The following is a 57,005-nucleotide window of genomic DNA, read 5'->3' as shown; positions in this document are numbered from 1 at the left end:
TCGACAGGCCGATCTCGCCGGCCAGGGTGGACTTGGTCACGCGCGCCTGGCGCGAGAGGATCTGCAGGATCCTCAGGTCGTCCTGATCCAGGCGCAGGCCCGGATCGATACGCAGCGGCCGGGCGGCCGCCTCGGGGGGGACATCGGAAGACATGCGGAGGATGCTGGCGTCGGCTTGCGCAAGGGCAAGGCGGCGTCGAATCGACGCCGCCCTGTCGCATCACTTGATGCCGCTGACCACCGGCAGCAGCACCGAACTGGCCTGCGCGCCGCCCAGCTTCACGCTGATGGTGGCCTCGCGGTAGTCCTTGGGCTGGGCCAGGAAGATGTTGGGCACGAAGGTCTGCGGATTGAGGTCGTACAGCGGGAACCAGCTCGACTGGACCTGCACCATCACCCGGTGCCCGGGCAGGAAGGTGTGGTTGGCCACGGGCAGGTCGAAGCGGATCGGCACGGTGGTATTGGACGGGATCGCGCTGGGGTGCTCCAGGCTTTCGCGGTAGCGCCCGCGCAGGATGTCGGCCGAAACCATCAACTGGTAGCCGCCCAGCTTGGGATCGTCCGGCACCACGTCGGGGTAGACGTCGACCAGCTTGACCACGAAGTCGCCGTCGCTGCCGGTCGTGGACAGGCGCAGGTCCACCTTGGGCGTGCCGCTGATGCGCAGCGGCGCGTCCAGCACATCGGTGACGAAGGTCAGCACGTCCGGGCGCGCGGCGGCCTGGCGCTGGTCGCTGACCAGCCAGCTCGGCCACGGGTTGTCGTCGTAGCCGGTGGCCGGCAGCGGCCGGGGCAGGAAGGGCACAGGGTTGGACGGATCGGACACGTACTCATCGCTGCCTGCGGTGGCCTGCGCATCGAACCCGGCGGTGCCATTGTCCTTCAGATACAGCGGCTGCTCGGCGATGCGGCAGCCCGAGGCGCAGCCCTGCGGCCAGGACTTCAGATGCTCCCAATGGTTCTCGCCGGTGCGGTAGACGGTCACCGGCGAGACCTGCATCGGCGGCGCGTCGTCCATCAGATAGTGGTCCAGGAACGGGCGCAGCACCTCGCGGCGGAAGGTCGCGGCGGTGTCGGTGTCGAACTTGATCGCGCCCAGGTGGGTGCCGTCCTCGCGCTGGCCGCCATGGTTCCACGGGCCCATCACCAGGAACACCTTGTCGTTGCGCGTGTCCTTGGGTTCCAGCGCCGCGTACACGGCCATGTCGCCGTAGATGTCTTCCTGGTCCCACAGGCCGTGCACCAGCATCACCGGGATGCTGAGCGGCTCCTTGGCGAGCAGCTTGTCCACCGCCTGTTCCTGCCAGAAGGCGTCGTAGGAGGGGTGCGCCAGCAGCTTGCGGAAGAAGCCGAGCTGGTCCATGCCGCGGCGCTTGCCGATCAGGCCGGCCGCGCCGCCCTTGAGGTAGAAGTCGTAGTCGTCGGCGTCGGTCTGGATCCAGTGGATGGTGTTGCCGCGCGTGGCCTCCTGCTCGTAGATGTAGGGCAGGTTGGTCTGGCGGAAGGCGCCGTTATGGAACCAGTCGTCGCCGCGCCAGCCGTCAACCATCGGGTTCATCGGGATGGCCACCTTGAGCGCCGGATGCGGATGGAACAGCGCCATCAGGCTGGTGAAGCCGTCGTAGGAGATGCCCAGGATGCCGACCTTGCCGTTGGACTCGGGCACGTTCTTGGACAGCCAGTCCACCGTGTCCCAGGTGTCGGTGGAATGGTCGACGTTGCTGTCGTTGAGCGGGCCGATCTGTGGCCGGTTCATGACGTAGTCGCCCTCCGAGCCGTACTTGCCGCGGATGTCCTGGACCACGCGGATGTAGCCGTGCTTGTTGAACAGCTCGGGGAAGTTGTCGTAGCCCTGCAGCACGGCGGCCAGGCGGTTGCTCTTGGCCAGCGTGGTCATGCCGTCGGCATCGTAGGGCGTGCGGGTGAGCAGCATCGGCGCGCGGTGGGCGCCCTTGGGCACCAGGATGACCGTATGCAGCTTGACCCCGTCGCGCATCGGGATCTCGACCTCGCGGCGGACGAAATCCGCCTCCGGGTCGTCGGGCACGACGAAGTGCGCGGGGCGATCGGGCTCGGGCTTCTGCTGCGCCAGCAGCGTCGGCATGGCCAGCAGCGCGGACAGCAACAGCGTGGTGCTGGCGAAGAACAGGGCAGGACGGTGCAACCGAGACATCAGCTTCTCCGAGGCGGGCGACGGGGCGTCCCGCGCCGGGCTCGCGTTCGCAGCGCGAGGCCGCGCGTGCGAAGGACCGGTCCGGAGGACGTCGTAGCGTAGCGCCTGGCCTGCTGGCGCGATAGCGGGATTCGCGCCCTCGGACGGGGCCTGTGGTCAGGCCCGTGGCGAGGCCAGCAACGGCGCCAGCACCGGTTCGAGCTGGGCGCGGCGCCAGCCTTCCAGCGCGGCCGGCCACTGGCCGTGCTCCATCAGCGCCTCCAGCCAGCGGCGCGAGGCGAGGATGCCGTCGGGCAGGCCGAGCGCGGCCGAGTGCGCGGCCACGGCGTCCTGCAGTTTCTTCAGGCGCTGCTTGTCCTGGTCGCCGTTCTTGGCCAGCGGGGCGTCGGCCTCGTCCGGCAGCGGCGTGGACAGGGCCTGCCAGAGCGCGTCGGCCAGCTTGCGCGGCGACTTGGGCTGGCGTTCGAGCCAGTCGATCAGCGCCTCGCGCGAGGCCATGGGCGTGCGCGCCAGGGTCACGGCCAGCTCGTTGTCCAGGATCCAGCTCTTGGGCCGGTCGCTGGCGCGTGCCTGCGCCTCGCGCCAGCGCAGCAGCCGCAGCAGGCGATGCTGCGCCGGCGCATCGAGGAACTGCGCGCTGCGCAGCGCCAGATGCGGCCAGCGCTCGCCGCCATCGTCCTCGCCCTGGGCGATCAGTCGCGCGCCATCGGCCTGCAGCCAGTCCAGCCGGCCCAGCGCCTGCAGCTTCTCGGTCAGCGCCGCGTACAGCGCGCCCAGGTGGACCACATCGTCGGCCGCGTATTCCAGCTGCGCGGGGCTGAGCGGGCGCTTGAGCCAGTCCGAGCGGGTCTCGCCCTTGGCCAGGGTGACCCCGGTGATCTGCGCCACCAGCTTCTGGTAGCCCATGCCGCCGCCGATGCCGGCCAGCGCCGCGGCGATCTGGGTGTCGAACAAGGGCGAGGGCAGCACGCCGCAGGCGCAGCGCAGCGCGATCAGGTCCTCGCTGGCGCTATGCATCACCTTGACCACGCCGGAATCGGCCAGCAGCGGCGCCAGGGCCTGCGGCATGCCAGGCACCAGCGGGTCGACCAGCAGGATGGTGTCGCCGATGGCGATCTGGACCAGGGCCAGCTGCGGCCAGAAGGTCTTCTCGCGGATGAATTCGGTGTCCAGGCCCACCCAGGCGGGCAGCTGCTGCAGGTGCGCTCGCAGCGCGTCGGGGGTGTCGATCCAGAGGGGCACGCGGGTCTCGAGGTTGGGAACCAGGGGGCGCCCCGTCGCGCGAGCTTGCACACGCCTTGGCGCGGTTGGGGCGACAATAGCCTAACGTCCCCGGCCATCGGCCGCCTTTGGATCATGACGGGAGGAACCTTGCGGCGATTCGCCCCGGCGCTGCTGGCGCTGCTGCTGACAGCCTGCGACCGCGCGCCCGAGCCCGCCGCGCGGCCGGCCACGCCTGTGGCCAGCCCGGCGCCCGCGGCCGGCCAGGCGCCGGCGCGCACGCCCAGCGTGACCATCAGCGACAGCAATGGCGATGCCGCGCTGAACTGGTCGCCGCCCGCGCTGGCGCTGGAACCGGGCCAGGTGCGCCAGGCGCGCCGCGAGGCCGCCGCCGCGCTGCGCGCGGGCGACCTGTTCGAACAGCCGCGCGATGCCATCCCGCTGTACCTGGCGCTGCTGCGCCTGAATCCCAACGACGCCGTCGCCAAACGCGGCCTGGCCAACGCCGGCACCGCCCTGCTGGCCCAGGGCCGGCGCGCGGTCGCCGCCGCCCAGGACGATCCGGAGGCGCTGGCGCGCGCGGTGCGCATCGCCGCGGTGGTGCGCACCGTGCTGGCGCAGGATCCGCGCGCCGAACCGTATCTGGAGCAGGTCGATCTGGCCGAGCAGCTGGCCCGGCTCAACGCCACCGGCGAGAGCCAGCTGCGCCAGGGCCTGCTGGGCGAGGAGGGCAAGGACGGCGCGCTGAGCACCTTCCGCGCCGTGCTGGCGCAGGCGCCGGACCAGCCGCGCGCTCTGCAGGGCATGGCGGCGACGGAGAGCGCCTTCATCCGCCGCGCCGAGGAAGCCGCGCGCGCCGGCGACTTCGACGAGGCCGCCCGCTGGATGGGCTTCGCCAACGGCCTGCGCGAGGACGCGCAGACGGTCAAGGACGGCTACGCGCGCATCGAAGCCGAACGCACCCGCCAGATCGCCGCGCTGCGCGACGCCGGCGTGAACGATCTGGTCTCGCCGCTGGGCCTGAAGGACGCGCGGCAGAAGCTGGAGGCCGCCCTGCGCATCGCCCGGCCCGGCGATCCGGTGGCCGCCGACCTGCGCCAGCGCATCGACCTGGCCACGCACTACGGCCTGTTCCGGCCCGGCCAGTCCTTCACCGATGCCATGCGCGGCGGTGGCCGCACGCCGGTGATGGTGGTGGTGCCGCATGGCGCCTTCCGCATGGGCGCCGACGAGGACGAGCCGGGTGCGTCCGAGGCCGAGCAGCCGGCGCATTACGTGCGCTTCGACCGCGGCTTTGCCGTCTCGCGCACGGCGGTGACGGTGGGCCAGTACCGGCGCTTCGTGCAGGCCACGCAATACCGTTCGCGGGCGACGCGGCGCGGGCATTCGATCGTCTACGACGAGCGCAGCGGCAACTTCGTGCGCCGCAGCGGCGTGGACTGGCAGTCCGACTACGCCGGCGCCAAGGCGGCCGACGACATGCCGGTGCTGCACGTCAGCGTGCGCGACGCGGAGGCCTATGCCGACTGGCTGGCCGAGCAGACCGGGCACGCCTACCGCCTGGCCTCGGAGGCCGAGTTCGAATACATCCTGCGCGCCGGCAGCCAGGGGCGTTACTCGTGGGGCAACTCGACTCCGCCGCCGGCGGGCGTGGGCAACCTGACCGGCGGCAACGACGTCTCGCCCAGCGGTCGCCACTGGGGCAACGCCTTCGTCGGCTACGGCGATGGCTGGTGGGGTCCGGCGCCGGTGGCCACGTTCAAGCCGAACGCCTGGGGGCTATACGACGTAGGCAGCAACATCAGCGAGTGGGTCGCCGACTGCTGGCACGCCAGCTTCCGGCGTGCGCCGGGCGACGGCGCGGCGTGGTTCAATCCCGGCTGCCGGGCCCGGGTGATCCGGGGAGGCGGGTGGGCCTCCTCGCCGCAGCAGGCGCGGGCGGCGTGGCGTGCCTCGCAGGACTCGGACATGACCAGTGCGCGAGTAGGCTTCCGCGTGGTGCGCGGCATCTGACAAGGATCAAGGCATGAATGCGGCTTACGACAATGGGGGCATGCAGCGGCGGCGCGGATTCGGGATCCGCTGGTGGATCCTGTTGCTGTTCGCCGGCTATGCGGCGTTCCAGTGGATCTCCAGCCGTCAGACCGATCCCTACACCGGCCAGGACGCGCATTACGGCGCCACGCCCAGCGAGGAATCCGAGCTCGGCGTGCAGGCCTACCAGCAGGTGCTGGGCGAGGCGCGCCAGCAGGGCGCGCTGCTGCCGGCCAGCGACCCGACCAGCCAGGAAGTGGCGACCATTGCCCAGCGCCTGATCGCACGCGTGCCGCAGGTGGCGGCCGACCTGGCCAAGCAGCACGACCAGCCGGTGCCGGACCTGTCCGGCTACGACTGGCAGGTCAGCGTGCTGCGCTCGGACGAGGCCAATGCGTTCTGCCTGCCGGGCGGCAAGATCGCCGTCTACACCGGGCTGTTCCCGATCGCGCAGACGCGCGATGCGCTGGCGGTGGTGATGGGGCATGAGATCGCCCATGCGCTGCTGCGCCACAGCTCGCAGCGCATGGCCCAGCAGAAGCTGGTGCAGATGGGGCAGGTGGCCGCAGGCATGTCCGGCATGGACCAGCAGACCATGGCCGCACTCGGCGCCGGCGTGCAGTACGGCGTGGTGCTGCCCTACGGCCGCAACCACGAATCCCAGGCCGACGAGGTCGGCCTGATGCTGGCCGCCGCGGCCTGCTACGACCCGCAGCAGGCCATCCCGCTGTGGGAGCGCATGTCCCAGCTGGGCGGCGGCGAGCGTCCGCCGGAGTTCGCCTCCACCCACCCGGACCCGTCCAACCGCATCGCTCGCCTGCAGCAGCTGATGCCCGAGGCCGAGCAGTTCCGCGCCCGCTACTGCGGCGGTCAGCCGGCGAGCGACCAGCCGCTGTAGCGCGTCTTCAGAAGCCCATGTACAGCCCGCCGTTGACCGGCAGGTTGGCGCCGGTGATGTAACCGGCCGCGTCCTCGGTCAGGAAGCGCACCGCGCGGGCGATGTCCTCCGGCTCGCCCAGCCGGCCTACCGGCACCAGGCCCGTGGTGCGCTGCAGGACCTCGGCCGGCATGGCCGCCGTCATCGGCGTGCGCACATAGCCCGGGGACACGCTGTTGACCGTGACGCCCTTGGAGGCGACCTCGCGCGCCAGGGACATGGTCAACCCATGCAGGCCGGCCTTGGCCGCCGCGTAGTTGGCCTGGCCGAAGTTGCCGGTCTGGCCGCTGACCGAGCTGATGTTGACGATGCGGCCGTGGCCGCGCTCGACCATGCCGGCGATGGCGTGGTGGCACAGCTGGAAGGCGCTGGTCAGATTGACCTGCAGGACCGCGTTCCACTGCGCCAGGTCCATCTTGCGCAGGGTCGCATCGCGGGTGATGCCGGCATTGTTGACCAGGATGTCCAGCGCGCCGTGCGTGGCCTGGACGCGGGCGATCAGCTGCGCGCATTGCGCATCGTCGCCGACGTCGGCCGGTTCGAAGGCCACGCGCCCGTCGGTGGCCGCCTGGAAGGCCTCGAGGCGCGCAGGGTCGGCCGGCAGGTCGGTGGCGATGACGGTGTGGCCGGCCTCGGTCAGGGTGCGGCAGATCGCCGTACCCAGGCCGCCGATGCCGCCGGTCACCAATGCGATGCGTGGAGTCATGGATGCAGGATCGATGAAGGACAGCGCGCAAGGATACTCCGCAGGCTTGCGGCCCCGTCTGTGCGGGTCTTGTCTTAGTGATGCGGCAATCCATGCTGCGCAGCATGGCGCGGGGTAGAGCAATACCGAAGGCGTCGCCTTCCTGCCCTCAGTCGCATTCACCGCGAGGCCGCGATCAATGCGAGGCCTGCCTGATTAATCGCTGAGATTCGTACAGGCACCCTGAGCAGATAGCGCTTGCTGCGCCTGCCGCCTGGTTATCGCTTGAAGAAATCCGGCTCGCGAGCTCGGCGTTGCGGGAGTGCGTGACGCACGAATGACTCGAGCCGTATTGCCGGCGCCATCGCGGCCGGTCGGATCGGACGCCGCGGGCCAGGCCGGGGCGTCGGTCGGTCGAAGCGGATCGGCCGCTTCGCCGCAGAAGAACGCCGCGCTTTAGCGGCGCGTGGACTTGCTGGAGCTCTCGCGCGTCGTCGGGCCATCCTTCGCGCCGTTGCTGCCGCCCGTGCCGGGCGTGGAAGTCGGACGCGTGGGGCCGCGGCTCAGGCCGCTGGTGAGGTTGCGCTGGAAGTCCTGCCAGATCTCCAGGTTGCGCTCGGTGAGCTGGTTCATCATCGCCCACGGCGTCTGCCCCAGCAGGTTGCCCATCTGCTGGCGGAACTGCGCCTGCTGGTCCATGAACATCTGCATCGAGCGCTCCAGGTAGTTGCCCATGAAGCCCTGCAGCGAATCGCCGTAGAAACGGATGATCTGGCTGAGCAGCTGGGTGGACAGCAGCGGCTCGCCGTCCTGCTCCTGGTCGCTGATGATCTGCAGCAGCACCAGGCGGGTCAGGTCCTCACCGCTCTTGGCATCGCGCACTTCGAACTCTTCGCCATCGACGATGAGCTGGCGCACGTCCTCGATGGTGATGTAGCTGGAGATTTCGGTGTCGTAGAGACGACGGTTGGGGTACTTCTTGATGATCCGGATCGCAGCCATGGAGCAGTCACCTCAATCAATGTGCGCGGAGCATGCGCCCGGGTTTTTTGCGGCGCAACCATACTTTGGGAGCGTTTGGGGTGTGGAGTGGCACTGTCGGGCGAGGCCGCCCGGGCACGCGCCGGGCACCCTGGTCGGACTCACCAGCCCATGTACTGACCACCGTTGGCCGACAGGTTGGCGCCGGTGATCCAGGCCGCCTCCTCGGCCACGAAAAAGGCCACCGCATAGGCGATGTCCTCGGGCGAACCCAGACGGCCGGTGGGGATCTGGGCCACGATCTTGTTGCGGATCTCCTCGGGCACGGCCATCACCATCTCGGTGGCGATGTAGCCGGGCGAGACGGTGTTGACGGTGACGCCGAACTGCGCGTTCTCCTGCGCCAGGGAGATGGTGAAGCCATGCATGCCGGCCTTGGCCGCGGCGTAGTTGGCCTGGCCGTATTGGCCCTTCTGGCCGTTGATCGAGCTGATCTGCACGATCCGGCCCCAGCGCCGGGCGCGCATGCCGGCGATCACCGGCCGGGTCATGTTGAACACCGAGGACAGGTTGGTGTCGATCACCTCGTTCCACTGCGCCGCGTCCATCTTGTGGAAGGTGGTGTCGCGGGTGATGCCGGCGTTGTTGATCAGGATGTCGACCGGCCCCAGCGTCGCGGTGACCTCATCGACCATGGCCTGCGCCTGCTCGGGATAACGCACGTCGCCCTGCACCAAGGCGATGTCCACGCCCTCGTCGGCCATGCGCTGCTGCCAGGTGCGGGCGCGCACCGGGTCGCGGTAATTGGTGGCCACCCGATGGCCCAGACCCGCCAGCTTGCGGCAGATGGCCGTGCCGATGCCGCCGGTCCCGCCGGTAACCAGTGCAACGCGAGGAGTCATGGAAGAGCGCATCTAAGGAGGCAAGGGGCTGGCGATTCTAGTCAGCACCTGCAGCATTTTTGTTGTGCGGCGCAGCATGGATTCCCGCCGAAGCGGGCAGGCGCGCGGGGTCGAAGCCATGCTGCGCCGCATGCAGCAGCGTGTCCACCGTCTCGGCCTCCTCCAGCACGCTCGCCGCCTGGCCCAACTGGACCCAGGCCGAACGCAGCGCGGGCAGCAGGTTGTCGGCGTCCAGGGCCTGCGCGCCTTCGGATTTGGACAGCTTGTGCCCGTGGGCATCCAGCAGCACCGGCAGGTGCAGGTAGCGCGGCGTGGGCAGGCCCAGCGCCTGCTGCAGCAGGATCTGGCGCGGCGTGGAGTCCAGCAGGTCGGCGCCGCGCACGATATCGGTCATGCCCTGGTCCGCGTCGTCCACCACCACCGCCAGCTGGTAGGCCCAGGGCCCGTCGGCGCGGCGCAGGACGAAGTCGCCGACCACGCGCCCGACTTCCTGGCGCTGCGGGCCCTGCAGGCCGTCGTCGAAGGTGACAATGCAGTCACCGGGTACGCGCAGCCGGATGGCCGGATCGGGCCGCCGGGCCCGGGCGACGCACTGGTGGTGGACCCCGCCGGTGGCGGCCAGGTCGGCGCGGCTGCAGTGGCATTCGAAGGCCAGCCCGCGCGACAGCAAGCGCTCGAGCGCGACAGCGTAGGCATCTCCTCGCGTGTGCTGCCAGCGCACCGCTCCATCGCTGCGCAGGCCGAGTTTTTCCAGCATGTGCAGCTGTGACTGGGCGGCGCCGGAGACTTCCCGTGGCGGGTCCAGGTCCTCGATCCGCACCCACCACTGCCCGCCGGCGTGGCGCGCCAGCAGCCAGCTGCCGAACGCGGCCAGCAGCGAGCCGGCGTGCAGCGGGCCGGTGGGCGAGGGCGCGAAGCGGCCGCGGTAGGAGCTTGATGACATTGACGAAATCGAGGCGCAATCGCTGAACAACCGGTCAGCTGGCAGCTTGAAGTCAAACCGGGGCGTCCACAAGATTCATCTCGTTCCCCCTCATTCCTTTTTCCCTGGAGTCGACCGTGTTTACCCGCATCGCATTGTTCCTGCTGACCAACCTGGCCGTGCTGGCCCTGGCCAGCGTTGTGATGTCCCTGCTTGGGGTCAATTCGGCCAGCATGGCCGGCCTGCTGGTGATGGCCGCGCTGTTCGGCTTCGGCGGCTCGATCATCTCGCTGCTGATGTCCAAGTGGATGGCCAAGCGCGCCACCGGCGCGATGGTGATCGAAACCCCGCGCAACGAGGCCGAGCGGTGGCTGCTGGAGACCGTGCGCCGCCAGGCCCAGGCCGCCGGCATCGGCATGCCCGAGGTGGCCGTGTACGAGGCGCCGGAGATCAACGCCTTCGCCACCGGCGCCAACCGCAACAACGCGCTGGTGGCCGTGTCCACGGGCCTGCTGCGGCAGATGAGCCGCGACGAGGCCGAGGCCGTGCTGGGCCACGAGGTCAGCCACGTCGCCAACGGCGACATGGTGACCATGGCCCTGCTGCAGGGCGTGCTGAACACCTTCGTGATCGTGCTGGCGCGCGTGGTCGGCGGCGTGATCGACAGCTACCTGTCGGGCAACCGCGAGGGCAACAGCCGCGGCTTCGCCTACTACATCATCGTGTTCGCGCTGGAGATGGTGCTGGGCCTGTTCGCCACGATGATCGCGATGTGGTTCTCGCGTCGCCGCGAGTTCCGTGCCGACCACGGCGGCGCCACGCTGGCCGGCCGGCAGAAGATGATCGCCGCGCTGGAGCGCCTGCAGGCCAACCACAGCACCAGCACGCTGCCGGCGCAGGTGGAGGCCTTCGGCATCGCCGGCGGCATGGGACAGGGCCTGAAGAAGCTGTTCCTCAGCCACCCGCCGCTGCCCGAGCGCATCGCCGCCCTGCGTGCCGCGCAGGTCCAGCAGCGCGCCGGCACGGTGATGTAAGCCGGCTGACCGCAATGCTTTGCAATGAAAAGCCCGCCTTTCGGCGGGCTTTTCGCATCCTGCGACGCCTTCGCTGTAGCCTTCAGGCGTTGAAGTCGAAGCTCATCTCCGGCATCGCATTGGCGACGAACGAGCCTTCCACGTAGTCCAGCCCGGCGCCGAACAGCAACGACATCGTCCCCGGGTCCTGCACGTGCTCGGCGATGGTGGTGATGCCGTCGCGCTGCGCGCGTGCGGTGATCTCGCGGATCTTGTCCTGGTTCTCGGCCACGCGGGTGTGGTCCTGGGTGAAGCTGCGGTCCAGCTTGAGGAAGGCCGGGGTGAAGTGCGCCAGCAGCTGGAACGAGTCCAGCCCGGTGCCGAACTGCTCCAGCCCGACCTTGCAGCCCAGACGCGCCGCCGACTGCAGCAGCTCCTGCGCCGCGCGCAGGTGGGTGAAGACCTTGGCCTCGGTGGTCTCCAGCCAGAGCCGCTCGCCCGGCAGCCCGGTGGCGGCCAGTTCCTGGGCGATGGTCTCCACCAGGCGCGTATCGCCGAAGGAGGCCTGGCTGATCTTGACCATCATGCGCGTGGGGCGTCCGGCGCGTTCGCGCGCGGCCAGTGCGGCGATGGCCGCGCGCACCACCCAGCGGTCGATGTCGGCCAGCAGCCCGGCCTCCTCGGCGATGGCCAGGAAGGTCACCGGCTTGATCCGCTCGCCGCTGCCGTTGTCCAGGCGCAGGAAGCCTTCGTAGAAATCGCCCGGCGCGCCCAGCAGCGGGATGATCGGCTGGTAGTGCAGGGCGAAGCCGCTGCCGGTCAGCGCCTCGCGCACCAGGTCCAGGATGCGCTGGGCGTACTCGGCCTCGGCGCGGTCCACCGCGGCCGGGTCGAAGATCAGCACGCCGTTGCCGCCGACGCTGGCCACCGACTGCAGGTTCTCGCTGGCCCGCGCCAGCACCTGGCTGACGCTGGCGATCTTCTCGCCGATCTGCACGCCGCCCACGCTCAGGGTGGCGGTCACCGCGTGGCTGCCGATCTCGAACACATGCGCGGCGAAGCCGGCGCGCAGGCGCTCGGCCAGCGCGGCGGTGTCGGCATGGCTGCAGTGGCACAGCACGGCGAAGCCGTGCTCGCTGAAGCGGGCGGCGACCATGCCTTCGCCGATCAGGCTGGAGAAGCGCGCCGCCATCGCCGCGATCAGCGCATCGGCCGAGCCCAGCCCGATGTCCGGCAGCAGGCGCGCGTAGTGATCCGGTTCCACCAGCAGCAGGCCGTACTGCTGCTCGCCTTGCCCGACCTGGGCCACGGCATCCTCGAGCGCGTGCAGGAAGGTGGGGCGGTTGAGCAGGCCGGTGACCACGTCGCGCTGGCGCAGGTCCTCGACCTCGCGCGCCAGTTCGGTATCCAGCTCGCGGCGGCGGAACACCACCTGCACGCAGGCCTCGCCCTCGTAGGTGGCGGTGGCGAACTCCATCACCGCCGGGAAGGCCTCGCCGTCGAGCGTGCGTGCCTCGCACTCGTAGCGCGGCGGGGGCGGCTCGCCCTTGCCGATGCGCTTGAGCAGCTGCTTGAAGTCTTCCACGTCCTTGGGCGCGATCAGGTCCAGCAGCGACAGACCCTCGATGTCCTCGAAGGAGGCGAATCCGAACATGTCCAGATACGCATCGTTGGCGCGGATGTGCATGCCTTCGTGCACATAGGCGATGGGGTCGCGCGAGGAGGCGATCAGCGCATCGCAGCGGCGCTCGGTCTCGCGCAGCTGGGCCTCCAGGCGGCGCAGGCCGCGGCGGGCCTCCAGGTCCTCCCATTCGGCGCGCAGCACGCTGAGCAGGTGATCGGGACGCGAGCGCACCGCGACTGCGCTGGCGCCATTGATCAGGTCGTCCACCACCGAAGGCGTGCCGGAGGCGTCGACCATCACCACCACCGGGATGTCCTTGCCGACGGCGGCGACCTGCTCCAGCACCGCCGAGACCGGGAGGGTGCGGGCGGTCTTGGCCACCAGGATCAGGTCCACCGGCTGGCTGGCCAGCTGCTGGACCAGTTCCTCCGCATCCAGCGGGCGCAACGGCCGCACGGCGATGCCGTCGTTGCGGAACGTGCTGACCACGCCCTCGGCCGCCTCACCGCTGTCGTCGATGATCATCAGCCGCACGGGCGTGTCTTTGCCGATCTGCATGGCGCTTCGTGCTGGGAGCGGGGGACGGCGTTTAATACAGCATGGTCACCGGAGCGTCCATCCTGACCATCGGCTGGCTTGCGGATTCGTGAAGGCCGTCCTGTGCTACGGCCGCGCGCGCTCAGCGCAGCGGGCGCTTGCCGGTGTCGCCCGGGATCTCGCGCACCAGGCGCGGCACCAGGTAGCCGGACAGGCGCGCGGCCAGCTCGGCATGCAGCGCCAGCGCGGTGGCGTCGTCCACCTCGAAGTGGGCCACGCCCTGCACACGGTCGAGCTGGTGCAGGTAGTAAGGCAGCACGCCTGCAGCGAAGCCGCGTTCGGACAGCGCAGCCAGCGCATCGACGCTGTCGTTGACGCCGCGCAGCAGCACCGCCTGGTTGAGCAGGGTCGCGCCGCTGCCGCGCAGCGCGGCCAGGGCCGCATCGACGCTGGCATCGAACTCGTTGGCGTGGTTGGCGTGCAGGACGAAGGCCACCGGCCAGGGCAGCGCGCCCAGCCACTGCAGCAGGGCGGCATCGACGCGCTCGGGCAGGACCACCGGCAGGCGGCTGTGGATGCGCAGGCGCTTGAGGTGCGGCACCTGGCGCAGGGCATCGGTCAGCTCGGCCAGCTTGGGCGTAGACAGCGACAGCGGGTCGCCGCCGGACAGGATCACCTCGTCGATGCTCGCATCCTCGCGCACCCGGGCGATCGCCTCGGCCCAGTGGTCGCGCGCGGCGGTCTCCTCGCCATACGGGAAGTGCCGGCGGAAGCAGTAGCGGCAGTGGATCGCGCAGCTGCCGGTGGCCACCATCAGGGCGCGGCCCTGGTACTTCTGGATCACGCCGGTGGCCGAGCGCGCGGCCGCGTCGCCGACCGCGTCCAGGCCGAAGCCGGGCAGCAGGCGCAGCTCCTGGTCCAGCGGCAGGACCTGGCGCAGCAGCGGATCGTGCGGGTCGCCGTGGCGCATGCGCGCCACGAAGCCTTCGGGCGCAAGCAGCGGGAACTGCGCCGCGGCCTGCGGCGAGACACCCAGCGCGGCCGCGTGCAGGCCCAGCCGCGCGAGCAGTTCGCCCGGATCGCGCACGGCCCGACGCAGCGCCTGCTGCCAGCCCGAAGGCTGTAGTGGCGCGGGGGCGGTGGCGCTGGCGGCGGGGGCCGGCTGTCTGGAAAGGGGTGCTGCAGGTATCATGAGCGTTTGAACGAAGCATGCGCTCGCCGGTTGCGGCGGGCGTCCCCATTGTATCCGGCCGCTCGCGCATGGCGGCGGGTCTGTCTTATCTCCAGGAGTTTGCCCATGGCCACCTACGGCATGAACGACGTCAAGAACGGGATGAAGATCCTGGTCAACAACGAACCCGCCATCATCACCGAGACCGACTACGTCAAGCCCGGCAAGGGCCAGGCGTTCACCCGCATGCGCTTCCGCCTGATCCGCTCGGGCCGCGTGCAGGAACTGACCCTCAAGAGCACCGACTCGATCGAGGCCGCCGACGTGGTCGATACCGACATGCAGTATCTGTACAACGATGGCGAGTACTGGCACTTCATGCAGCAGGAGACCTTCGAGCAGGTGCAGGCCGACGAGGCCGGCGTGGGCGATGCCAAGAAGTGGCTCAAGGGCGAGGAAGCCTGCGTGGTGACCCTGTTCAACGGCAACCCGATCCAGGTCACGCCGCCGAACTTCGTCGAGCTGAAGATCACCGAGACCGACCCGGGCGTGAAGGGCGACACCGCCGGCACCGGCGGCAAGCCGGCCACCCTGGAGACCGGGGCGGTGGTGCGCGTGCCGCTGTTCGTGGGCACCGACGAGATCATCAAGGTCGACACCCGCACCGGCGAGTACGTCAGCCGGGTGAAGTAATCCCCATCCAGCGCGCAGGGAGCGTCGCATGCAGGATCTTGGCTTGGTGCAGGAACGGCAGGGCGATGCCCCGGCGCGCGCGGATGTGTTTCCGCACGACCGGGTGGTGTTCTTCAGCGATGCGGTCTTCGCCATCGCCATCACCCTGCTGGCCATCGAGCTCAAGCTGCCCGACGCGGAAATGGTCGAGCGCCTGGGCGAGGGCGCGGCGAACGGCCATACGCTGGCGCTGTTCATCGCCTACTTCGTCAGCTTCCTGGTCACGGCCACCTTCTGGATGAGCCATATGCAGACCTGGCGCCACGTGCGCCATGTCAGCGGCCGGCTGGTGTGGGGCACGATCTGGCAGCTGATGTTCGTGGCGCTGATGCCGTTCGCCACGCGCGAGTACTCCGAGTCGGTCAGCAGCGCCTCGCCCGGGCGCTTCGCCTTCTACGCGGTGGTGCTGGCGACGATCTCCTTCTTCGGCTTTCTCACCCGGGTGTGGGTGGCGCGGCAGGAGTCGCTGGCCGAGCGCCTGGGCGCGGCCCAGGCGCGTTGGTTCGTGGTGCGCAGCACGGTGTCGATCGCGGTGTTCCTGCTGGCGATCCCGCTGGCCTACCTGTGGCCCAACCCGTACTCGGCGTTCTTCTTCATGCTGATCTGGCCCGCTTCGTTCCTGACCCGGCGCCTGATGCTGGGCAAGGCCGGCTGATCTTTTTTAGGTAACCAAGGCACCCGTGAATCCGTCCGACGTTGAATCCTGCGACCTGTTGATCGAAGCCGGCTATGTGGTGCCGGTCGAACCGCACGCGGTGGTGCTCGAGCAGCACGCCGTGGCCATCACCGACGGGGCGATCGTGGCCATCGCGCCGATCGCGCAGGCCCGCACGCGCTTTGCCGCCAAACAGGTCGTGCAGCGGCCCGAGGCTGCGCTGATCCCGGGCCTGGTGAACGCCCACACGCACAACCCGATGACCCTGCTGCGCGGCATCGCCGACGACCTGCCGCTCAAGGTCTGGCTGCAGCAGCACATCTGGCCGGTGGAAGGCGCGGTGATGGGCCCGGAGTTCATCGCCGACGGCATCACCCTGGCGATCGCCGAGATGCTGCGCGGCGGTACCACCTGCGTCAACGAGAACTACTTCTTCCCCGACGTGCAGGCGGCCACTTACAAGCACCATGGCTTCCGCGCGCGCATCGGCCTGCCGGTGATCGACTTCCCCACCGCCTGGGCCAGCAGCGACGACGAGTATTTCGACCGCGCCGGGCAGGTCCACGACCAGTGGCGCGACGATCCGCTGATCGCCACCGCGTTCGCGCCGCATGCGCCGTACACGGTCAACGACGCCAACTTCGAGCGCGTGCGCATGCTGTCCGACCAGCTCGACGTGCCGGTGCACCTGCATCTGCACGAGACGGCGCAGGAGGTGGAGCAGTCGCTCAAGGACTACGGCCAGCGTCCGATCGCGCGCCTGGACCGCATGGGCCTGATCAACGACCGCCTGATCGCCGTGCACATGACACAGCTGACGGAGGGCGAGATCCACCTGTGCGCCGAACGCGGCGTATCAGTGGTGCACTGCCCGGAATCCAACCTCAAGCTCGCCTCGGGCTTCTGCCCGGCCTGCGCGCTGGCCCGCGCCGGGGTGAACCTGGCCATCGGCACCGACGGCTGCGCCTCCAACAACGACCTGGACATGTTCGGCGAGACCCGCACCGCGGCGATCCTGTCCAAGGCCGTGGCCCAGGACGCGGTGGCGCTGGACGCCTTCGCCGCCCTGCGCGCGGCCACGCTGGGCGGGGCCAGGGCGATCGGCTTCGACCATCTGGTCGGCACGCTGGAGGTGGGCAAGCAGGCCGACATCGCCTGCGTGGACCTGTCCGCGCTGGAGACCCAGCCGCTGCACCACGTCGTCTCCCAGCTGGTCTACGCCACCGGTCGCCATCAGGTCACCGACGTGTGGATCGCCGGGCGCGAACGCCTGGTCGACCGCCAGCCGGTCGGGATCGACATGGCCGGCGTGGTCGCCAACGCGCGCCAGTGGCGCCAGCGCATCGCCGGCCTGCATCCGGCCTGACCCCTCACGCTCCCTGATGCGGCCCTTGCGCATGCTGGCCGCTGTTTCCCGCGGCCCCACGGCCGCGAGGCCTTCGAAAAGGAACGCGCCATGACCCCCGCATCCAACGCCAATTTCCACCAGGCCGAACTGGACAAGTTCGGCGCCCTGGCCACCCGCTGGTGGGACCCGGACGGCCCGCAGAAGGCGCTGCACGCGCTCAACCCGGTGCGCCTGCAGTACGTCGCCAGCCGCCTGCCGCTGGCCGGCAAGCGCGTGCTGGACGTGGGCTGCGGCGGTGGCCTGCTGAGCGAGGCGCTGGCCGCGGCCGGCGCCCAGGTGGTCGCCATCGACCTGGCGCCGGAACTGCTGAAAGTCGCGCGCCTGCACAAGCTCGAATCCGGGGTGGAGGTGGACTACCGGCAGATCGCCGTCGAGGCGCTGGCCGAGGAGGAGCCGGAAAGCTTCGATGCCATCACCTGCATGGAGATGCTCGAGCACGTGCCCGATCCGGGCGCGGTGATCGACGCCTGCGCGCGCCTGCTCAAGCCCGGCGGCCAGCTGTTCATGTCCACGCTCAATCGCACCCCGGCCGCGTTCGCGCTGGCGGTGGTCGGTGCCGAGTACATCGCCAAGCTGCTGCCCAAGGGCACCCACCGCTATGCCGATTTCATCAAGCCGGCCGAACTGGCCGCCTGGGTGCGCGCCAGCGGCCTGCAGATGCGCGATGTCAGCGGCCTGGTCTACGAGCCCTGGCGCAGCGCCGCCCGCCTGAGCCGGCGCACCGAAGTGAACTACCTGGCGTGCGCGGCGAAGGCATGAGCGTAGCGGGCGAGGGAGCTGGCGGCGCAGGCCAGGACGAGCGCGAAGGCGCTTCCAGCCCGGCGCAGCGGGTCGTCGGCCCCTGCTTTCCGCCTGTGGCGTTGTTCGACCTCGACGGCACGCTGCTGGACAGCGCGCCGGACATGCTGGCCACGGTCAACCGGATGCTGGCCGCGCGCGGCCGGGCGCCGATGGTGCTGGCCGACATCCGGCCCCACGTGTCCAAAGGCTCGAGGGCGATGTGCGGGGCGGCGTTTCCCGAACTGTCGCCGCAGGCGCGCGAGGCGCTGGTGCCGGAGTTCCTGCAGGTCTATGCCGAGGAGCTGGGCCGGCATGGCGCCCCGTTCGACGACATCGAGGCGATGCTGGCCGCGCTGGAGGCCCACGGCAGCCGTTGGGGCATCGTCACCAACAAGCCCGAGGGCCTGGCCCGCGACCTGATGCCGCTGCTGGGCTGGCAGACGCGCTGCGCCGTGCTGATCGGTGGCGACACGCTGGCCGAGCGCAAACCGCATCCGCTGCCGTTGCAGGAGGCCGCGCGCCTGCTCGGCGCGCGCATCGACGACTGTGTCTATGTGGGCGACGACGCGCGCGACATCCAGGCCGCGCGCGCCGCCGGCATGCCCGCGATCGCCGCGCTGTGGGGTTATCGCCTGGACGACGACGATCCGGTCAGCTGGCAGGCCGAGGTGATGCTCGACACGCCGGCGCAGCTGCTGGACCCTGCGCATTGGCCGCAGGTCGGCGGGCGCTGATGTCCACCGCCCTGGACAGCTTCCTGGACAAGTGGCGTGCCCGCTGGCCCGAGTGGCCGCTGGTGCAGGCCTTCGTGCCCGCCGCGCAGCGACCGCTGGCCGAGGCCTGGTTCGCGTTGCTGCAGGAGCTGTTCGATGCGATGAACATCGCCGGCGATCCGCTGCCTGCCGATGCCAAGCTGGCCTGGTGGGGCGAGGAACTGCGCGACTGGTCGCGCAGGCGTTCGCGCCATCCACTCGGCCGCGTGCTGGAGCCGGTCCCGGCGCCGTGGGAGGTGCTGGCCGATGCGCTGCCAGGACTGACCCTGATGCGCTCGTTGCCCGAATCGCCCGATGCCGCGCTGCCGCTGGTGATGCCGCTGGCCAATGCGATCCAGCAGGTCGAGGCGGCGCTGTTCCCCGGCGCGCGCAGGGTCAACGCACTCGAGCCGATGGCCGCGCAGCTGCTGTTCCTGCGCTGGATGGAAGTCCCGCCGCACGCCGATACCTTCGCCTGGCGCGATGCGCTGCTGGCGCGTTGGCCCGCGCGCGTGGGCGGACCGCGCCCCCGGCGCCTGATCGCCGCGCTGCTGCGCCTGCGCCTGGCCAACCTGCATGCCGACGCGCAGGGCAGCACACCGGCGAGGCCCGCCAGGCTGGTGTGGACTGCGTGGCGTGCGGCGCGTGGTGGTCACTAAAGTCGCGATTGCGGTACTCGCTGCCGCGCGACGCTCGGTACATCAGGGCAATCGAGAGAATTCGATTGTCGTTTCCGCGAAGGCGGGAACCGAGTGTCTTGGCTTCGGCGTGCGAAAAGTCCATGGGGTCCCGCGTTCGCGGGAATGACGGCCCCTTTTTCTGATCGTTCGCGATACTGGCTTTTAGACAGTGCGTCGTTTGGGCGCAGACCGTGTCTGCGTCCATCGAGCGATAGAGGATCTACACAGTGATCCCTAAACCCGTCATTCCCGCGAACGCGGGAATCCATGGACGTTGCACCCCGATACATCAGCCGCCCAGGCCCTCCGCTACGCCCGCGGGCCGCGGCGCCACGGTCGCCTCAATCCGTCCCTGGCAACAGGAAGTTGCCCGGTCGCGGCCCATCGCTCTCCAGCAGCACCGGGGCCTGGGCCTCGTCCTTGAGCTGCACGCCGGAGAGCTGGCGGCGCATCGCTTCGCCCATCAGATAGGCGAGCTTGTGCATGGCCGTGTCGTAGGACAGGCCGGCGGCGCGGATGTTGGAGATGCAGTTGCGCGCCGCATCGGTCAGGCCCACGCGCGGGCCGAAGGTCAGGTAGGCGCCCAGGCTGTCGGGCGAGCTCAGGCCCGGGCGCTCGCCGATCAGCGTCACGCACAGGCGCGCGCCGAGCCGTTCGGCGATCTCATCGCCCACGGCCACTCGGCCCTGTTCGACCACGCAGATCGGGGCCAGCGACCAGGCCTGCGCGCGCGCGTGGTCGCGCAGGCGCTGCAGCAGGGGCGTGGCATGGGTGTGCACGGCCAGGGCGGACAGGCCGTCGGCGACGACGATGCAGACATCGCAGCTGCGCGCCTTCAGCGCCGCATGGGCGCGCAGGGCCTCGACGGAGGCGTCGTCGAGGCGACGGCCCAGGTCCGGGCGCTGCAGATAGGTCTCGCGGTCCGCGGCGGCGCTGTGCAGCGGCAGCACGTCCAGCGCCAGCGCGCCGGCGGCCTGCGCGAGCGCCGCGCGGTCCAGCGGCAGATGCACCGCATCGCGGGCCTGCGCATGGGCGAACTGGAACTCCAGCTGCGCGCGCGTCGGCAGGCTGGTGCCGGCGCGGCCCAGGGCGATGCGCGCCGGCGTGAGGCGGCGCAGCGCGGCCCAGGCGTCGGGCGCGGTCGGCGAGGGTGGGTCGTCCTGCGCGCTCACAGCTGCCCCAGCGCCTTGCGGAACGGTGCCGGCACATCGCGCCCGAGTTCGAAGCGGCCCTCGCGCAGGCGCAGGATCTGCATCTTCTCCAGCCAGGCCTCGAACTCCGGCGCGGCGCGCAGGCCGAGCACCTGGCGCGCGTAGAGCGCATCGTGGAACGAGGTGGTCTGATAGTTGAGCATCACATCGTCGCTGCCCGGGATGCCCATGATGAAGTTGATCCCGGCCGCGCCCAGCAGGGTCAGCAGCACGTCCATGTCGTCCTGGTCGGCCTGCGCATGGTTGGTGTAGCAGATATCGCAGCCCATCGGCACGCCGAGCAGCTTGCCGCAGAAGTGATCCTCCAGCCCGGCGCGGATGATCTGCTTTCCATCGAACAGATACTCCGGCCCGATGAAGCCCACCACGGTGTTGACCAGCAGCGGCTTGAACTGACGCGCCACCGCGTACGCCCGCGCCTCGCAGGTCTGCTGGTCCACGCCGTGATGCGCCTCGGCCGACAGCGCGCTGCCTTGCCCGGTCTCGAAATACATCACGTTGGCGCCGACACTGCCGCGGCCCAGCGCCAGGCCGGCCTCGTAGCCTTCCTGCAGCAGCGCCAGGTTGACGCCGAAGCTGGCGTTGGCGCCTTCGGTGCCGGCGATCGACTGGAATATCAGGTCCACCGGCGCGCCGCGCTCGATCGCCTCCAGCGTGGTGGTGAGATGGGCCAGTACGCAGGACTGGGTGGGGATCTCGTAGCCGCGGATCACGCCGTCGAGCATCTTCAGCAGCTCGACGATGTCGCCGGTGCTGTCGCTGGCCGGGTTGATGCCGATCACCGCATCGCCGTTGCCGTACAGCAGGCCGTCCAGCACGCTGGCGGCGATGCCGGCCGCATCGTCGGTGGGATGGTTGGGCTGCAGGCGCGTGGACAGCCGCCCGCGCAGGCCCAGCGTATTGCGGAAGGCGGTGGTCACGCGCACCTTGGCCGCCACCAGCACCAGGTCCTGCACGCGCATCAGCTTGGACACCGCCGCGACCATCTCCGGCGTCAGCCCCGGCGCCAGCGCGGCCAGGCTGGCCTCGGTCGCGGCCTCGCCCAGCAGCCAGTCGCGGAAGTCGCCGACGGTCAGGTGCGCGACCGGCGCGAAGGCCGCCGTGTCGTGGCTGTCCATGATCAGCCGGGTGACCTCGTCGTCCTCGTAGGGGATGACCGCCTCGTCGAGGAAGTGCCGCAGCGGCAGCTCGGCCAAGGCCATCTGCGCGGCCACGCGCTCGCGGTCGGTCTGCGCCGCCACGCCGGCCAGGCGATCGCCCGAACGCGCCGGCGTCGCCCGCGCCAGCAGGGTCTTGAGATCGGCGAAGCGCCATTGCGCCCCGCCCACGCGATGGACGAATCCGCTCATGCGGGCAGCATGCCGATGGGCGGATTCAGGCCGCGTCGACCGCGCGGTCCGGCTGCGGACCGCCGCCGCGCAGGCTCAGCCGGCACACGCCCATGCCCAGCGCCATCAGCAGCACGAACACGCCGGCGATCTGCGGGTTGAACCACACCATCGCCACCAAGCAGACCACCGCCAGCAGCAGCGCGATGCCCGGTACCAGCGGGTAGCCCGGGGCGATGAAGCTGCGCGCCAGGCTGGGTTCGCTGCGGCGCAGCTTGAACAGGCTCAGCATGCTCATGATGTACATCACCACCGCGCCGAACACCGACATGGTGATCATCGCCGCGGTCAGGCTCATGCCCTGCAGGCTGACCAGCCCGTCGCTGTAGATCGCCGCCACGCCGATCAGGCCGCCGGCGAGGATGGCCCGGTGCGGTGTCCGGAAGCGCGACAGCTTCGCCAGCCCGTGCGGCAGGAAGCCGGCCCGCGCCAGCGCGAAGAACTGGCGCGAGTAGCCCAGGATGATGCCGTGGAAGCTGGCGACCAGGCCGAACAGGCCGATCCACACCAGCATGTGCAGCCAGGTCGAGCTGTTGCCGACCACCGCCTTCATCGCCTGCGGCAGCGGATCGTTGATGTTGCTCAAGGCGCGCCAGTCGCCCACGCCGCCGGCGAAGAGCATCACGCCGAACGCCAGCACCACCAGGGTCAGGATCCCGGCGATGTAGGCGCGCGGGATGGTGCGCCTGGGGTCCTTGGCCTCCTCGGCGGCCATGGCCGCCCCTTCGATCGCCAGGAAGAACCAGATCGCGAACGGGATCGCCGCGAAGATCCCGGCCAGCGCCGCGGCGCTGAAGCGGTCCGAGCCCGCCCAGCCACCGGCGGCGAAGTTGGCCAACGAGAAGCCCGGCGCGACCACGCCCATGAACACCAGCAACTCCAGCACCGCCAGCACGGTGACCACGACCTCGAAGGTGGCCGCGATGCTCACGCCCAGGATGTTCAAGCCCATGAACACCACATAGGCCCCGACCGCGGCCAGCTTGGGATCCAGCGCGGGGAACTGCACGTTGAGATAGGCACCGATGGCCATCGAGATCGAGGGCGGGGCGAACACGAATTCGATCAGCGTGGCGATGCCGGCCACCATGCCGCCGGTGGCACCGAACGCGCGCCAGCTGTAGGCGAACGGCCCGCCCGCGTGCGGGATGGCAGTGGTCAGCTCGGTGAAGCTGAAGATGAAGCAGGTATACATCGCGGCCACCAGCAGCGTGGTGACCAGGAAGCCCAGCGTGCCGGCCACGCCCCAGCCGTAGCTCCAGCCGAAGTACTCGCCGGAAATGACCAGCCCGACCGCGATGCCCCACAGGTGCAGCGTGCCCAGCGTGGGCTTGAGTTGCTCGTTGGACATCGCGCATCTCCAGGGGGGAAGGGCTGTGGTGCTGCGAGCGATGCGCCGCGCCGCAAGCTTGGGCGAGGTCGCAGCACCGCAGGCCACGCATCGCGACCCGGATCCACGCCACAAGGCCGCAGACGCCGGGCGCTGACGATCCGGTTATACCGGCAATGCCCGGCCGGTGGGCTGACAGCGAAGGGTAGGGGGTAGGCAGTGGGAGCCGCCATGGCGGCGAGTGGCTTTCCCGGCGAGGCCCCATCGCCGCCATGGCGGCTCCCACGGATCAACTCGCTGACCCAACCCGCGGACGCTACTTCCCGCGCTCCAGCACCAGCAGCGGATCGATGCGCACATAGAACCAGTTCATGCCCCAATGCAGATGCGGTCCGGTCGCGCGCCCGGTGGCGCCCACCGCGGCGATCACCTGGCCCTGCCGCACCGCGTCGCCCACCTTCACGTCGATACGCGAGAGGTGCAGGAAGTTGGAGCTCACGCCGAAGCCATGGTCCAGCACCAGCGTGCCGCCGGTGAGGTACAGGTCGGGCGCGGCGAAGGTCACCACGCCGCCGGCCGGCGCCTTGACCGGCGTGCCGGTCGGTACGGCGATATCCATGCCCGAATGCCCGGCGGGCGAGGGCTGGCCGTTGTAGACCCGGGCATTGCCGAAGCGCCCGCTGATCCGTCCCTGCACCGGCCAGAGGAAGGGCGTGGCGAAGTCGGTGCGGTCATCGTCGCGCGTGCGCACCGCCGTCACCGCGGCCTGTTCGCGCTCGATGCGCGCGGCGATCTCCGGCGGCGGGTTGACGGACTTGGGCGGGACGCCGTTGACGCGCTCGGTGGGCCAGTCGCGCGGCGTCACCGCGATCTCGACGGTCTGCGCAGCCGCGCCCGGCGCGCTCACCTGCACGCGCAGTGGCCCGGTCTCGTTGCGGCCCACGCCGAACACCACCGTGCCATAGCCGCTCACCCGCAGCGTGCGTCCCCCGTAGCGCACCACGCTGCCTGGCGCGACCTTGCCGAACACCAGCGCGCCCTGCGACACCGACGCGGGGAAGGTCGCCGCTTCAGCCTGCTGCGCCTGCGCCGCGGCCCCGCCCAGGACCGTGGCGCCGCCGGCCAGCGCCAGCAGCGCGGCCAGCCACAGCCGCCTCAACGCTCGAACTCCAGGCGCATGCCGCGCGGCGTACCGACCAGCTGCTCGCCGTTCCACACCATGCGCCCGTTGACCCAGGTCGCGTCGATCTTGTGGTGGAAGGTGGTGCCCTCGAACGGCGACCACTCGCACTTGGACAGCACGTCCTCGCGCCTGACGGTGAAATCCTCGTCCTCCACCAGCACCAGGTCGGCCCAGTAGCCCTCGCGCAGGAAGCCGCGCTCCTTGATGTCGAACAGCTGCGCCGGCGCATGGGCGAACTTCTGCACCACCTGGGCGATGCTGAGCTTCTTCTCGTGTACCAGCTCCAGCGCCGCCACCAGCGCGTACTGCACCAGCGGCAGGCCGCCGGGCGCCTTGGTGTAGTCGGTCTGGGACTTCTCGTCCAGGGTGTGCGGCGCATGGTCGGTGGCCAGCACGTCGATGACGTTCTCGGCCACGGCCTTGATCAGCGCGACGCGGTCGGCCGGGTCCTTGATCGCCGGATTGCACTTGATCAGGTTGCCCAGGCGCGCGTAGTCGGTGCGGTCGAAGCGCAGGAAGTGGATGCAGGTCTCGGCGGTGATCTGCTTCAGGCGCTTGCCGGCCTTGTCCACCAGCGGCCCGGCGTTGAACAGCGCCAGCTCGTCGGCGGTGGACAGGTGCAGCACGTGCAGGCGCGTGCCGTGCCGCCTGGCCAGCGACAGCGCCAGGCGCGTGGAGGCGATGCACGCCTGGCGCGAGCGGATGTCGGGATGGAACTCCACCGGGATCTCATCGCCGTACTGCGCGCGGTAGCGCGCCAGGTTGGCGTTGATGGTCGGGGTGTCCTCGCAGTGGGTGATGATCGGCACCGGCGCGTCGCGGAAGATCGCGTCCAGCGTGTCCGGATCGTCCACCAGCATGTTGCCGGTGGAGGCGCCCATGAACACCTTCACCCCGGGCGTGGCGCGCGGATCGACGCGCTGGATCTGCGCCAGGTTGTCGTTGCTGGCGCCCATGTAGAAGCCGTGGTTGCCCCAGGCCCGCCCCTTGGCCAGCGCGTACTTGGCCTCCAGCGCCTCGGCGGTGAGGGTGGGCGGGTTGGTGTTGGGCATGTCCATGAAGCTGGTCAGCCCGCCGGCCACGGCCGCGGCCGACTCGGTGGCCAGATCGCCCTTGTGGGTCAGGCCCGGCTCGCGGAAGTGCACCTGGTCGTCAATCATGCCGGGCAGCAGCCAGCGGCCGCCGGCCTCGATCACCGTCTGGCCGGCGTTGATCGCGATCTGCGGCGCGATGCGCGTGATGCGGCCGTTCTCGATGCTGAGATCACCTGTGGTCTCGCGCCCCTCGTTGACCATACGGGCGTTGACGATCACGGTGGCGGGCATCGGCAGGATCCTGAATGCGGTGAGGAGGCGTGGGGCGCGGGCGGCACCGGGTCGTCGCCGCCCGGATGCAGCGGATGGCAGCGGCCGATCCGGCGCAGCGCCATCCAGCCGCCGCGCAGCGGGCCGAAGCGCTCGATCGCCTGCATGGCGTAGACCGAGCAGGTCGGCTCGAAACGGCAGCGTGGGCCCAGCAGCGGGCTGATGAAGCGCTTGTAGCCGCGCAACAGGGCGATGAGTCCGCGTTGAAGCATGGTCCGATGATAAGCCATGGTTTTGCGCGCCTGTGATTGGTGTGGTTGCCGCACCTGTCCGGGTAGGCTATAAAGGCCCGCTTTTCCCGGCCCGGGAATGATTCAAGGACGCTGTTCGTGGCAGCCAAGAAACCCGCAAAAAAGGCCGTCAAGGCCGCCAAGACCGCTGTCGTCGCCAAGAAGGCGGCCGTCGCCAAGTCGCCGGCCAAGGGCGTGGTGGCCAAGAAGGCCGCGCCTGCGCCGGCCAAGAAGACGGCAGGCAAGACCGCACCCGTGAAGAAGGCCACGAACCCCAGCACCGCCGCCAAGACCACGGCGGCGAAGAAGCCGGCGCCCGCGCCGGCCAAGAAGGCCACGGCAGGGAAGGCCGCGCCGAAGACCGCTCCGCAGCCGGCTGCCAAGCCCGCTCCGGCTAAATCCGCTCCCGCCAAGGCGACCAGCCCCAGCAAGGCCCCCGCAGTGAAGACCGCCGCGACATCGGCCCCTGTAGCGTCGGCTGCCAAGGCTGCCCCTGCAAAGAACACAGTGCCCGCTTCCAAGACCCCTTCGAAAACCGAAAAACCCGCCGCCCAGGCCAAGCCTGCCGTTGCCCGCGTGACCGGCAAGATCGCCGTGGCGGTCACCGGCCGCACCCCGGAACCCGCCCCCAAGGGCAAGGTCCGCAAGGTCGAGTACACCGTCGATGAGGCCACCGGCCGCCCCGTGCTGCCGGCCGGCTACAAGCCCAAGGCCGACGAGGAATACATGGGCCCGCTGCAGCTGGAGTACTTCCGCCAGCGCCTGCTGCAGTGGCGCGCCGACCTGGTGGAGGAATCCAAGCAAACCATCGAGAACCTCAAGGACGAAGTGCGCGACGTCGGCGACGAGGCCGAGCGCGCCACCCGCGAGACCGAGAACTCGCTGGAACTGCGCACCCGCGACCGCTACCGCAAGCTGATCGGCAAGATCGACAGCACGCTCAAGCGCCTGGACGCCGGCGACTACGGCTACTGCGTCGACACCGGCGAGGAAATCGGCCTGGAGCGCCTGGAGGCGCGCCTGACCGCCGAGCGCACCCTGGACGCGCAGGAGCGCTGGGAGCACCTGCAGAAGCAGCAGGGCGACTGACGCCTGACCCGATTGTCATGAAGAAAGAGCCCCGCTGACGCGGGGCTTTTTTTGGGCCCTTCCCAAACCAGGGACCGCGGCGCATGGATGTCCATGGCTTCGGAGGAGCGGCGGCCCTTCTTTTCGGGGAAGACCTTCCTCGCTCGCTGAAGAGCAAGACGCGGCGTTCCGCGGGAGCAGACATGGCGGCGATGGAGCTCTGCATAACGAGCGGGGTGCTTGGTCAACGAGAAGTGGCTGCTTGCCGTCTTCCTTCTTGCGGCAATGCGCCTGATGATCGGTCATGGCGGAATTTTCGGAGCCTGGGCGCCGGGACGCTGCGTGGTCACCAGGCACATGAAGGTCTCATGCTGGTAACGGCTCATACGCAGTTGCTGGCCGTTGTCCATCGTGACCACATGGTGGCCGTTGAACCAGGGATCGATCGTCTTGATGCGCTGAATGTTGACGATTGCCGTGCGGTGGACACGCGCGAAGCGTTGCGGGTCAAGGCGCGCCTGCAGCGTCGTCATGGTCTCGCGCAGCTCGTGCACGCGGCCGGGCACGTGAATCTGCACATTGTTGCGGTTTGAGCGGATCCAGATGATGTCCTGGACATCGACGAAAACCACACGCTCGCCTTCGCGCACCGGGATGCGCACCAGGTAGTCCTCGCGCCGGCGCAGCATATCCAGCGCTTGCATGATCCGCGCGGCGGCCTCGCCGTCGGAGCCCTGCGCCGCCGCCAGCCGTAACTTGACCCGGCGAAGCGCATCGGCGAAACGTTCGCGGCCGAATGGCTTGACCAGATAGTCGACGGCGTTGGCATCGAAGGCGCGCACCGCGAACTGTTCGTAGGCGGTCACGAAGACGGTCGCCGGCATGCGCGAAGCGCCGATCGTCGCCACCACGTCGAGACCGGTGATGCCGGGCATCTGGATGTCCAGAAACACCAGATCGGGCGAACTCTCGCGGATCCTTTCGACGGCGGATACCCCATCGCCGCACTCGCCGACCAGTTCGATCTCAGGGTCATCGCGCAACAGCCGAACGATCGCAAGCCGCGCGATTGGCTCGTCGTCGATGACCAGCGCGGTGATGCTCATGCGCGCGGCACTTCGGGATCGTCTTCTTCGTTGAACAGGCCGGCGTCGCGCCTGTTGGCGGCTACTCCCCGGCTGTCGCGTCCGAATGTTTCGGCCGTGGGCTCTTCGAATGCGCGGAACGGCAACTGGATGCGGCAGACGACGCCTTGCGGCCAGGTGATATCCAGGCGCACCCGCGCGGCATCGCCATACAGCTCCTTCAGCCGCAGGCGGGTGTTGGACAGGCCGATGCCGTGACTAGGGGCCTGCCTGGTATCGCAGGCGAGCGGGTCGGCGCGAGTGCTAGCACCTTGATTGTCGATGTCGCTGTTACGGTTGCGCACGTCCAGGTAAAGCATATCGCCTTCGCGGCGGCTCTCGATCTCGATGCTGTCCGCGCCCACGCGCTTGCCGATGCCGTGGTGGATCGCGTTCTCGACGATCGGCTGCAGGATCAGGCTCGGCACCGCGCAGTCGAGCGTGTCAGGAGCGATGTAGATCCGTGTGGTCAGGCGGTCCTTGAAGCGCGTGCGCTGGATGCCAAGATAAAGCTCCAACAACACCAGTTCCTGGCGCAGGCTGATTTCCTGGCCATCGTAGTCCTCCAGGAACGCGCGCAGCAGCTCGCTTAGGCGCAGCAGCATGTCCTCGGCCGAGGCGCTGTCCTCTTCGAGCAGGGTGATGATGGCGTGCAGCGTGTTGAACAGGAAATGCGGCTGCAGCTGCGACCTGAGTACGAGCAGCCGCGATTGTGCCAGGTCGGTCGCCAGCTGGCTGGCCTCCAGCTCACGTCGCGCTTTCTCGGCGTGGAAGTGGACGGCCTGCTGGATGGCGAACAACATCCAGTAGGTCAACAGGCCTATCGCGTAGTGTTGCTGCAGGAAGTACCTGAGCTGTTCGTCGAAGCCGCTGGGTTCGAACAGCGTGGACACCATCGCGCCGATCATCATCGCGATGAACGTCACGCACAGGCTGATCAGAAGCTGCCTGCCCAACCCGTGGAAGATCAGCGTATCGCGTACCGGGTAGCGCTCGGCCAGCCGGAACACCGTGGGTGCGAGGGCCGCCCAGGTGTACCACTGGATCAACGACCAACGGAGCATGTCCCAGAGCGGCCAGTTGGTGGCGGGCATTCCGTGGTTGAGCTTGTTCTGAAGAGCGAATAGCAGCGCGACCGCTGTCCACAACGCCATGTAGGCGAACAGGCCGATCTTGAGACTGCCCAGGCGGATCTTCATGCTGCTCCGGTGTCGACTTGGCTTGCGGATGGTGGCGTGCGGATCAGGGCGACGGCGTCTTGCCCTCCGGCGTTCAGTGAGGGCGGCCGCATCGTAGGCGCATTTGCATGCCGTCGGAAGCGATTCCGGCGGCCGGCTACGATTGGTGGGCGCACTACTACGATTGGTCCCGAATTGCTTCCCAGCGCCACGACGCCACGGCCTGATGGCGGTGCCGGAGCGTGCGTCACCCGCCTCCGGCTCCTTTTCCCGTGCCGGAGCCACTGCAATGTCCATCGTGCATCACCTCGCCCTGGTCGCGTTGCTTGCGACTGCGTCTCATGCTGCCAACGCTCACACCGAGGGAAGCGACACACGCTATTTCAAGCTGATCAATACCAGCTACGACAGCGTGGTTTCGGTCTCGGTGGCACCCGCCGGCGACGGCAATTTCGTGCCGATCACGATCGCGCCACTGCCTGGAGGCTTCAACGTGGCGATCATCGAAGTCTCCGGCGCGCATTGCGTGCAAGACTTCCGCATTGGCTTTCGTGGCGGCCGCACATTGCTATACAGCGATATCAACGTGTGCCGCAGCAGTGGGCTGTACCTGAGGGCGATCGATGGCAGGCGCACGGATGTCGATGCCAGGGCCCCGAATACCACGCGCCCGCGTGGCCTTCTCATGCGCGGCGGGTAAGCGGCCTGGGTCTCGGGGCAGGCGCTGGAGGCGTCGCTATTCAGGGTCGTAATCCAGATTCGAAGCCAGCCAGCGTTCGGCCTGGGCCAGCTCCACGCCCTCTGGAGGGTCACAGCGCAGGCGCCATTACGGATGCGAGGCCGACCATGCTCGACATCAGTGCGGCGGGAGCGAAGTGTCATTCCCAGTGACGTGCTCAGGAAAATAGGTGTTCCGATTGAACGACATCGATCAGAACCACTTAAAGTGTCTGGGCGCTTGTAGGGCCGGTAACTTATTGATCGTGGTGGCGCTGGCACCTGTCTGTCGATGCGCCGAAAGCATTTAGGCCTGCTAATCTCAAGCCCCCATTTCCACAGTGCAAACCATGCTGGCACTGTTTGCGCTTGTTCTGACCGCTGTCTCCTGGCGTTGTGAGCGTTCGGTGAGAACAATGAGGCTGGGCCTACTGGATTGGACGAAAGGGCGAGCCGCACATCTTTTCGTTGTTGGTGCTGGACCAAGCCAACAGCACGCATTGTCACAACCGCAGTGTGCGCACCTGGGTCTTGTTCGACCGCCTTGCCGGCCATCCCGATATGGCTGTGATTGCCCATCGGCGGGGCCGGCAGGATCGCTTGGGCGTAGCGGGGTGCCCGAGCAGCGCCACGGAGGCGTCGCGATGTTGGCATTGTCTGGAGGCGGCGTGGGCCGGCGCGGCGGGGCTATCCTGTGAGCGTGCGCGGTCACAAACCGTCGACCTGGCGCGCGGGGGCCGGTGTGCTGTTCGCACAGTGGGGTTCGATCCTGTGTGTGGCGGCGATCTCGATGGGGTTGTCGGTGTGGCTGGCGCGCAGCATGCAGCCGGACGGATTCGGCCGTTACGCCTATCTGCTCAACCTGGCGACCCTGCTGGCGTTGGCCCAGGATGCGGGCATGCGGACGCTGGTGCTGCGCGAACGCGTGGCGCCCAGCTCGGGGCTGGCAGCGGAGGCGGCGGCGCTGTCCGGCCTGGCGCGCGGACATCTGTTGCTCGTCACGTTGCTGCTGGTGGTCGGGGCGCTGCTGTTGCCTCGTGGCGTCGGCGATCCTGCGCTGGTCTGGGCCGTGCTGTGCTTCGCTGCGGTGACCCTGTCGCAGCTGGTCTCGGCGCAGTTGAAGGGCGCGGGACAGTGGCGACGTGAGGCGCGCTGGCAGGTCGGCGCGCGCGGACTGAGCGCGTTGACCATCGTGGTGGCGGTGCTGTGGCTCGGCGCACGGCCGGAGGTGGTATTTGCGGCCTGGACGATCGGACTCTTGCTGGCCTACGCGCTGCTGCGCCGGGACCTGCACGATCGGCCGCGCTGGCAGCCACAGGCCGCGGTCTATCGCGCCGCGGCTGGTTTCCTGTGGATCGACCTGGCGACCTGTCTGTATCGGCGCAGCGACGTCGTCATCCTGCATCGCGCGGTATCGCCGGCCGAGGTCGGGCAGTACGCCGCCGCCTATCGTCTGTTCGACGGGGTGCTGCTGCTGGCGGCGCCGGTGGCGCTGCTGTTCTTCCGGCGCCTGCGCCTGACCCGGGATGACGCAACTGCCGCTTGGCGCCTGCATGGACGTGCCCTGACGGCCGCGGCCGCGGCCGGTGCCTTGTTGGCGATCGTTGGAGTGAGTCTCGGCACCTGGATCGTGGGGGTCCTGTATGGCCCGGCCTATCGGCAGACGGCCGGGCCGCTGGTGGGATGGTTGTTCGCCGCGTTCGTGTTCGTGCTGCCAAACTACGTGCTGACGCAGACGGCGATCGCGCTCGATCGTCCGCGCTGCTACATGCTCGGTGCGGGCCTGGCGGCGGCGACCAATCTGACACTCAACCTGTTGCTGGCGCCGCACTACGGCGCACGCGGCGCGGCGCTGACGACGATCGCCACCGAGGCGGTCCTGGCGACCACGCTGTGGCTGGGGCTGCGCCGTGCGGCGGCACCTGTGGCCTGAGCTGCGTCGCATTGCCGCCGTCGCGACCGGTGTGGCACAGTGCCCGCCGGTCCAGCCGCCGACCATCATGAGGGGAGATGCGATGCCGCGTTCGACCATGCGCCAGGCTGGCGCCCTCCCTGTTCCCGCAACATGGCGATGGACCCGATGCAAGGCATAGATGATGTGCGTCACCGTGGCGATGATGCGTCGCTTGGGGATCTGTTCGTGGTGGTGCTGCGCTTTTATCGGCAGTTCGGTCGTCTGCTGATTCCCCTGGCGCTGCTGCTGGCGCTGGTCGCAGGCGTGCTGGTCGCGTTGCGGCCGCTCTACAGCGTCACCGCCCTGCTGGACGTCCCGCAACTGACCCTGGAACAGTGGCGTCGCTTGCAGCCGATGCTGTCGGACCGGCAGCTGGTGGCGGATTCGGTGGCCGCTGCCGCCATTCCGCCTGAGCTGCGCAAACGTGTGCAGCGGCAATTCCAGCAGCCACGTTACTGGCAGAAGCGGGTGGAGTACCGCAGCGCGGTGGATCGCGACGACATCCGCCAGCAGGTCAACATCGATCCCAAGACCGTCGGCACACTGGGGCTGGAGGTCTCGCTTACCGCGCGCGACGAGGGGTCCGCCGCGCAGCAGCTGCAGCTGATTGCCCAGCACGTGCGCCAGGTGATGCTGTGGGGCGGCTTGCGCGACTCGCTCGATGCCATGCGTCAGCAGACCCTGGAGAAACGGCCGGAGCTGCAGATCGCGCAGATCCAGCAGCAGTTCGCCATCCAGCAGAACAGCCAGAAGGTGGTGGAACTGCAGGCCTTGCTGGAGCGTTACCCAGAACTGCGGCGCGCCGAGGTCAACACGGTGGTTTCGGTCGGCGATGGCGGCGGCAAGTATCTGTCGCCACTGGCGCAGATCGTCGCTTTGCAGGCCACCATCACCGAGACGCGGGCTGATCTGCGCCAGGCGCAGCGCGAGTTGGAGCAGTTGGACTGGAAGCGGCGCTTCCTCGCCTGTGCAGACCGACGCGCAGCGACGCTGCATTCGGGTAAGGCCCTGCAGGATTGGCTGCAGGCGTGCGACGCGGCGGTCTTCGCTGCCGGCGCGCAGAGCGACTCGGTGCGCGAGCAGGTCTCGCGCGAGATCGAACTGAATCTGGCCCAGCAGGGCGGGCGCATCCAGCAGGTGCGTTATCGGGCCTTGCCGGCGCTCTCGATCGCACCGGTGCCGGCAAGGCGTCCGCTGCTGGTCGCCGCTTTGGTGTTCGCCGCTTCATTGCTTGCGATGTCGCTGGCGCTCGGGGTGTATGCCGCCGCCCGGCGCCTGCGCGATCCGTCCGCGCCCTGGTCGGCGCAGCGCGATCCCCTGTTCGCTTGGCTGCCGGCCGCATTGCGCGGCCGGCTGCTGCACGAGGATGCGCCGCCGCGCGCGCCGGAGGGACTGTGAAACGGGTGCTGGTGACCGGTGCGGCCGGCATGATCGGTCGCCGGGTGGCCATGGCACTTCTGCAGCGCGGCGATGAGGTGGCCGGGCTGGACGATCTTTCCAGCGGCATGGTCTTTCCTGAGGGCTTGCACGTCGCCGCGGTCGCCGATGTGCGAGATCCCGCAGCGGTGCTGGCGTGTCTGCGCGACTTTCGCGCCGAGGCGGTGGTGCATCTGGCCGCCGTCCACCATATTCCGACCTGCGAGCTGCGCCGGATGCATTGCCTGCAGGTCAACGTGGTCGGCACCGAGAGCGTGCTGGAGGCGGCGGCCGAGGCGGAGGTGCGGCAGGTGTTGATCGCCTCCAGCGGTGCGGTCTATGCGTGGGGCCAGCAGGCTCTGGACGAAGCCGGCAGCGCCATCGAGCCGCGCGACAACTATGCGCTGTCCAAGCTGTGCAACGAGCACCAGCTGCGGCTGTGGTGCGCACGCGGTGCGGGGCGACGCGGCCGGGTGGCGCGCCTGTTCAACTGCATCGCCCATGACGACCCCAATGCTCACCTGATTCCGGACATCCTGGCCCAGCTGGCCGCCGATCCCTCGCCGGCGCCCCAGGTGCGGCTGGGGAACCTGCAGCCGCGACGCGATTACCTGCATGCCGACGATGCCGCGGCGGGCCTGCTGGCCCTGCTGGACGATGCGCGCGTCGAGCCGGCCTACGATGTCTTCAACCTGTGCTCCGGGGTGGAGCATTCGGTCAGCGAACTGGTCGCCGAAATCGGTGCGTTGCTCGGCCGGGCACCGCAGGTGCTGGTGGATCGGCAGCGGCAGCGTCCGCACGACCGGGCGCATCAGCTTGGCGATCCGGCCAAGGCAGCCGCGTTGCTGGGCTGGCGTACGCGTTGGACCCTGCGCGAGGCGTTGCAGCGGACGCTCGCGCGGGGGCAGGCCGCGGGCGCGGGCGTCTTAGGATGAGCGTACTGGACCGGATCGATCTGTCCGCAGCGGAGACGCTAGCGCATCCAGTGACGGATTTCGTCAAGGCGCGGTTTCCCGACACCGTGCACTTTGCCTCGCCTCCATCTGGCGCTCGCCAGACGCGATCGGCTCGCTTTGCGGTCAGGGATTACCCCTTGCGCCGTTGTGCTGGCCGGGGGCGGACCCGGATACTCGGAGGCTTACGCTTCTGCCCTGAGACAAGGCGTCCGAGGTGTCCGTGACGATTATCGAACGCCTCAAGCTCGCCCATCTTGGCCTCCGAGAGGGCGCGAATCCGCATCGCAACGATGCCCTGGGTGCGCTGTGTCGAGCCTGGGCCGACGCCCACGGCGCGGCCTCGCGCGCCGCTCTTTGCCATGTACCTGCGGCTGGATCCTTCGTCCGGCCATGAGCGCGGCCGGGCGCATGCGCGCGGCATTCGCGTCCGGCGCGCTGCTGTACGCGCTCGGGCAGGGCTGCACCTTGCTCTTCCAGTGGTTGCTGTTGCGCCAGTTCGGCCTGCGGGGCTACGGCGAGGTGGGGCTAGCGCACCTGGGACTGACCACCGTGCTGTTTCTGGGCGATCTGGGATATGCCTCGCTGTTCCTGCGCGAAGATCCGGCGGCCCCGGGATGGGAGATGCGCTGGCGGCAGGCGTTGCGCCACCGGTTGTTCGCCACGCTGGCCCTCGACCTGGCCTGGGTCGTCGCGGCCGGCTGGTCCTGGCGCGGGCGTGGCGAGGGCTTCGGCTACGTGCTGGCAGCGCTGCCGGCCACCCTGTTCGGCCTGATCGGCTATTCGGCACCGCTGCTGGCGCAGGGGCGACGGCTGCCGGGATTTGCGGTGCAGCAGATCGCGATGCCGGTGGCGATCGTAGTCTGGTGGCCGCTGCGTCACCTGCCCGGGTGGGAGGGGGGCGTCGGAGCCGGCCTCGCGGTGAGCATCGGCTACCTGGTGCAGGCCGCGTTGAACACCGCTGTGTTCGCCGCGCCGCTGCGGCTGCTTTGGCCGCAACGCGGCCGGAGTCGCCATCTGCTTGCGACGGCAGTGCAGCTGTCGCTGCTGGGGATCGTCGGCATCGTGCACGACCGCTTGACGCCGCTGCTGCTGGCGGCTGTGGCGCCGGCGTTCCTCCCGGTGTATCTGTTCCTGGGCTATCTGCTCAACGGTGCCAGCGGCATGTTCAACCAGTTCAACCGCCTGCTCCTGGCCGAGGCTGCCAGCGACACCGGCCAGCGCTGGGCGCAGGCGCTGATCTCGGTGGTGCTGGGTGGTGCGGCGCTGGGCGCGCTGCTGCTGCCGCTGGCGACGGCGACATGGGGCAATGCGGGGCAACATGCCTGGTTGCCGTGGGCGACGCCGGTGCTCGCCGGCGGCGCTACGGTCCTGCTCAGCGGCGTGCTGGCGGCGCTGTTGATCGGACGCCATCGCGAACGCGCGCTGTTGCGGCTGCTGCTGATCGGCGTGCTGTGCAGCGCCTTGCTGCAGCTGGCCGCTGCGGCGTGGGCAGCGCCTCAGGTGCTGTTGTGGGGGCGGCTGCTGTGCCTGTTGGGCATCGCCGCCGCGAGTCTGCATCTGTGCGGCCTGCGGCTCAACGGCGGCGGCGTTGCGGCGCTGCTCGCGGCGCTGCTGGCGGCCTCGCTGTGGGGCGGACGGCTCGGCTGGGCGTTCGCGGCGGTGCTGCTGCTGCCTGCGCTGTGGACGGCGTGGCGTCGGCACAGCCTGTTCGCGCCCGCGGCGGAGCGCACCGGATGAGGCGGTCGTGGTCGGTTGCCGCGTCGCATCGCGGCCTAAGCTCCCGGAGGCGCGCATGTGCGGCATAGTCGCGTTGCGCAACTTCGGCGACGGGGCATCGCTGCAGGGGCAGGCCGAACGCGCGCTGGCGGCCCTGGCCCGGCGCGGCCCGGATGCGCAAGGTCTGCTCTGCGAGACGCAGCCGGTGCCGACCGCACTGGGACACCGCCGTCTGGCCATCCTCGACCTGAGTGAGGCGGCGACGCAGCCGATGCGCTGCGCTGAGACTGGCAATGTGGTGGTGTTCAACGGCGAGATCTACAACTTCTTGGAACTGCGCCGCGAGCTCGAAGCGCTCGGCCACCGCTTCCGCACCGATAGCGACACCGAGGTGCTGCTGCACGGCTGGCGTGCCTGGGGCGGGGGGTTGTTCGCGCGCTGCAACGGCATGTGGGCGATCGTGCTGCTCGAGCAGGCGAGCGGCGATCTCATCTATTGCCGCGACCGGCTGGGCGTAAAGCCCCTGTACCTGCATCATGATGGCCAGCTGCTGCTGCTGGCCAGCGAGATCCGCGCCATCTCCGCAGCGTTGGGCGGCTACCCGCCGCCCAATCCCGGCGCGGTCTTTGATTTCCTGATTGCCGGCCTGTCCGATCACCGCGGCGAAACGTTCTATGCCGGCATTCGGGCGGTGCCACCCGGCTGGGTGTACCGGGTCTCCGCCGACGGTCACAGCCATCGCCAGCGCTACCATCACTGGCCGCTGCCGGGCGAGGCGCCGCCGCTCGATGCCGAGGCGACGCAGGCGCTGCTGGAGGATGCCACGCGGCTGCGCTTGCGCTCGGACGTGCCCACGGTGACGTTGCTGTCGGGCGGGTTGGACAGCGCGATCCTGACTCGGCTCAGCCTGCGTGCCGCTGCGCTGCCGCGCACCTGCTTCGCCGGCGCCTACACCTACGGCTATCGCGACGCCGAGCAGGCGCGCTTCGACGAGGTCGCGTCGGCGTCCGCGCTGATGACCGAGTGGGGCGAGGCGGCGCGCCACCGCGTGCATCGCGCGCACGCCATCCCGGCGGAAGACGAACTGCTGGAGCTGGTGCGCGCGCAGGAGGAGCCGTTCTGCACCCCGTCGATCCTGGCCAGCTTCCGCATGTACCGGGCGATTCGTGAGGCCGGCTACAAGGTCGTGCTTAATGGCGAGGGCGCCGACGAGCTGTTCGGCGGCTACGTCCGCCTGTATCTGGCGCTGAGCGCGCGCAGCGCGCTGCATGGCCTGCGCCTGCCGACGCTGACGCGCCTGCTCGGCAGCGGCGCGGTGGATCCGCGGTTGCTGCTCAATCGCCTGGCCTGGGATCTGCCGGCACGTCCGCTCGGCGCGCTGCTGCGTCGACAGCGGCCGAGCGTGGCCAGCATGTCCGCGGCGCTGTGGCACGACCAGGCGCAGCGCCTGCAGGCGCTGCAGGCCGATCGCCGGGGCGACGTGCAGGCGCGTCTGCGCGCCGACGTGCTGGCGACCAATCTGCCAATGATCCTACGCATGACCGATCGCAACAGCATGCATGTCGGCGTGGAGGTGCGGGCGCCGTTCCTAGACTACCGCGTGGTGGAGCGCGCGCTGGCCACGCCGGCCGACCAGCGGATGGGCGATTATCACGGCAAGGCGCTGCTACGGCAGGCCTTCGCCAATGCCTTGCCCCAGCGCCTGGTCGGCCAGCGCAAGAGCACCGGATTCGGCCATGCGGAGCAATTCCTGGTTGATCGCATGCCGCTGCAGCCGATCCTGGCGTCACTGCCGCCGGAGCTGGGCGAGTTCATCGACCTGGCGACGCTGCGCCGGCAATGGCAGCGCGGCGAGGCGCACAGCACGCTGTGGTTCGCCGTGTCGGTCGCGCTGTGGTACCGGAGCATCTATGGGTAGGGCAGGGCACGCACCCATGCAATTGGCTGCCGACGACGGCCGCTGCCGGTGTTGCGGCGCCACCGTGCGGCAACGTGCGGTGTGGGGCGAGGTCTATGCGGACACCGGCCAGGAGTTACGTCGGTGCGGCCATTGCGCGGCTGCCTACCTGGCGCCGGACTTCACCGAGAAGGCGCTGGCGAGGTTCTACGCGCACGACTATCGTCGCTTGTTCCCTGCGGAATCGCCTTGGCGCAGCCAGGCGCGCTTCTTCGCCTGGCGCGGCGATCGCCCGATCGCGCAGCGACGCCTGCAGTGGATCGCGCCGCAGCTGCCGACGGGCGCGCGGCTGCTGGAAATGGGCTCAGGATTCGGAGCCTTTCTCGGTGCCGCTGCTGCGCTGCGTCCGGATCTGAAGTTGTTCGCGATCGAGCCGGACCTGGAGAACCGCACACGTTTGCTCGACGTTGCACAGGTGACGTTTGTGCCGGATCTGCACGCGGTGGCGGAGGCGAGCGTCGATGCGGTGGTCGCGTTTCACGTGCTGGAGCATCTGCCCGATCCGCGCGGGTTCCTGCAGACGCTGGCGCGGGTCCTGGCGCCTGGCGGCCTTGCCTGGATCGAGGTGCCCGACGTGATGAGCGACTGGCGCTCGCGAAACTACGTGCAACCTGCGCATCTGAGCTATTTCTCCGCCTCGCTGCTACAGCGTCTGGCGCTGAGCGCCGGGCTGGAGGTGCGGGCCTGCGCCGCCCATCCGGTCGGAGGCGCGCTGGCCGACAATCTGTGGATGGAGGTGCGGCGCCCCGCGCAGGCCTGCGCCAGCCCACTGGCAGCTGCCCGCGCTGAAGAGGTGGACGCTCTCGATATGCGCCTGGACTGCGTGGGTTGGGGACTGCGTGATCGCCTGCGGCGCGCGCTCAAGCGCGCGATCGTGCGCGCGTTCGGCCCTGGCCTGCCCGGCGAGGTGCAACGCTGGCGTGGACGCCGGCAGGTGCGGGAGGCGATGCGCGATGCGCTTCGCTGAGTTCCAGCAGGCGCTGCAGACGCACTACGGCGAGGAAGCCGCGGCGGCGCGCCATGAACTCTACTTCCTCGCCCGGCGTGGGCGTGGTGCATTGGTGCGAGGAGTGCTGGCCGCGCTGCGTGACGCCTGGCTGTGCTGGCGCCTGCCGCGCGCTCCGACACCGCTGGCCGCCTGGGTCGCGCTGGCGACGTTGCCCGGCGCCAACGGCTGGGGGGCGTTGGCGCCGTGCGTGGCCGATCTGGCGCAGCGCGGGATCGCCTGCAGCGTGCTGATCCATCCGCGCCTGCGTGGCCGCGTTGTCGGCCAACTACCCACACGTCCGGCCGCGGCCGCCTGGCGCCACGCGGCCGGCGCCTGGCGATTACGGCAGGCGTCGGCGGACAGGGCGCCGCTGTCGCTCTGGCTGGTGCGCTGCTGCGTTTTTAGACAACGCCTGTGGCGCGGCGCCTGGACGCGCACGCTGGCCGCGCGCAGCGAGGCCACGCTGCTGCTGCACAACGACTTCGACCTGTACGCGGTGGCCGCGCAACAGGCGGCAGGCGACGGCTGGCGTAGCGTGTGTGTGCAGCATGGCCTGCCCACCGACGAGTTCTTCCCCGTGCGCGCGCAGCGGCATCTTGTCTGGGGGCCGAGCAGCGCGCAGGTGTTCGCGCGACATGGGGTGACGCGGCAGGCGCTCGCCTATGGCCCGGCGCAGGTGCAGGCCGCTGAGGTCGGGACCGACACCGAGGCATCGGTGCCGGCAGCGCTGTACCTGATCTCACAGACGCACACGCCGATCTACGGCCGCGCGTTAGCGGCGGACTTCCTGGCATTGGCCCAGGCGCTGGCCGGACGCGATGGGCCGGCACTGCAGATCCTGCTGCATCCGGAAGAAGTGCGTGGCGGCCACCCCTATACCGTGCCTGGCTTGTCCGACTATTGCCGGCACCCGCCGCATCCGTTGCTGGAGGCCGCGCAGGCCCCGGCGATCGTGGTCGGCTTCTGCTCGACCGCGCTGCTGCAGGCGGCCTGCCGCGGCCATTACGTGATCGGCCTGGCCTGGCCGGCGACGGCGTCGCTGGACGCGCTGGCGGTCGGGCGGCCGCCGCAGCAGGTGGCAGATGGTGCAGCACTGTGCGCCTTGATCGACCGCCTGTGCGAGGACCAAGTGCTTCGCCGACGCTTGCTCGCGCAACAGGCGCGGTGGCTGAGCCAGACTTTTGCCAGCGATCCGGATTGGCCGCAGCGCCTGGAGAATGCCGCATGAGGCGGCTGGGAATGCTGCTGCTGATCCTGTGGATCCATCTCGGCGATCTGCTGGTGGCTTGGCTGTACGCCGGCGGCGCGTTGCCGCAGGCGACCTGGCTGCGACCGCTGCGCGATGCGACGATCCTGGGGCTGGCGGTGGTATGCCTGCTGACCGCGCGCATGCCGCGGGCGTTGTTGCTGTTGGTGCTGGTGTTCGGCGCGCTGGCGGCGGCCTACGCGCCGCTCGGCTATGCGCACGGATTGCCGGCCGGCATTGTGCTTGGGTCTTTCGGTGTCGTGCTGGTGCCGATGCTCTTCCTCTTGGCCGGTTACGGCGGTATGCCGCAGCCACAGGACCTGCACGCGGCCACTCGCGCCCTTGTCTGGCTGGGCGTGGCCAGCGCGCTGTTCGGTGTCTGGGACGTGACCCATACCGACTTCTGGGTGAACCAGGTGCGCTTGCCGGACTACCTGCAGCAGGTCAAGGGCGTACAGCCTCAGGACACCGACCCCCAGACCGCGCTGCCATGGAACTTCTTCGGCGGCGCGGACTACGCGCGCCGCGCTGGCGGGCTGCTCGCCGCACCGCTGGCGCAGGGGCAGTTCCTGGTGACCGCGGCGTTGGCGGCGCTGGCGCTGTGGCAGCGCCGCTGGCCGTGGCGAGCGGCGCTGGCCTGCGCCGGGCTGTTCGTGGCGATCTGGATGTCAGGCACCCGCGGGGCGATGCTGGCCGGCGTCGTCGCCATGCTCGGCTATCTGCTGACCGCGCGCGGCCTGGTGCGCTCGACACCGGCGCGACTCGCACTGGCCGGACTGGCGCTGCTGGCCATCGTCGCGGCGTCCTACGGCATCGTGTTGACGTCGGTGAACTTTCGTGACGGGTCGACCATCGGTCATTGGTCGGCGTTGCAACACAACCTGGCCGACCTGGATCAGGTGGTGCTGTTCGGCGGTGGGCTGGGGCGGCAGGGTGCGGTCGCTGCGCGGCAAGGACTGACAGATCTCGGTGGCGGCGAGGGCGCCATCTTCAGCATCGCCTACCAGATGGGCGTGCCGGCGGCGCTGTTATTTCTGGGGTTCATCGGCTGGTGCTTGCGCAGCCTGTGGCGCGCCTATCGCCAGGACGACGACCGCCTAGCGCTGACCACGTTCTGGTTGTTGTGCGGCATGGCGACCACGCTGGTGTCCTCGGACAACGCGCTGACCGTATCCGGAGCAGGGGGCTTCTGGCTGTTGCTCGGCGGTGTGCTGCGTCAGTGTCGGACACACGCGGGCCCGGTCCGGGCTCGCAGCGCCGGTCTGCGCCGGCTGCCGAGTGGCCCGGCGGAGGCCTGAGGCGTGCGTATCCTGCATGTGTACAAGGATTTCGCGCCGCTGCGCGGCGGCGGCGGCGTGGCCCGGCATATCCATGGCCTGGCCGTGCTGGCGGCGCAGGCCGGATGCGTGGTGCGGGTGGTGGCGCCGGCGGCGGAGGATCCGGGCAAACCCGACTACACCGCGGTCGCGATCGCCGCGTCGGGGTTATGGCCGCAGATAGGCTGGGCCGATGTCGTGCACGTGCATGGCGCACGCACGCCGATCGCGGCGCTGGCCGCGTTGTTGGCGCGCTGCCGGGGCAAGCGTGTGGTGTATACGCCGCATTGCTATTACGACGATGCCCACGGGCTCGGCAAGCGGTTGGGAAAACGGCTCTGGGATGCGCTTGTGGAACGCCCGCTGTTGCGCCGTGCCGACCGCGTGGTGCTGCTGTCGGACTATTGGCGCGACTACCTGCAGGCGCGGCGGATGCCCGCCACACATGCGTTGCTGCTGCCCAACGCGGTGCTGGCGATGGAACTGGCGGCTGTCCCTGTCACGGCGGCGGCCCTGGACGGCGCGCCGGCGCTGCTCTCGGTTGGACGGCTTGATGCGGTGAAGCGCCTGCACGACGCGATCGCGCTACTGGCCGTGCCAGGGATGGAACAGGCGGTGCTGCACCTGGTCGGACGCGGCCCGGATCGACCGCGGCTGGAGGCCTTCGCGCAAGGCCAGGGCGTTGACTCGCGCGTGCGATTCCATGGCTTCGTTTGCGATGCTGAGGTGGCAAGCATGGCTGCGCGTGCCGATGCATTCGTCCTGCCCTCGGCAGTGGAGGGCATGCCGACGGTGCTGATCGAAATGCTGTTGCTCGGATGTCCGGTCCTGGCCAGCGATATCCCTGGCAATCGCGCCATCCTGCAACCGCTGGGATTGCAGGATGCGCTGTATCCGTTGGGCGACGTCGCGGCGCTGGCGATGCGCGTGCAGTCGTTGGGGCGGCGACGCGTTGCGCCCCAGGTGATGACGGTGGTGCATGCGCGTTTCACCTGGGAAGGCATTCGGCCGCAGGTGCTGGGGCTGTACGATTCCCTGATTGCCAGAGAGCCTGCACCTTGAACGCCCGTCACCCGCGTGTGCGCTTCTTCGATTGCCCGTTGGATCTGCTTGCGCCAGCCGATCTGCTGCAGCGGGCCCAGGCCGCGAGCGACGGCGGCACACCGCTGCGGATCGAGGGCCTGAACGTGGCCAAGCTGATCGATGCGCGCGCGCAGGCGCCGTTGCGCGCAGCGTTGGACGAAGCCGAGCTTGTGCATCTGGATGGAAGCGGCATCAGCATCGGCCTGCGCTGGATGGGCGGGGAGCCGCCGCCGCGGCGCGCCGGGATCGACCTGATGCAGGATCTCTGCATGCAGGCCGCGCAGTCCGGGGAGGGCGTGTATCTGCTGGGCGCCCGGCCGGCGGTGGTGGCGGCCGCGGCCGGGCGTCTGCGCGCGGCCGCGCCGGGACTGCGTATTGCCGGTACCCGCGACGGCTACTTCGACGAAGCCGAGGTACCGCAGGTGGTGGCGGCCATTCGCGATTCCGGCGCGCGCTATCTGTTCGTGGGCATCAGTTCACCGAAGAAGGAGCTGTTCCTGCAACGGCACTGGTCCGATCTGGGCGTGGCGGTGGCGATGGGCGTGGGTGGCTCGTTCGATGTGCTGTCCGGCATGCTGCCGCGCGCGCCGCTGTGGATGCAGCGCTTCGGATTGGAGTGGCTGTTCCGGCTGGCGCTGGAGCCGCGTCGTCTGGGCTGGCGTTATGTCCGCACCAACTTCCTGTATCTGCTCCTGTTGCTGCGTGCGCGCCTGAGCCCCCGCTATCGCGCGTGCGCGGTGGTCCGCAACGCGGCATGAGCACGCCGGCGACCGATATACCTTGCACCAACGCGCGCGCGCCGCAGCCGCTGGCGGTCGCGGCCTGTCTGTGTGTCTATCTGTTGTTCTGCCTGCAGCAGGTGGTGCTGACCGGCCGCTACTTCGGCGTGGGCCTGTCGCTGGGCTCGATGGCGATCCGCGCGTTCGTGCTGGGTGTTTCGCTGTGGGCGTTGTGGCGCCAGGGGCTGCCGCCGATCCTGCGTCGACCATTGCTGGGGATCATCGCGTGCCTGGTGTCGCTGGGCGCATCGTTGCTGGCATCGGAGCGCCCGGAGCTGGCCTTCAAGTTCGCAATGCGCTACGCGACCGCCTTGCTGGCGTTGTGGGCGATGCTCAATCTCGCGCTCGCCTGCCCGCGCTGGCCGCGCGCGGCGACGCTGGCAGCGCTCATCGCGCTGTGGTGGAACCTGGTGCTGGGTCTGGCGGTGCGCCTGCACTGGCCGCCGGCACTGCGCTTGTCGCTGGCTTTCCACGCGCAGGACAGCTTCAAGTACCTGCCGCGGATCTCTGGTATGTATGAACATCCGGCGCTGCTGGCGGCGAGCGCGGTGCTGGTGGCCGGGCTGGTGCTGCAGTACTGGCGCTCTGGCCAGATGGGGCGACTGGCGCTGGGCACGGCCCTGCTCGGGGCTGTGCTGGCGCTGGCGCTGACCGAGGTCCGCAATCCGCTCTTGCCGGTCGGCGCGCTGCTGCTGTGGTGGGCGTGGCCGCGGCACAGTGCCTCGCGCGTGCGTCGACGTGCGGCCGTGCTCGGACTACTGGGGCTCTTGGCGCTGGCCGGATTCGTCATGTGGAAGCGCTACGCGGACATGACCAGCGCGGTGCACGAAAGTACGCTCACTGCGGTGTCGCTCGGGCGGACCTACCTGTGGGCTGGCGCGCTAGAGGCGTGGCGTAGCCACCCCTGGTTCGGGCTAGGCCCTGGCGTCTTCCAGTTCCTGGTGCCTGATTACACCGGCGGCCGCTTCGATCGCGGAGAACTGCATGCGCACAATCTCCTGTTGGCGGTGCTGTCGGAGACCGGGCTGTGCGGGCTGCTGGCGGGCTTAGGGCTGCTTTATGCGCTGTGGGCGCCGCTGCTGCGCAGCGCCAGCGTGCGCGGCTGGGCGTTGACCTGGCTGCTATTGCTGCTGGGTCTGGGCGTGTTCGACTTCTATCTTCCCTTCTATGCGTTCTCGCTGCATGCAGCACTGGCTTTGGCCGTTCTGTATGCCCGCTTGCCCGTGCGCAACGGCACGGCATGACCATCGCTCAGCGGCGCACCGCGATCCACGACTTGGTGAGTCCACACAGGCGCTCGCCGATCAGGGTGCTGTCCGGGAATAGACGCGCCAGCTCGGTACGCGTCAGTAGACGGATGTCCTCCACGAACGCGCGCGCCTGCGTCCGCGTCTGCGGCCGATCGATCCGGCCCAGCGGGATCCGGTACAGCAGTTCGGCCTGCCATGCATAGGGAAGGAATTGGATGCCTGGCGCCAGATAATGCGGCTCGACCGGGAACCAGTAGTTTGGCGTCTGTACGTAGTGCCACGGCGCCACGCGCCGAATCTCGGCGGCGAAGGCTTGCGTACGCACGGCATCGCCGACGTGCTCGATGACCGAATTGGAATGAGCGATGTCGAAGGCGTTGTCGGCGAAGTCCAAGACACAGCCATCCCCGTGGTGTTCACGCAGGTGCGGACGTGGTGCGTGGGTGTGATTCGGTTCGAGGTTGACTACGGTGACGCTACAACGGTGCTGGGCGAAGAACGTGTCCGGGACATGGGCCCAGTAAGCGAGCGTACCGCCGACATCGATCACCCTGCACTCGCCCTGCCGGCTATGGCATTCGGACACCATCTGCATGAAGCCCTGCAGTCGCCGCGCGCGCAAACGCGCGCTGAGCGAACGTGGATCGTTATAGTCCGCCTGCGCGCGCAGTCCCATGAGCGTACCGATCAGGCGGGACGCAGGCACTGCGGCGCGCGCTGCTCGACCGAGGTTCCCAGCAGCGCACCCAGGATGTTCCGGTAGGCATGGCCGTCGCCAAACGGATTGTGCCAGGCCACTGTGCGTCTCAGCAGCGTGTCGGCCGCCGTGCGCAAGCCGTGCGTGTCCAGGCTCAGGGGCAACTCGGCGCCGCCGACCTGCAGCGTCTCCGGGCGTTCGGTGTTGGTGCGCAGCACCAGGCACTTGCGCTGCAGGATGCAGGCCTCCTCCTGGATGCCGCCGCTGTCGGTCATGATCAGGGACGCACCCTGTTGCAGTGCCAACATGTCCAGATAGCCGACCGGCTCGATCGCGCGCAACACGCGATGTCGCGCGGACGCGGCTTGGCCCATGCTCGCCAGGCGCGGATGCATCGGGAACACCAAGGGCACACCGGCGTCTTCCGAGATCGCCGCCACTGCCTGCACCAGCGCGGCAAAATGCACCGGGTCGTCGGTATTGGAACGCCGGTGGCAGGTCATCAGGTGGTAGCCGCCCTGTCGCAGTCCCAGCCGCTGCAGGATGTCCGAGCGTCGCAGCGCCGTGCACGCGTGCGCCAGCGTCGCGTCCGCCACGGTGTTGCCGGTGATCCGGATTCGGGATGGAGCCAGGCCTTCCTCGCGCAGGATCTGCGCCTGCAGCGCGGTCGGACAAAACAGGTGATCTGACATGTGGTCGATCATGACGCGGTTCACTTCCTCGGGCATGCTGCGGTCGCGGCTGCGCAGGCCCGCCTCCACGTGCGCCACCGCGATGCCGCGCTTGTTGGCGGCCATGGCGCCCGCCAACGCGCTGTTGGTGTCGCCTTGCACCACCACCACGTCTGGTTGGGTGCGCTCGAGCACCGGTTCGATGCCGCACAGCATGCGGCCGATCTGCGTGGCGTGTGGCGCCGAGCCGACCCCGAGGTTGTATTGGGCGCGCGGCAGGTCCAGTTCATCGAAGAAGATGCGGTCCATCTTCTCGGCGTAGTGCTGGTTGGTGTGCACGATCGAGAAACGCAAGCCTTCGCGTGCGCTGGCGGCGATCAGCGATGCCAGTTTGATGATCTCCGGACGGGTGCCGAGAACGTAGCTGATGTGCATCTGAGTCGGACTCCCCCAGTCCTGTGGTCAATAGGCGTCGCGATCGAACAGCACGATCGCGGCGGTCTGCGCGATGATGCTCAGGTCCAGCCATAGCGACCAGTGCTGGATGTAGTACAGGTCGTAGTCGATGCGCTTGCGCATCTTCTCCACCGTATCGGTCTCGCCGCGCAGCCCGTTCACCTGCGCCCAGCCGGTGATGCCGGGCTTGACCCGATGGCGTTGCAGATAGTTCGGCACCCGATCCTGGTATTGCGCGTTGTGCGCCAGGGCGTGCGGGCGCGGCCCGACGATGGCCATGCGCCCCTGCAGCACATTGAAGAACTGCGGCAGCTCATCCAGGCTGGTGCGGCGCATGAAGGCGCCGAAGCGGGTCACCCGCGGGTCGCCGCGCGGCGTCTGCGGCGTGGCCTCTTCGCGGTCGTGCAGGTGCATGCTGCGGAACTTCCACAGTTCGAAGGGCCGCCCGTCCCAGCCGTGCCGGATCTGCCGGAACAGCACAGGCCCGGGCCCAGACAGCCTGACACCCACTGCCAACGCCAGCAGCACCGGACTGCTCAGCAGCAGGATCAGCGCGGCCAGCAGCTTGTCGGTGACGTCCTTCAGCCACCGCGCGGTGCGAGAGAGCGGCCGCACCGAGAGTTCCAGCAGCGGTGTCCCCGCGACCTCGGCGATGCCATGGTGAATCATGCCGAAGGCGAAAATGTCCGGGAGCCAGCGCACGTCCACGCTGCTGGCGGCGAGGCGCTGCATACTTTCGCGGATGAGCGCCTCCTGGCGCATCGGCCAAGTCAACCACACCTCGGCGATACCGTGCAGGTCAAGCCACTGCGGCAGGGCGGCGAGGTCGCCGTTGCAGATCGCCGGCGGCGACGGCACCCACTGCAGCCCCGACCACGGGCCTTGGCAGATGCGCACGGCGACCTGTTCGACCCGCTCGGGCGGTCCCAGCACTGCGATCCTGCGCGTGCCCACGCCGTGTCGATGCAGCCAGCGCAGCAGACCGTCCGCAGCCAGGCGGATGGCCACCAGGCTGCAAGCGCCGATCGCCGCCCAGTACAGGAACCACAACCGCGAGAAGCTGGTGCCGGTCTTGCTGAGAAAACTCAAGGAGGCGAGCACGCCCAGCACCACTCCCCAGCCAAGCAGCAGCCGGCCGAGCATCATCGTTGGCAGCGCGAGGCGCCAGCTGCGGTAGAGCGCCAGTTGCGAGAACACCAGCAGCGTCAGCGCGGCGCCGGCCAGCAGCGCGTACGTATAACGCGGCGCATCGGGCAGACCGAGCTCGCCCGTCCGCACGGCATAGGCCAGCAGGCCGCTGGCGACCACCACCAAGGCATCGGCAAGCTTCAGCAGCGTTGCCGCAAGCGCCATCGCGTCACCGACCATGCCCGCTGCTGCCGCCCGCGACAGCGGCCCGCCGAGCAGTCTCACGCGCTTTCGCTCGGCGCGTGTCGCGCCCGTATTGCGTTGTCTACGTGCTTCCCCAAGCTGCCCCTCATCCCCGTCCCCTGTCTCCCACGCCGCGCGTCCCGCAGACGCTCCGATACAGCGGCAGATAGGCGTCGACCATGCGCTCGGCAGTGAACAACCGCCTGTATCGTGCCTCCGCGTGCCCCCCAAAGGCCGCAGCGATGTCGGGATGGTCCCACAGATGACGCATCGCGTCGCGCAGTGCCACCGGATCACCTGGGGGGACCACCAAGCCGGTCTCGTTGGCAATGTTGACGAAACTGGTGCCAGTGCCGATTTCACAGGTAATCATGGGCTTGGCATGCATGGCCGCCTCAAGCAGGGAGATGCCGAACGCTTCTGATCGCAGATGCGAGGGGAACACCAGCGCCTCGCAGGCGGCGAGCAGCGCATGCTTGTCGGCTTCGTCCACATGGCCGAGCAAGTGCACATGAGAGAGGCCAAGCGCCTGCGCCTGCGCCTGCAGGGCTGGGGCTTCCGGGCCGTCGCCTGCGATCGCGATCGGGATCTGCAGCCCCTGCGCTGCCTGCAGCAGAAAGCGCAGTCCCTTGTAGTACCGCAGCACGCCGACGAACAGCAGGAAGCGCGGGCCCAGCCGTGCACGCCAGTCCGTCATCCGCTGCGGCGAGGCCGCGTGTTGCGGGACGGTATCCAGGCCGATGGGGATGACCTCGACCTTGGCCCGGTGCTCCGCCAGTACCGCGCTGCTGTCCAGGTACTTTGGCGAAGTGGCGACGATGCGGTCGACGCTGCGCAGGAGCCGCCGCTGCAGTGGCCTGTACAGGCGCAGCAGGTGCCGTTGCCGGACGATGTCCGAATGATAAGTCAGCACCGACGGCTTCCCTGCCGAGGCGGTGAAGTGCAGGACGTCCATGAACGGCCAAGGGAAGTGGTAGTGGATCAGGTCGGCGCGGCGCGCCAGTTGCGCATAGCGTCGCACCAGGCCCAGCGAGACCGGCATCGAGGCGACCTCGGCGATGCGCGGTAGCCGATGCAAGGTATAGCCGGCATGGACGCAGGTACCGGCCTGCGTGGCATCGCTGCACAGGGTCAGCACCTCGCTGGATACGCCACGCGCCTGCGCATGACACGCAAGCGTATGCACGACCTGCTCGATGCCGCCCATCGAGTCGGGCAGGGCGGTCTTGTAAACATGCAGCACGCGCATCAGCAGAAGGCTCCACGGCTCATGCGCGCATGGCGTCGCGGTAGGCCTCGGCCGTGCGCTCGGCGCAGGTGCGCCAATCGAAGCCGGCGGCGCGGCGGCGTCCGGCCGCGCTCAGCGCCACGCGCCAATCCCCATCCTGCAGCCCGCGCTCGAGCAGGCCAATCAGAGCGTCCGTATCGCCGGGGTCGAATAGGGCGGCGGCATCACCGGCAACCTCCGGCAAGGCCGCGGCGTTGGAACACAGCACCGGCGTGCCGCTGCCCATCGCCTCCAGCACCGGCAGACCGAAGCCTTCGTACAGCGAGGGGAACACGAATAGCCTCGCCCCGGCGACCAGCGCCGGCAGCCGCGCCTGGTCCACATATCCGAGGTAGCGCAGCCACCCACAGCGTTGCGCCTGGGCCATCTGCCGGTGCAGTGCCTCGCTCTGCCAACCCGGATGGCCGGCCACCACAAGCGGCCAGCGGCTGCGTAGCGCCGCCGGGAGGGCTGCGTAAGCGTGCAACAGCGTCTGCATATTCTTGCGCGGTTCGATCGTGCCAAGGAACAGCGTATAGCCATCGGTCTGCAGCCCAAGCGCCTGCAGCGGTGCCTGCAACTCATCCGCCTCGTGCGGACGGAAGGCCGTATTGCCGGCCAACGGGATGGCGCGGATGCGAGTTAGCGGCCAGTCGAATTGTGCGGCGATCTCGCGCCGTGAGAATTCCGAAACAGTCAGGATCAGCTGCGCGCGTCGCAGCGAAAGCTGCAGTTCCTTGCGCATGTAGCGCACCCGATCGGCACGATGGCAGTCGGCCCATCGATAGATGGAGACATCGTGAAAAGTGGCGACGCAAGGACCATCAAAGGCCGGCAGATAGTAGTTGCAGCCATGGAACAGGGCCGTTGCCTGGCCGCGCAGGGCCCGCGCCTTGGACGCGTTGTGTAGATGCCGATACACGTCGACGGCCGGCTGCACGCGCGAGAGCCGGTCGCGAAGCCATGGCACCAGCGCCGGTGCAGGTCCCGGCGCCGGCAAGTCGTCGCGCAGTTGCCTGCCGTGCAGGAAGCGCAGCGACTGGATCTGTGGCAGCGCGGCCAAGTGCGTGGCCAGTTCCAGCGTGTAACGGCCGACGCCAGTCAGTGGATAGCGGATCGAGTCCGTCGCCAGGATCACCCGCATCGTGGCCCCGGACGCGCGTGCCACGCGGCGTGTTCAGTGAGACACCGCGGACCGGTCGCGGGTACGACGGCCGGGCATGGCGCAATCACCAACGACGCAGCGCCTGCGGTAAGCGTCGGCTTGTCGCTGCGTGGAAGGGAGTGCCGGCGCATCCTGGTTCCTGCTGATCGATGGCGGAGTCTAGAACGTGCGCTGGCCGGAGGGCGAGTCGCGCGATCATGCCTGACTGCCGGGCGCCAAGGTAACCGGAGCGGGGCTCGTCTCGTCCTTCGACACCCATTTGTACCTGAGGTCGGGGAATCAAAGACAAGCCACGCGCGCACGGGGCCCTTTATCTCTGGATCAAGGCATACGCGCAGGCGCCGCGGTGGCGGCGGCGGAACTCTCCCACGAAAGTCCCATCGCTGCGATTGGCCGAAAAGGCTGCGAGGGCAGCTCCCACCTCAAAGAACGCTATTCCGGGTCGTAGTCCAGGTTTGAAGCCAGCCAGCGTTCGGCCTGGGCCAGCTCCACGCCCTTGCGCCGGGCGTAGTCGGCGACCTGTTCCTTGGAGACGCGGCCGACGACGAAGTACTGCGCGCCGGGGTGGCTGAAGTAGTAGCCGCTCACCGCCGCGGTGGGCAGCATGGCGAAGCTCTCGGTCAGGGTCATGCCGGCGTTCCGGGGGGCGTCCAGCAGCTCGAACAGCAGGCCCTTCTCGCTGTGCTCCGGGCAGGCCGGATAGCCGGGGGCAGGGCGGATGCCGCGGTACTTCTCGGCGATCAGCGCGGCGTTGTCGAGCGCTTCGTCGGCCGCATAGCCCCAGAACTCGGTGCGCACGCGCTGGTGCAGGCGTTCGGCCAGGGCCTCGGCCAGGCGGTCGGCCAGGGCCTTGAGCAGGATGGCGTTGTAGTCGTCGTGGGCGGCCTCGAAGCGCGCCACGTGCGGCTCGATGCCGATGCCCGCGGTCACCGCGAACGCGCCGATCCAGTCCTGCTTGCCGCTGTCCTTGGGCGCGATGAAGTCGGCCAGGCAGAAGTCCGGACGATCGGCCGGCTTGTCGACCTGCTGGCGCAGGAAGCGCAGGAAGTGCCGGGATTGGGGATTCGGGATTGGGGATGGCTGCGGTGAATCCCCAGTCTCCAATCCCGGGTCCCGGTGGTCCCCCACGACCACCTCGACATCATCGCCCACGCTGTTGGCCGGCCACAGGCCGAACACGGCCTTGGCGGTCAGCCATTTCTCCGCGACGATCTGCTTGAGCATCGCCTGTGCATCACGGAACAGCTCGCTGGCCTGGGCGCCGACCACGGCGTCGGTCAGGATGGCCGGATACTTGCCGAACAGCTCCCAGGCGTTGAAGAACGGCGTCCAGTCGATGCAGTCCACCAGCTCGGCCAGCGGATAGTCGTCCAGCACGGTGATACCCAGGCGCCTGGGCGCCGGTGGCGTGTAGTGGTCCCAGCCGCCGTCGAACTTCTGACCGCGTGCCTTGGCTAACGTGACCAGGCGCTTGGCGTCGCCGCGATTCTTGTGGCGCTCGCGGATCTCGGCGTAGTCGGCGTCGTTGGCGGCGACGAAGGCGCTGCGCATGTCGCGCGAGATCAGCGACTGCGCCACGCCCACCGCGCGCGAGGCGTCCTTGACCCAGATCGTCGGCGCGCTGTAGTGCGGGTCGATCTTCAGCGCGGTATGCGCGCGCGAGGTGGTGGCGCCGCCGATCATCAGCGGCATCTCGAAGCCCTGGCGCTGCATCTCGCGCGCCACGTGGGTCATCTCCTCCAGCGAGGGCGTGATCAGGCCGGACAGGCCGATGATGTCGGCGTTCTCGGCACGGGCGCGGTCCAGGATGGTCTGGGTCGGCACCATCACGCCCAGGTCGACCACGTCGAAGTTGTTGCAGGCCAGGACCACGCCGACGATGTTCTTGCCGATGTCGTGCACGTCGCCCTTGACCGTGGCCATGATGATCTTGCCGTTGGACTTGCCCACATCGCCGGTGCGCAGCTTCTCCTCTTCGATGAAGGGCAGCAGATAGGCCACCGCCTTCTTCATCACCCGCGCGGACTTCACCACCTGGGGCAGGAACATCTTGCCGGCGCCGAACAGGTCGCCGACCACGTTCATGCCGTCCATCAGCGGGCCTTCGATCACATCCAGCGGACGCGCGGCCTGGGCGCGCGCCTCCTCGGTGTCGGCCTCGACGTAGGCATCGATGCCGTTGACCAGCGCGTGGGCGAGGCGGTCGCGCACCGACTTCTCGCGCCAGGCCAGGTCCTCGACCCGCTTCTCGCCCTTCTTGCCCTTGTAGCGTTCCGCGATTTCCAGCAGGCGCTCGGTGCCGTCCTTGCGGCGGTTGAGGATCACATCCTCCACGCGCTCGCGCAGCTCCGGGTCCAGGTCGTCGTAGATCGGCAGCGCGCCGGCGTTGACGATGCCCATGTCCATGCCGGCCCTGATGGCGTGGTACAGGAACACCGAGTGGATCGCCGCGCGCACCGTCTCGTTGCCGCGGAAGGAGAAGGACACGTTGGACACGCCGCCGGACACGTGGCAGTGCGGCAAGGTGTCCTTGATGATGCGCGTGGCCTCGATGAAGTCCACCGCGTAGTTGTCGTGCTCCTCGATGCCGGTGGCCACGGCGAAGATGTTGGGATCGAAGATGATGTCCTCGGGCGGGAAGCCGACCCGCTCGGTGAGGATGCGGTAGGCGCGTGTGCAGATCTCGACCTTGCGCGCGCAGGTGTCGGCCTGGCCGGTCTCGTCGAAGGCCATCACCACCGCGGCGGCGCCGTAGCGCAGCACCTTGCGCGCGTGTTCGATGAAGGCGTCCTCGCCTTCCTTCAGCGAGATCGAGTTGACCACGCCCTTGCCCTGCAGGCACTGCAGGCCGGCCTCGATCACGCTCCACTTGGAGCTGTCCACCATCACCGGGATGCGGGCGATGTCCGGCTCGGAGGCGATCAGGTTGAGAAAGCGCACCATCGCCTTCTCCGAGTCGATCAGGCCCTCGTCCATGTTGACGTCGAGGATCTGCGCGCCGTTCTCCACCTGCTGGCGGGCGACCTCCACCGCCTCCTCGTAGCGCTCCTCCTTGATCATCTTGCGGAACTGCGCGCTGCCGGTGACGTTGGTGCGTTCGCCGACATTGACGAACAGCAGCTGCGGGGTGATGACCAGCGGTTCCAGGCCGGACAGGCGGGTGTAGCGGGGCGAGGGTGCAGCAGTGGACATCACCAGACCTTGTAAATCTGTCCGGTCTGCACGCCCTCGATGCTGCGCTGGAAGGCCAGCGCCGCGCGGGCGGCGGGGACCGGCTCGAAACCGGGGAAGAAATCGGCGTAGGCGTCCCACGCCTCGGCCAGGACCGTGGGGCTGACCGCGTTGATGCGCAGGCCGCGCGGCAGTTCGCAGGCCGCCGCGCGCACGAAGCCCTCCACCGCCGCGTTCACCGCGGTGGCGTTCACGCCCTGGGCGATCGGTTGTTCGGCCAGGATGCCGGTGGTCAGCGTGATCGAGCCGCCGTCGTTGAGATGCCGCTGGCCCAGCAGCGCCAGGCGCACCTGGCCGAGCAGCTTGTCCTGCAGGCCGCTGTCGAACTGGGCCGCGGTCATCTGCGCCAGCGGGCCGAAGTGCACGTTGCCGGTGGTGGAGACGATGGCGTCGAGGCGGCCCACGCGTTCGAACAGCGCCAGCACGCTGGCCTCGTCGCGCAGGTCGACCGGGTGGGTAGCGTCGTGGCGCGAGGCGGCGATCACCTCATAGCGCGGCGCGAGCAGAGCCTGCACGGCACGACCGAGCGTGCCGCTGGCCCCGATGAGCAGGACCTTCTTCATGACCATCTCAGGCCGCCTGCGCCAGGCGCCGCGGCAGCTGGCGCGGCGCGATGCCGGCCACGGCCTCGGCGATGGCGCGGATGTGATCCGGCGAGGTGCCGCAGCAGCCGCCGACCAGGTTGAGCAGGCCGGCGGTGGCGAACTCGTGCAGCGTCTCGGCCATTTCCTCCGGCGTCTCGTCGTACTCGCCGAAGGCGTTGGGCAGGCCGGCGTTGGGATGCGCGCTGACATAGCAGTCCGCCACGGTCGCCAGTGTCTCCACGTGCGGGCGCAGATCCTTGGCGCCCAGCGCGCAGTTCAGGCCGATCGACAGCGGGCGGGCGTGCATCAGCGAGGTGTAGAACGCCTCGGCCGTCTGCCCGGACAGCGTGCGCCCGGAGGCGTCGGTGATGGTGCCGGAGATCATCACCGGCAGCCGCGCGCCGCGCCCGTCGAAGGCTTCCTCGATGGCGAACAGCGCGGCCTTGGCGTTGAGCGTGTCGAAGATGGTCTCGACCATCAGCGTGTCGGCGCCGCCGTCGATCAGGCCTTCCACCGCCTCGCGATAGGTCTGGCGCAGGGCCTCGAAACTGGTGTTGCGAAACCCCGGGTCGTTGACGTCCGGGCTGATCGAAGCCGTGCGGCTGGTCGGCCCCAGCACGCCGATCACGAAGCGCGGCTTGTCCGGGGTTATGGCCTCGATGGCGTCGCAGCACTGGCGGGCGATGCGCGCGCCTTCCTTGTTCAACTCGTAGACCAGGTGTTCCAGGTGATAGTCTGCCTGGCTGACGGCGGTGGCGTTGAAGGTATTGGTCTCCAGCAGGTCGGCGCCGGCCTCCAGGTAGGCCGTGTGCACGCCGGCGATGACCTGCGGATTGCTGAGCAGCAACAGGTCGTTGTTGCCCTTGAGGTCGTGGCCATGGTCGCAACCCGGCCCATGCGCGTGATCCTGCACCTGAAGGCTGTCGAAGCCACCGGCGAAGCGCTCGCCGCGGTAGTCGGCCTCTTCCAGCCTGTGGCGCTGGATCATGGTGCCCATCGCGCCATCGATGATCAGGATGCGGCTGGCCAGCGCGTCCAGCAGCAGCTGGGTGCGGGCCGGGTTGAGCCAGGGCAGGGATTGGGTGGTACTCATGCGGCGCTCCTCACGGCTTGATGCCGGTCAGCGAGATGACTTCGAAATGCGGCGGGCGGCGTTCGCGCGTGACCACCTGCAGGCTGGCCACCTGCAGCCCGCTCTTCTCGGCGAACCTGCGCAGCTCGGCGTCGGTGAAGCCCAGATTGACGTGGCCGTAGGCGTTGACCACCGACTGGTGCTCGTGCCGGCCCAGGCTGGACAGCAGCAGCTTGCCGCCCGGGCGCAGCACGCGCGCGGCCTCGGCCACGGCCTTGGCCGGGCGCTGCGAATAGGTCAGCGCATGCATCAGCACCACCAGGTCGAAGGTGCCGGCCTCGAACGGCAGGGCATGCATGTCGCCTTCGCGCACCTCCACATTGGGGAAGCGGCGCAGGCGTTCGCCCGCGGCGGCGACCACACGCGCACTGGTATCCACGCACACGTAGCGGTGCGAATGCGGCGAGAGCAGCTCGGCCAGCACGCCGTCGCCGGAGGCGATGTCGAGCACGTCGCCGGTGTGCAGCAGCGGCAGGGCGGTGCGCGCCAGCGCCTCCCAGGTGCGGCCCGGCGAATAATGGCGCTCCATGTCGCCGGCCACGCTGTCGGCCCAGTTCTGGGTAGCGGCGCGTGCGGCCAGCACCTCGGCCACGCGCTCGGCGTCCTGGCGCAGCAGCGGGTCGTCGCTGCCGGCGCGCAGGCTGCGCCACAGCTCGCGCTGGGCCGGATCCAGGTTGTCCTCGTCGAAGCGGTAGTAGGCGGACACGCCGGCGCGGCGGTCGCGCACCAGGCCCGAATCCTTGAGCTTGGCCAGATGCGTGGACACCCGCGGCTGGGCCAGCCGGGTGATGGCCGACAGCTCGGCCACGGTCAGCTCCTCGCCGGCTAGCAGGGCCAGCAGACGCACGCGGGTGGCGTCGGCGAAGACCTTCAGGCGCGCCGACCAGGCTTCCAGATCCATATTTATCTCTATATCAAGATATGGAGATATTTTGCCGACGCTGCCGCTCCCGGTCAATTCCATACGCAACCGCATGGTGGTTCGCTACAATCGTCGCCATCACCCAATGGGAGGGGAACGACCGTGGATTTCGGATACACCGACGAGCAGCTGATGATCCAGGATGTGGCCCGCCGCATCGCCCAGGAAAAGATCGCGCCCAGCGCCGAGCACTTCGACAAGACCGGCGAGTTCCCGCTGGAGAACATCCAGTTGCTGGGCGAGAACGGCCTGATGGGCATCGAGGTGCCGGACGAGTACGGCGGCGCCGGCATGGACCCGATCAGCTACGTGCTGGCGATGATCGAGGTGGCGGCCGGCGACGGCGCGCACTCGACCATCATGTCGGTCAACAATTCGCTGTACTGCACGGGCCTTTTGAAGTTCGGCAGCGAGGAACAGAAGCAGACCTATGTGCGCGCCATCGCCGACGGCAGCCGGATCGGCGCCTTCGCCCTGACCGAGCCGCAGTCCGGCTCCGATGCCACGGCCATGCGCTGCCGCGCGGTGCGGCAGGCCGACGGCAGCTTCGTGATCAACGGCAAGAAGAGCTGGATCACCTCGGGGCCGGTGGCCAAGTACATCGTGCTGTTCGCCATGACCGACCCGGACAAGGGCGCGCGCGGCATCACCGCCTTCATCGTCGACACCGACAGGGCGGGCTTCCACCGCGGCAAGACCGAGCCCAAGCTCGGCATCCGCGCCTCGGCCACCTGCGAGATCGAGTTCGCCGACTACGTGGCCCAGCCGGTCGAGGTGATCGGCGAGGAAGGGCAGGGCTTCAAGATCGCCATGGGCGTGCTGGACGCCGGCCGCATCGGCATCGCCTC

At 69.1% G+C, this 57,005-nt stretch carries 49 protein-coding genes (2 of these 49 only partly in view); 23 read left to right on the top strand and 26 right to left on the bottom strand.

The genetic code is table 11. The features are described from left to right. The 3 genes from QE438_RS06140 to rnd all read right to left on the bottom strand — a co-directional run. Window positions 1–154 carry the beginning of an Lrp/AsnC family transcriptional regulator gene (locus tag QE438_RS06140; RefSeq protein ID WP_306991749.1) on the bottom strand. Its footprint begins 389 nt before the window's first position, so only the first 154 of its 543 coding nucleotides appear in the window; it begins with the start codon at window positions 152–154; its stop codon lies off the left edge, out of view. Window positions 155–220: 66 nt separating this feature from the next. Then, window positions 221–2,173, bottom strand: a complete 1,953-nt coding sequence (locus tag QE438_RS06135) for a CocE/NonD family hydrolase (RefSeq protein ID WP_306991751.1) — start codon at window positions 2,171–2,173, stop codon at window positions 221–223. Between the two features lie 156 nt (window positions 2,174–2,329). Further along, window positions 2,330–3,415, bottom strand: a complete 1,086-nt coding sequence (gene rnd / locus QE438_RS06130) for a ribonuclease D (protein WP_306991754.1) — start codon at window positions 3,413–3,415, stop codon at window positions 2,330–2,332. Window positions 3,416–3,544: 129 nt separating this feature from the next. Here rnd and QE438_RS06125 point away from each other — a divergent pair, with 129 nt between their 5' ends. Together QE438_RS06125 and QE438_RS06120 are read left to right on the top strand one after the other, a co-directional pair. Next, window positions 3,545–5,407 carry a formylglycine-generating enzyme family protein gene (locus QE438_RS06125; RefSeq protein WP_306991756.1) on the top strand — a complete coding sequence of 621 codons (1,863 nt, stop codon included), beginning with the start codon at window positions 3,545–3,547 and terminating at the stop codon, window positions 5,405–5,407. A 13-nt stretch (window positions 5,408–5,420) separates the two neighbouring features. Further along, on the top strand, window positions 5,421–6,326 hold the full coding sequence (locus tag QE438_RS06120) for a M48 family metallopeptidase (protein ID WP_130518089.1): 906 nt from the start codon (window positions 5,421–5,423) through the stop codon (window positions 6,324–6,326). A 7-nt stretch (window positions 6,327–6,333) separates the two neighbouring features. Here the strand turns inward: QE438_RS06120 and phbB (QE438_RS06115) are convergent, their stop codons facing one another. The 4 genes from phbB (QE438_RS06115) to gluQRS form a co-directional block, all read right to left on the bottom strand. Continuing rightward, entirely contained in the window at window positions 6,334–7,071 is a 738-nt protein-coding gene (gene phbB / locus QE438_RS06115) for an acetoacetyl-CoA reductase (protein ID WP_306991760.1), read from the bottom strand. A 435-nt stretch (window positions 7,072–7,506) separates the two neighbouring features. Next, on the bottom strand, window positions 7,507–8,052 hold the full coding sequence (phaR, locus tag QE438_RS06110) for a polyhydroxyalkanoate synthesis repressor PhaR (RefSeq protein WP_130533195.1): 546 nt from the start codon (window positions 8,050–8,052) through the stop codon (window positions 7,507–7,509). A gap of 140 nt (window positions 8,053–8,192) precedes the next feature. Continuing rightward, window positions 8,193–8,933: an acetoacetyl-CoA reductase gene (gene phbB / locus QE438_RS06105; RefSeq protein WP_130518095.1), complete on the bottom strand. Its 741-nt coding sequence runs from the start codon at window positions 8,931–8,933 to the stop codon at window positions 8,193–8,195. A 37-nt stretch (window positions 8,934–8,970) separates the two neighbouring features. Then, a complete protein-coding gene (gluQRS, locus tag QE438_RS06100; RefSeq protein WP_306991763.1) occupies window positions 8,971–9,876 on the bottom strand; it encodes a tRNA glutamyl-Q(34) synthetase GluQRS in 906 nt (301 codons plus the stop codon). A 116-nt stretch (window positions 9,877–9,992) separates the two neighbouring features. On the opposite strand from gluQRS, the gene htpX reads away from it, so the two are divergent. Next, on the top strand, window positions 9,993–10,889 hold the full coding sequence (gene htpX / locus QE438_RS06095) for a protease HtpX (RefSeq protein ID WP_306991765.1): 897 nt from the start codon (window positions 9,993–9,995) through the stop codon (window positions 10,887–10,889). An 82-nt stretch (window positions 10,890–10,971) separates the two neighbouring features. Here the strand turns inward: htpX and QE438_RS06090 are convergent, their stop codons facing one another. Together QE438_RS06090 and epmB are read right to left on the bottom strand one after the other, a co-directional pair. Then, entirely contained in the window at window positions 10,972–13,050 is a 2,079-nt protein-coding gene (locus tag QE438_RS06090) for an EAL domain-containing protein (protein ID WP_306991767.1), read from the bottom strand. A 121-nt stretch (window positions 13,051–13,171) separates the two neighbouring features. After that, complete coding sequence (gene epmB / locus QE438_RS06085; RefSeq protein ID WP_306991770.1) at window positions 13,172–14,221, bottom strand: EF-P beta-lysylation protein EpmB; 1,050 nt, start codon at window positions 14,219–14,221, stop codon at window positions 13,172–13,174. Between the two features lie 105 nt (window positions 14,222–14,326). On the opposite strand from epmB, the gene efp reads away from it, so the two are divergent. The 6 genes from efp to QE438_RS06055 all read left to right on the top strand — a co-directional run bounded on the left by efp (window position 14,327) and on the right by QE438_RS06055 (window position 19,186). Continuing rightward, window positions 14,327–14,893: an elongation factor P gene (gene efp, locus QE438_RS06080; RefSeq protein ID WP_130518105.1), complete on the top strand. Its 567-nt coding sequence runs from the start codon at window positions 14,327–14,329 to the stop codon at window positions 14,891–14,893. Between the two features lie 28 nt (window positions 14,894–14,921). Further along, window positions 14,922–15,587, top strand: coding sequence for a TMEM175 family protein (locus QE438_RS06075; RefSeq protein WP_306991771.1), 666 nt, complete (start codon window positions 14,922–14,924; stop codon window positions 15,585–15,587). A gap of 25 nt (window positions 15,588–15,612) precedes the next feature. Further along, window positions 15,613–16,953 carry a TRZ/ATZ family hydrolase gene (locus QE438_RS06070; RefSeq protein WP_130532059.1) on the top strand — a complete coding sequence of 447 codons (1,341 nt, stop codon included), beginning with the start codon at window positions 15,613–15,615 and terminating at the stop codon, window positions 16,951–16,953. 90 nt (window positions 16,954–17,043) lie between these two features. After that, a complete protein-coding gene (gene ubiG, locus QE438_RS06065; protein WP_130532058.1) occupies window positions 17,044–17,754 on the top strand; it encodes a bifunctional 2-polyprenyl-6-hydroxyphenol methylase/3-demethylubiquinol 3-O-methyltransferase UbiG in 711 nt (236 codons plus the stop codon). Continuing rightward, window positions 17,751–18,509 (top strand): phosphoglycolate phosphatase, encoded by a 759-nt coding sequence (locus QE438_RS06060; RefSeq protein WP_306991772.1) that lies wholly within the window; start codon window positions 17,751–17,753, stop codon window positions 18,507–18,509. The genes ubiG and QE438_RS06060 overlap by 4 nt, the downstream gene beginning before the upstream one ends. Beyond that, window positions 18,509–19,186 (top strand): phytoene/squalene synthase family protein, encoded by a 678-nt coding sequence (locus tag QE438_RS06055; RefSeq protein WP_130518115.1) that lies wholly within the window; start codon window positions 18,509–18,511, stop codon window positions 19,184–19,186. The genes QE438_RS06060 and QE438_RS06055 overlap by 1 nt, the downstream gene beginning before the upstream one ends. Before the next feature lie 362 nt (window positions 19,187–19,548). Here the strand turns inward: QE438_RS06055 and eutC are convergent, their stop codons facing one another. From eutC to yidD, 6 genes are all read right to left on the bottom strand, one after another. After that, window positions 19,549–20,379: an ethanolamine ammonia-lyase subunit EutC gene (gene eutC / locus QE438_RS06050; RefSeq protein WP_306991773.1), complete on the bottom strand. Its 831-nt coding sequence runs from the start codon at window positions 20,377–20,379 to the stop codon at window positions 19,549–19,551. Then, window positions 20,376–21,767: an ethanolamine ammonia-lyase subunit EutB gene (locus tag QE438_RS06045; RefSeq protein WP_306991776.1), complete on the bottom strand. Its 1,392-nt coding sequence runs from the start codon at window positions 21,765–21,767 to the stop codon at window positions 20,376–20,378. Before QE438_RS06045 ends, eutC begins: the two co-directional genes overlap by 4 nt. 25 nt (window positions 21,768–21,792) lie before the next feature. Beyond that, on the bottom strand, window positions 21,793–23,157 hold the full coding sequence (gene eat / locus QE438_RS06040; RefSeq protein WP_306991777.1) for an ethanolamine permease: 1,365 nt from the start codon (window positions 23,155–23,157) through the stop codon (window positions 21,793–21,795). 295 nt (window positions 23,158–23,452) lie between these two features. Next, window positions 23,453–24,286, bottom strand: a complete 834-nt coding sequence (locus QE438_RS06035) for a M23 family metallopeptidase (protein ID WP_307184147.1) — start codon at window positions 24,284–24,286, stop codon at window positions 23,453–23,455. Window positions 24,287–24,291: 5 nt separating this feature from the next. Next, complete coding sequence (locus tag QE438_RS06030) at window positions 24,292–25,644, bottom strand: dihydroorotase (RefSeq protein WP_306991779.1); 1,353 nt, start codon at window positions 25,642–25,644, stop codon at window positions 24,292–24,294. Further along, window positions 25,629–25,913: a membrane protein insertion efficiency factor YidD gene (gene yidD, locus QE438_RS06025; RefSeq protein WP_130518129.1), complete on the bottom strand. Its 285-nt coding sequence runs from the start codon at window positions 25,911–25,913 to the stop codon at window positions 25,629–25,631. The genes QE438_RS06030 and yidD overlap by 16 nt, the downstream gene beginning before the upstream one ends. A gap of 99 nt (window positions 25,914–26,012) precedes the next feature. On the opposite strand from yidD, the gene dksA reads away from it, so the two are divergent. Continuing rightward, the gene (dksA, locus tag QE438_RS06020; protein WP_130518131.1) at window positions 26,013–27,002 is read left to right on the top strand and encodes an RNA polymerase-binding protein DksA; all 990 of its coding nucleotides are present in this window, start codon (window positions 26,013–26,015) and stop codon (window positions 27,000–27,002) included. A 281-nt stretch (window positions 27,003–27,283) separates the two neighbouring features. Here dksA and QE438_RS06015 read toward each other — a convergent pair whose 3' ends face one another. Both QE438_RS06015 and QE438_RS06010 read right to left on the bottom strand, forming a co-directional pair. After that, window positions 27,284–28,087 carry a LytTR family DNA-binding domain-containing protein gene (locus QE438_RS06015; protein ID WP_306991782.1) on the bottom strand — a complete coding sequence of 268 codons (804 nt, stop codon included), beginning with the start codon at window positions 28,085–28,087 and terminating at the stop codon, window positions 27,284–27,286. Then, the gene (locus QE438_RS06010; RefSeq protein ID WP_306991784.1) at window positions 28,084–29,304 is read right to left on the bottom strand and encodes a histidine kinase; all 1,221 of its coding nucleotides are present in this window, start codon (window positions 29,302–29,304) and stop codon (window positions 28,084–28,086) included. The genes QE438_RS06015 and QE438_RS06010 overlap by 4 nt, the downstream gene beginning before the upstream one ends. Before the next feature lie 268 nt (window positions 29,305–29,572). Here QE438_RS06010 and QE438_RS06005 point away from each other — a divergent pair, with 268 nt between their 5' ends. The 12 genes from QE438_RS06005 (at window position 29,573) to QE438_RS05950 (ending at window position 44,655) form a co-directional block, all read left to right on the top strand. Further along, entirely contained in the window at window positions 29,573–29,983 is a 411-nt protein-coding gene (locus QE438_RS06005; RefSeq protein ID WP_306991787.1) for a hypothetical protein, read from the top strand. A 711-nt stretch (window positions 29,984–30,694) separates the two neighbouring features. Further along, window positions 30,695–31,933, top strand: a complete 1,239-nt coding sequence (locus tag QE438_RS06000; RefSeq protein ID WP_306991789.1) for an oligosaccharide flippase family protein — start codon at window positions 30,695–30,697, stop codon at window positions 31,931–31,933. Window positions 31,934–32,065: 132 nt separating this feature from the next. Beyond that, window positions 32,066–33,352, top strand: coding sequence for a hypothetical protein (locus tag QE438_RS05995; protein WP_306991791.1), 1,287 nt, complete (start codon window positions 32,066–32,068; stop codon window positions 33,350–33,352). Further along, window positions 33,349–34,305: an NAD(P)-dependent oxidoreductase gene (locus QE438_RS05990; protein ID WP_306991793.1), complete on the top strand. Its 957-nt coding sequence runs from the start codon at window positions 33,349–33,351 to the stop codon at window positions 34,303–34,305. The genes QE438_RS05995 and QE438_RS05990 overlap by 4 nt, the downstream gene beginning before the upstream one ends. A gap of 411 nt (window positions 34,306–34,716) precedes the next feature. Then, window positions 34,717–36,063 carry a hypothetical protein gene (locus QE438_RS05985; RefSeq protein ID WP_306991795.1) on the top strand — a complete coding sequence of 449 codons (1,347 nt, stop codon included), beginning with the start codon at window positions 34,717–34,719 and terminating at the stop codon, window positions 36,061–36,063. Window positions 36,064–36,118: 55 nt separating this feature from the next. After that, window positions 36,119–37,960 (top strand): asparagine synthase (glutamine-hydrolyzing), encoded by a 1,842-nt coding sequence (gene asnB, locus QE438_RS05980; protein ID WP_306991797.1) that lies wholly within the window; start codon window positions 36,119–36,121, stop codon window positions 37,958–37,960. 16 nt (window positions 37,961–37,976) lie between these two features. Next, complete coding sequence (locus QE438_RS05975; RefSeq protein WP_306991799.1) at window positions 37,977–38,966, top strand: class I SAM-dependent methyltransferase; 990 nt, start codon at window positions 37,977–37,979, stop codon at window positions 38,964–38,966. After that, window positions 38,953–40,215: a hypothetical protein gene (locus QE438_RS05970; RefSeq protein WP_306991801.1), complete on the top strand. Its 1,263-nt coding sequence runs from the start codon at window positions 38,953–38,955 to the stop codon at window positions 40,213–40,215. Before QE438_RS05975 ends, QE438_RS05970 begins: the two co-directional genes overlap by 14 nt. Window positions 40,216–40,226: 11 nt before the next feature. Beyond that, window positions 40,227–41,531, top strand: a complete 1,305-nt coding sequence (locus QE438_RS05965) for a hypothetical protein (protein ID WP_306991803.1) — start codon at window positions 40,227–40,229, stop codon at window positions 41,529–41,531. Window positions 41,532–41,534: 3 nt separating this feature from the next. Continuing rightward, window positions 41,535–42,611 (top strand): glycosyltransferase family 4 protein, encoded by a 1,077-nt coding sequence (locus tag QE438_RS05960; RefSeq protein WP_306991805.1) that lies wholly within the window; start codon window positions 41,535–41,537, stop codon window positions 42,609–42,611. A 38-nt stretch (window positions 42,612–42,649) separates the two neighbouring features. Beyond that, complete coding sequence (locus QE438_RS05955; RefSeq protein WP_309732758.1) at window positions 42,650–43,390, top strand: WecB/TagA/CpsF family glycosyltransferase; 741 nt, start codon at window positions 42,650–42,652, stop codon at window positions 43,388–43,390. Further along, window positions 43,387–44,655: an O-antigen ligase family protein gene (locus QE438_RS05950; protein ID WP_306991811.1), complete on the top strand. Its 1,269-nt coding sequence runs from the start codon at window positions 43,387–43,389 to the stop codon at window positions 44,653–44,655. Before QE438_RS05955 ends, QE438_RS05950 begins: the two co-directional genes overlap by 4 nt. Window positions 44,656–44,662: 7 nt before the next feature. Here QE438_RS05950 and QE438_RS05945 read toward each other — a convergent pair whose 3' ends face one another. The 9 genes from QE438_RS05945 to QE438_RS05905 form a co-directional block, all read right to left on the bottom strand. Further along, window positions 44,663–45,337 carry a methyltransferase domain-containing protein gene (locus QE438_RS05945; protein ID WP_306991813.1) on the bottom strand — a complete coding sequence of 225 codons (675 nt, stop codon included), beginning with the start codon at window positions 45,335–45,337 and terminating at the stop codon, window positions 44,663–44,665. An 11-nt stretch (window positions 45,338–45,348) separates the two neighbouring features. Further along, a complete protein-coding gene (gene wecB / locus QE438_RS05940) occupies window positions 45,349–46,464 on the bottom strand; it encodes a UDP-N-acetylglucosamine 2-epimerase (non-hydrolyzing) (protein WP_306991815.1) in 1,116 nt (371 codons plus the stop codon). 27 nt (window positions 46,465–46,491) lie between these two features. After that, window positions 46,492–47,853 (bottom strand): undecaprenyl-phosphate glucose phosphotransferase, encoded by a 1,362-nt coding sequence (locus tag QE438_RS05935; protein ID WP_309732751.1) that lies wholly within the window; start codon window positions 47,851–47,853, stop codon window positions 46,492–46,494. A gap of 109 nt (window positions 47,854–47,962) precedes the next feature. Continuing rightward, complete coding sequence (locus tag QE438_RS05930) at window positions 47,963–49,105, bottom strand: glycosyltransferase (RefSeq protein WP_306991819.1); 1,143 nt, start codon at window positions 49,103–49,105, stop codon at window positions 47,963–47,965. 19 nt (window positions 49,106–49,124) lie between these two features. Next, window positions 49,125–50,267 (bottom strand): glycosyltransferase family 1 protein, encoded by a 1,143-nt coding sequence (locus QE438_RS05925; RefSeq protein WP_306991821.1) that lies wholly within the window; start codon window positions 50,265–50,267, stop codon window positions 49,125–49,127. Between the two features lie 453 nt (window positions 50,268–50,720). Further along, window positions 50,721–53,480 carry a methionine synthase gene (gene metH, locus QE438_RS05920; RefSeq protein WP_307183996.1) on the bottom strand — a complete coding sequence of 920 codons (2,760 nt, stop codon included), beginning with the start codon at window positions 53,478–53,480 and terminating at the stop codon, window positions 50,721–50,723. Further along, complete coding sequence (locus QE438_RS05915; RefSeq protein WP_130518135.1) at window positions 53,480–54,082, bottom strand: short chain dehydrogenase; 603 nt, start codon at window positions 54,080–54,082, stop codon at window positions 53,480–53,482. The genes metH and QE438_RS05915 overlap by 1 nt, the downstream gene beginning before the upstream one ends. Before the next feature lie 7 nt (window positions 54,083–54,089). Next, entirely contained in the window at window positions 54,090–55,196 is a 1,107-nt protein-coding gene (locus QE438_RS05910; protein WP_306991824.1) for a homocysteine S-methyltransferase family protein, read from the bottom strand. A gap of 10 nt (window positions 55,197–55,206) precedes the next feature. Further along, window positions 55,207–56,136, bottom strand: a complete 930-nt coding sequence (locus QE438_RS05905; RefSeq protein WP_130518140.1) for a metalloregulator ArsR/SmtB family transcription factor — start codon at window positions 56,134–56,136, stop codon at window positions 55,207–55,209. A gap of 123 nt (window positions 56,137–56,259) precedes the next feature. Between QE438_RS05905 and QE438_RS05900 the strand changes: the two genes are divergently transcribed. Further along, window positions 56,260–57,005 carry the 5' portion of an acyl-CoA dehydrogenase family protein gene (locus tag QE438_RS05900; RefSeq protein ID WP_306991826.1) on the top strand. The gene runs 403 nt beyond the window's last position, so 746 of the gene's 1,149 nt are visible here — the first part of the coding sequence; the start codon lies at window positions 56,260–56,262; its stop codon lies beyond the right edge, outside the window.

Origin of the sequence: Pseudoxanthomonas sp. SORGH_AS_0997, from assembly GCF_031453535.1 — a bacterium.
Lineage (GTDB): Bacteria > Pseudomonadota > Gammaproteobacteria > Xanthomonadales > Xanthomonadaceae > Pseudoxanthomonas_A > Pseudoxanthomonas_A winnipegensis.
The sequence above is the reverse complement of the archived record's forward strand: the minus strand, read 5'-3'. Positions and strand labels throughout refer to the sequence as shown.

What these genes read in the sequence shown, in the direction of transcription:
- QE438_RS06135 (WP_306991751.1), bottom strand. Translation starts at nt 2,173, where the DNA reads ATGTCTCGGTTGCACCGTCCTGCCCTGTTCTTCGCCAGCACCACGCTG.
- QE438_RS06120 (WP_130518089.1), top strand. Translation starts at nt 5,421, where the DNA reads ATGAATGCGGCTTACGACAATGGGGGCATGCAGCGGCGGCGCGGATTC.
- phbB (WP_306991760.1), bottom strand. Translation starts at nt 7,071, where the DNA reads ATGACTCCACGCATCGCATTGGTGACCGGCGGCATCGGCGGCCTGGGT.
- phaR (WP_130533195.1), bottom strand. Translation starts at nt 8,052, where the DNA reads ATGGCTGCGATCCGGATCATCAAGAAGTACCCCAACCGTCGTCTCTAC.
- phbB (WP_130518095.1), bottom strand. Translation starts at nt 8,933, where the DNA reads ATGACTCCTCGCGTTGCACTGGTTACCGGCGGGACCGGCGGCATCGGC.
- gluQRS (WP_306991763.1), bottom strand. Translation starts at nt 9,876, where the DNA reads ATGTCATCAAGCTCCTACCGCGGCCGCTTCGCGCCCTCGCCCACCGGC.
- QE438_RS06090 (WP_306991767.1), bottom strand. Translation starts at nt 13,050, where the DNA reads ATGCAGATCGGCAAAGACACGCCCGTGCGGCTGATGATCATCGACGAC.
- epmB (WP_306991770.1), bottom strand. Translation starts at nt 14,221, where the DNA reads ATGATACCTGCAGCACCCCTTTCCAGACAGCCGGCCCCCGCCGCCAGC.
- efp (WP_130518105.1), top strand. Translation starts at nt 14,327, where the DNA reads ATGGCCACCTACGGCATGAACGACGTCAAGAACGGGATGAAGATCCTG.
- QE438_RS06075 (WP_306991771.1), top strand. Translation starts at nt 14,922, where the DNA reads ATGCAGGATCTTGGCTTGGTGCAGGAACGGCAGGGCGATGCCCCGGCG.
- ubiG (WP_130532058.1), top strand. Translation starts at nt 17,044, where the DNA reads ATGACCCCCGCATCCAACGCCAATTTCCACCAGGCCGAACTGGACAAG.
- QE438_RS06060 (WP_306991772.1), top strand. Translation starts at nt 17,751, where the DNA reads ATGAGCGTAGCGGGCGAGGGAGCTGGCGGCGCAGGCCAGGACGAGCGC.
- QE438_RS06055 (WP_130518115.1), top strand. Translation starts at nt 18,509, where the DNA reads ATGTCCACCGCCCTGGACAGCTTCCTGGACAAGTGGCGTGCCCGCTGG.
- QE438_RS06045 (WP_306991776.1), bottom strand. Translation starts at nt 21,767, where the DNA reads ATGAGCGGATTCGTCCATCGCGTGGGCGGGGCGCAATGGCGCTTCGCC.
- eat (WP_306991777.1), bottom strand. Translation starts at nt 23,157, where the DNA reads ATGTCCAACGAGCAACTCAAGCCCACGCTGGGCACGCTGCACCTGTGG.
- QE438_RS06030 (WP_306991779.1), bottom strand. Translation starts at nt 25,644, where the DNA reads ATGCCCGCCACCGTGATCGTCAACGCCCGTATGGTCAACGAGGGGCGC.
- yidD (WP_130518129.1), bottom strand. Translation starts at nt 25,913, where the DNA reads ATGGCTTATCATCGGACCATGCTTCAACGCGGACTCATCGCCCTGTTG.
- QE438_RS06015 (WP_306991782.1), bottom strand. Translation starts at nt 28,087, where the DNA reads ATGAGCATCACCGCGCTGGTCATCGACGACGAGCCAATCGCGCGGCTT.
- QE438_RS06010 (WP_306991784.1), bottom strand. Translation starts at nt 29,304, where the DNA reads ATGAAGATCCGCCTGGGCAGTCTCAAGATCGGCCTGTTCGCCTACATG.
- QE438_RS06005 (WP_306991787.1), top strand. Translation starts at nt 29,573, where the DNA reads ATGTCCATCGTGCATCACCTCGCCCTGGTCGCGTTGCTTGCGACTGCG.
- QE438_RS05995 (WP_306991791.1), top strand. Translation starts at nt 32,066, where the DNA reads ATGGCGATGGACCCGATGCAAGGCATAGATGATGTGCGTCACCGTGGC.
- QE438_RS05985 (WP_306991795.1), top strand. Translation starts at nt 34,717, where the DNA reads ATGAGCGCGGCCGGGCGCATGCGCGCGGCATTCGCGTCCGGCGCGCTG.
- asnB (WP_306991797.1), top strand. Translation starts at nt 36,119, where the DNA reads ATGTGCGGCATAGTCGCGTTGCGCAACTTCGGCGACGGGGCATCGCTG.
- QE438_RS05975 (WP_306991799.1), top strand. Translation starts at nt 37,977, where the DNA reads ATGCAATTGGCTGCCGACGACGGCCGCTGCCGGTGTTGCGGCGCCACC.
- QE438_RS05970 (WP_306991801.1), top strand. Translation starts at nt 38,953, where the DNA reads ATGCGCTTCGCTGAGTTCCAGCAGGCGCTGCAGACGCACTACGGCGAG.
- QE438_RS05965 (WP_306991803.1), top strand. Translation starts at nt 40,227, where the DNA reads ATGCTGCTGCTGATCCTGTGGATCCATCTCGGCGATCTGCTGGTGGCT.
- QE438_RS05950 (WP_306991811.1), top strand. Translation starts at nt 43,387, where the DNA reads ATGAGCACGCCGGCGACCGATATACCTTGCACCAACGCGCGCGCGCCG.
- QE438_RS05945 (WP_306991813.1), bottom strand. Translation starts at nt 45,337, where the DNA reads ATGGGACTGCGCGCGCAGGCGGACTATAACGATCCACGTTCGCTCAGC.
- wecB (WP_306991815.1), bottom strand. Translation starts at nt 46,464, where the DNA reads ATGCACATCAGCTACGTTCTCGGCACCCGTCCGGAGATCATCAAACTG.
- QE438_RS05935 (WP_309732751.1), bottom strand. Translation starts at nt 47,853, where the DNA reads ATGGTCGGTGACGCGATGGCGCTTGCGGCAACGCTGCTGAAGCTTGCC.
- QE438_RS05930 (WP_306991819.1), bottom strand. Translation starts at nt 49,105, where the DNA reads ATGCGCGTGCTGCATGTTTACAAGACCGCCCTGCCCGACTCGATGGGC.
- QE438_RS05925 (WP_306991821.1), bottom strand. Translation starts at nt 50,267, where the DNA reads ATGCGGGTGATCCTGGCGACGGACTCGATCCGCTATCCACTGACTGGC.
- metH (WP_307183996.1), bottom strand. Translation starts at nt 53,480, where the DNA reads ATGTCCACTGCTGCACCCTCGCCCCGCTACACCCGCCTGTCCGGCCTG.
- QE438_RS05915 (WP_130518135.1), bottom strand. Translation starts at nt 54,082, where the DNA reads ATGAAGAAGGTCCTGCTCATCGGGGCCAGCGGCACGCTCGGTCGTGCC.
- QE438_RS05910 (WP_306991824.1), bottom strand. Translation starts at nt 55,196, where the DNA reads ATGAGTACCACCCAATCCCTGCCCTGGCTCAACCCGGCCCGCACCCAG.
- QE438_RS05905 (WP_130518140.1), bottom strand. Translation starts at nt 56,136, where the DNA reads ATGGATCTGGAAGCCTGGTCGGCGCGCCTGAAGGTCTTCGCCGACGCC.